This window comes from Neomoorella sulfitireducens (assembly GCF_024733845.1).
Classification (GTDB): Bacteria; Bacillota; DSM-521; order Neomoorellales; family Neomoorellaceae; genus Neomoorella; species Neomoorella sulfitireducens.
On sequence record NZ_JANRHG010000004.1, the window covers coordinates 57,672 to 113,150 of the forward strand.

60 protein-coding genes, 1 pseudogene and 2 riboswitches (1 of these 63 cut by a window edge) are annotated in these 55,479 nt (G+C 52.1%); of the genes and pseudogenes, 43 read left to right on the top strand and 18 right to left on the bottom strand.

Annotation, left to right across the window (positions count from 1 at the left end; genetic code table 11):
- Together NWF31_RS05640 and NWF31_RS05645 are read left to right on the top strand one after the other, a co-directional pair.
- Positions 1-731, top strand: partial view of a Ger(x)C family spore germination protein gene (locus tag NWF31_RS05640; RefSeq protein ID WP_258359540.1) — the 3' portion only. Its footprint begins 451 nt before the window's first position; the window shows 731 of its 1,182 coding nt (coding positions 452-1,182); the start codon falls outside the window, past its left edge; its stop codon occupies positions 729-731.
- Positions 732-1,826, top strand: a complete 1,095-nt coding sequence (locus NWF31_RS05645) for a GerAB/ArcD/ProY family transporter (RefSeq protein ID WP_258359541.1) — start codon at positions 732-734, stop codon at positions 1,824-1,826. It abuts the gene before it with no gap.
- Positions 1,827-1,938: 112 nt separating this feature from the next.
- Here the strand turns inward: NWF31_RS05645 and NWF31_RS05650 are convergent, their stop codons facing one another.
- Positions 1,939-2,361 carry a ferritin-like domain-containing protein gene (locus NWF31_RS05650; RefSeq protein ID WP_054935301.1) on the bottom strand — a complete coding sequence of 141 codons (423 nt, stop codon included), beginning with the start codon at positions 2,359-2,361 and terminating at the stop codon, positions 1,939-1,941.
- 219 nt (positions 2,362-2,580) lie between these two features.
- On the opposite strand from NWF31_RS05650, the gene NWF31_RS05655 reads away from it, so the two are divergent.
- On the top strand, positions 2,581-3,600 hold the full coding sequence (locus tag NWF31_RS05655) for a YeiH family protein (RefSeq protein ID WP_258359542.1): 1,020 nt from the start codon (positions 2,581-2,583) through the stop codon (positions 3,598-3,600).
- 1 nt (position 3,601) lies between these two features.
- On the opposite strand, the gene NWF31_RS05660 is transcribed toward NWF31_RS05655, so the two are convergent.
- On the bottom strand, positions 3,602-4,498 hold the full coding sequence (locus NWF31_RS05660; protein ID WP_258359543.1) for a selenium metabolism-associated LysR family transcriptional regulator: 897 nt from the start codon (positions 4,496-4,498) through the stop codon (positions 3,602-3,604).
- A gap of 153 nt (positions 4,499-4,651) precedes the next feature.
- Between NWF31_RS05660 and NWF31_RS05665 the strand changes: the two genes are divergently transcribed.
- Together NWF31_RS05665 and NWF31_RS05670 are read left to right on the top strand one after the other, a co-directional pair.
- Positions 4,652-5,797, top strand: coding sequence for a YkvI family membrane protein (locus tag NWF31_RS05665; protein WP_258359544.1), 1,146 nt, complete (start codon positions 4,652-4,654; stop codon positions 5,795-5,797).
- 26 nt (positions 5,798-5,823) lie between these two features.
- Positions 5,824-6,063, top strand: a complete 240-nt coding sequence (locus NWF31_RS05670; protein ID WP_258359545.1) for an alpha/beta-type small acid-soluble spore protein — start codon at positions 5,824-5,826, stop codon at positions 6,061-6,063.
- Here the strand turns inward: NWF31_RS05670 and NWF31_RS05675 are convergent.
- Positions 5,988-6,503 carry a sporulation membrane protein YtrI gene (locus NWF31_RS05675; protein WP_258359546.1) on the bottom strand — a complete coding sequence of 172 codons (516 nt, stop codon included), beginning with the start codon at positions 6,501-6,503 and terminating at the stop codon, positions 5,988-5,990. The two genes, NWF31_RS05670 and NWF31_RS05675, sit on opposite strands and share 76 nt — an antisense overlap.
- Positions 6,503-6,826: a YtrH family sporulation protein gene (locus NWF31_RS05680; RefSeq protein WP_258359547.1), complete on the bottom strand. Its 324-nt coding sequence runs from the start codon at positions 6,824-6,826 to the stop codon at positions 6,503-6,505. Before NWF31_RS05680 ends, NWF31_RS05675 begins: the two co-directional genes overlap by 1 nt.
- Positions 6,827-7,031: 205 nt before the next feature.
- Here NWF31_RS05680 and NWF31_RS05685 point away from each other — a divergent pair, with 205 nt between their 5' ends.
- The 7 genes from NWF31_RS05685 (at position 7,032) to NWF31_RS05715 (ending at position 15,176) form a co-directional block, all read left to right on the top strand.
- Positions 7,032-10,547 carry a DNA polymerase III subunit alpha gene (locus tag NWF31_RS05685; protein WP_258359548.1) on the top strand — a complete coding sequence of 1,172 codons (3,516 nt, stop codon included), beginning with the start codon at positions 7,032-7,034 and terminating at the stop codon, positions 10,545-10,547.
- A gap of 67 nt (positions 10,548-10,614) precedes the next feature.
- Complete coding sequence (coaD, locus tag NWF31_RS05690; RefSeq protein WP_258359549.1) at positions 10,615-11,097, top strand: pantetheine-phosphate adenylyltransferase; 483 nt, start codon at positions 10,615-10,617, stop codon at positions 11,095-11,097.
- An 18-nt stretch (positions 11,098-11,115) separates the two neighbouring features.
- Positions 11,116-11,349, top strand: a complete 234-nt coding sequence (mtrB, locus tag NWF31_RS05695; RefSeq protein ID WP_258359550.1) for a trp RNA-binding attenuation protein MtrB — start codon at positions 11,116-11,118, stop codon at positions 11,347-11,349.
- A 5-nt stretch (positions 11,350-11,354) separates the two neighbouring features.
- Positions 11,355-11,555, top strand: coding sequence for a putative signal transducing protein (locus tag NWF31_RS05700; protein WP_258359551.1), 201 nt, complete (start codon positions 11,355-11,357; stop codon positions 11,553-11,555).
- 64 nt (positions 11,556-11,619) lie between these two features.
- Positions 11,620-12,579 (top strand): 6-phosphofructokinase, encoded by a 960-nt coding sequence (gene pfkA, locus NWF31_RS05705; RefSeq protein ID WP_258359552.1) that lies wholly within the window; start codon positions 11,620-11,622, stop codon positions 12,577-12,579.
- 19 nt (positions 12,580-12,598) lie between these two features.
- A complete protein-coding gene (gene pyk, locus NWF31_RS05710) occupies positions 12,599-14,347 on the top strand; it encodes a pyruvate kinase (RefSeq protein WP_258359553.1) in 1,749 nt (582 codons plus the stop codon).
- A gap of 55 nt (positions 14,348-14,402) precedes the next feature.
- Positions 14,403-15,176, top strand: coding sequence for a DUF169 domain-containing protein (locus NWF31_RS05715; RefSeq protein ID WP_258359554.1), 774 nt, complete (start codon positions 14,403-14,405; stop codon positions 15,174-15,176).
- Between the two features lie 8 nt (positions 15,177-15,184).
- Here the strand turns inward: NWF31_RS05715 and minC are convergent, their stop codons facing one another.
- Both minC and NWF31_RS05725 read right to left on the bottom strand, forming a co-directional pair.
- Positions 15,185-15,883, bottom strand: a complete 699-nt coding sequence (gene minC, locus NWF31_RS05720) for a septum site-determining protein MinC (protein WP_258359555.1) — start codon at positions 15,881-15,883, stop codon at positions 15,185-15,187.
- A 434-nt stretch (positions 15,884-16,317) separates the two neighbouring features.
- Entirely contained in the window at positions 16,318-17,112 is a 795-nt protein-coding gene (locus NWF31_RS05725) for a carbon-nitrogen hydrolase family protein (RefSeq protein ID WP_258359556.1), read from the bottom strand.
- 670 nt (positions 17,113-17,782) lie between these two features.
- Positions 17,783-17,917: riboswitch (molybdenum cofactor riboswitch) on the top strand.
- A 98-nt stretch (positions 17,918-18,015) separates the two neighbouring features.
- Between NWF31_RS05725 and NWF31_RS05730 the strand changes: the two genes are divergently transcribed.
- From NWF31_RS05730 to NWF31_RS05740, 3 genes are read left to right on the top strand one after another with little or no spacing between them, the layout of a single operon-like run.
- Positions 18,016-18,744 carry a Rossmann-like domain-containing protein gene (locus NWF31_RS05730; RefSeq protein WP_258359557.1) on the top strand — a complete coding sequence of 243 codons (729 nt, stop codon included), beginning with the start codon at positions 18,016-18,018 and terminating at the stop codon, positions 18,742-18,744.
- Between the two features lie 24 nt (positions 18,745-18,768).
- Complete coding sequence (gene modA, locus NWF31_RS05735; protein WP_258359558.1) at positions 18,769-19,563, top strand: molybdate ABC transporter substrate-binding protein; 795 nt, start codon at positions 18,769-18,771, stop codon at positions 19,561-19,563.
- Between the two features lie 21 nt (positions 19,564-19,584).
- A complete protein-coding gene (locus NWF31_RS05740) occupies positions 19,585-20,382 on the top strand; it encodes an ABC transporter permease (protein ID WP_258359559.1) in 798 nt (265 codons plus the stop codon).
- 52 nt (positions 20,383-20,434) lie between these two features.
- On the opposite strand, the gene NWF31_RS05745 is transcribed toward NWF31_RS05740, so the two are convergent.
- Together NWF31_RS05745 and NWF31_RS05750 are read right to left on the bottom strand one after the other, a co-directional pair.
- On the bottom strand, positions 20,435-20,821 hold the full coding sequence (locus NWF31_RS05745; protein WP_258359560.1) for a type II toxin-antitoxin system VapC family toxin: 387 nt from the start codon (positions 20,819-20,821) through the stop codon (positions 20,435-20,437).
- Complete coding sequence (locus tag NWF31_RS05750; RefSeq protein ID WP_258359672.1) at positions 20,818-21,072, bottom strand: AbrB/MazE/SpoVT family DNA-binding domain-containing protein; 255 nt, start codon at positions 21,070-21,072, stop codon at positions 20,818-20,820. The genes NWF31_RS05745 and NWF31_RS05750 overlap by 4 nt, the downstream gene beginning before the upstream one ends.
- Before the next feature lie 317 nt (positions 21,073-21,389).
- Here NWF31_RS05750 and NWF31_RS05755 point away from each other — a divergent pair, with 317 nt between their 5' ends.
- From NWF31_RS05755 to NWF31_RS05775, 5 genes are all read left to right on the top strand, one after another.
- Positions 21,390-22,109, top strand: a complete 720-nt coding sequence (locus NWF31_RS05755; protein ID WP_258359561.1) for a nucleotidyl transferase AbiEii/AbiGii toxin family protein — start codon at positions 21,390-21,392, stop codon at positions 22,107-22,109.
- Positions 22,106-22,444, top strand: a complete 339-nt coding sequence (locus NWF31_RS05760; RefSeq protein ID WP_258359562.1) for a DUF6922 domain-containing protein — start codon at positions 22,106-22,108, stop codon at positions 22,442-22,444. Before NWF31_RS05755 ends, NWF31_RS05760 begins: the two co-directional genes overlap by 4 nt.
- Before the next feature lie 277 nt (positions 22,445-22,721).
- Positions 22,722-22,835 carry a helix-turn-helix domain-containing protein gene (locus NWF31_RS05765; protein ID WP_258359563.1) on the top strand — a complete coding sequence of 38 codons (114 nt, stop codon included), beginning with the start codon at positions 22,722-22,724 and terminating at the stop codon, positions 22,833-22,835.
- Positions 22,832-23,227: a metal-dependent transcriptional regulator gene (locus NWF31_RS05770; RefSeq protein ID WP_258359564.1), complete on the top strand. Its 396-nt coding sequence runs from the start codon at positions 22,832-22,834 to the stop codon at positions 23,225-23,227. Before NWF31_RS05765 ends, NWF31_RS05770 begins: the two co-directional genes overlap by 4 nt.
- Positions 23,228-23,259: 32 nt before the next feature.
- Positions 23,260-24,345, top strand: a complete 1,086-nt coding sequence (locus NWF31_RS05775) for a radical SAM/SPASM domain-containing protein (protein WP_258359565.1) — start codon at positions 23,260-23,262, stop codon at positions 24,343-24,345.
- An 18-nt stretch (positions 24,346-24,363) separates the two neighbouring features.
- Here NWF31_RS05775 and NWF31_RS05780 read toward each other — a convergent pair whose 3' ends face one another.
- The 4 genes from NWF31_RS05780 to NWF31_RS05795 form a co-directional block, all read right to left on the bottom strand.
- Positions 24,364-25,599, bottom strand: a complete 1,236-nt coding sequence (locus tag NWF31_RS05780; RefSeq protein WP_258359566.1) for an NAD(P)/FAD-dependent oxidoreductase — start codon at positions 25,597-25,599, stop codon at positions 24,364-24,366.
- A gap of 21 nt (positions 25,600-25,620) precedes the next feature.
- Positions 25,621-28,851 (bottom strand): FAD-dependent oxidoreductase, encoded by a 3,231-nt coding sequence (locus NWF31_RS05785; protein WP_258359673.1) that lies wholly within the window; start codon positions 28,849-28,851, stop codon positions 25,621-25,623.
- Positions 28,852-28,858: 7 nt separating this feature from the next.
- Positions 28,859-30,073, bottom strand: a complete 1,215-nt coding sequence (locus NWF31_RS05790) for a (Fe-S)-binding protein (protein WP_258359567.1) — start codon at positions 30,071-30,073, stop codon at positions 28,859-28,861.
- 78 nt (positions 30,074-30,151) lie between these two features.
- Entirely contained in the window at positions 30,152-30,481 is a 330-nt protein-coding gene (locus tag NWF31_RS05795; RefSeq protein ID WP_258359568.1) for a MerR family transcriptional regulator, read from the bottom strand.
- Positions 30,482-30,702: 221 nt separating this feature from the next.
- Between NWF31_RS05795 and NWF31_RS05800 the strand changes: the two genes are divergently transcribed.
- The 4 genes from NWF31_RS05800 (at position 30,703) to NWF31_RS05815 (ending at position 35,467) form a co-directional block, all read left to right on the top strand.
- Positions 30,703-31,086 carry a MerR family transcriptional regulator gene (locus tag NWF31_RS05800; RefSeq protein WP_156275888.1) on the top strand — a complete coding sequence of 128 codons (384 nt, stop codon included), beginning with the start codon at positions 30,703-30,705 and terminating at the stop codon, positions 31,084-31,086.
- A 101-nt stretch (positions 31,087-31,187) separates the two neighbouring features.
- Positions 31,188-31,353: riboswitch (cobalamin riboswitch) on the top strand.
- Between the two features lie 107 nt (positions 31,354-31,460).
- On the top strand, positions 31,461-33,545 hold the full coding sequence (locus NWF31_RS05805; RefSeq protein ID WP_258359569.1) for a ribonucleoside triphosphate reductase: 2,085 nt from the start codon (positions 31,461-31,463) through the stop codon (positions 33,543-33,545).
- 42 nt (positions 33,546-33,587) lie between these two features.
- Positions 33,588-34,292: an anaerobic ribonucleoside-triphosphate reductase activating protein gene (locus NWF31_RS05810; RefSeq protein WP_258359570.1), complete on the top strand. Its 705-nt coding sequence runs from the start codon at positions 33,588-33,590 to the stop codon at positions 34,290-34,292.
- A gap of 341 nt (positions 34,293-34,633) precedes the next feature.
- On the top strand, positions 34,634-35,467 hold the full coding sequence (locus NWF31_RS05815) for an Mrp/NBP35 family ATP-binding protein (RefSeq protein ID WP_258359571.1): 834 nt from the start codon (positions 34,634-34,636) through the stop codon (positions 35,465-35,467).
- Between the two features lie 210 nt (positions 35,468-35,677).
- Here the strand turns inward: NWF31_RS05815 and rd are convergent, their stop codons facing one another.
- The 3 genes from rd to rbr form a co-directional block, all read right to left on the bottom strand.
- On the bottom strand, positions 35,678-36,367 hold the full coding sequence (rd, locus tag NWF31_RS14765) for a rubredoxin (protein WP_340674353.1): 690 nt from the start codon (positions 36,365-36,367) through the stop codon (positions 35,678-35,680).
- Positions 36,368-36,465: 98 nt separating this feature from the next.
- Positions 36,466-37,665, bottom strand: coding sequence for a nitric oxide reductase FrpA (gene fprA, locus NWF31_RS05830; RefSeq protein WP_258359572.1), 1,200 nt, complete (start codon positions 37,663-37,665; stop codon positions 36,466-36,468).
- Positions 37,666-37,802: 137 nt separating this feature from the next.
- Positions 37,803-38,378, bottom strand: coding sequence for a rubrerythrin (gene rbr / locus NWF31_RS05835; protein WP_258359573.1), 576 nt, complete (start codon positions 38,376-38,378; stop codon positions 37,803-37,805).
- Between the two features lie 259 nt (positions 38,379-38,637).
- On the opposite strand from rbr, the gene NWF31_RS05840 reads away from it, so the two are divergent.
- On the top strand, positions 38,638-39,429 hold the full coding sequence (locus tag NWF31_RS05840; RefSeq protein ID WP_258359574.1) for a response regulator: 792 nt from the start codon (positions 38,638-38,640) through the stop codon (positions 39,427-39,429).
- Between the two features lie 71 nt (positions 39,430-39,500).
- Positions 39,501-42,041, top strand: a complete 2,541-nt coding sequence (locus NWF31_RS05845; RefSeq protein ID WP_258359575.1) for a PAS domain S-box protein — start codon at positions 39,501-39,503, stop codon at positions 42,039-42,041.
- A 179-nt stretch (positions 42,042-42,220) separates the two neighbouring features.
- Here the strand turns inward: NWF31_RS05845 and NWF31_RS05850 are convergent, their stop codons facing one another.
- Together NWF31_RS05850 and NWF31_RS05855 are read right to left on the bottom strand one after the other, a co-directional pair.
- Positions 42,221-43,093: a CBS domain-containing protein gene (locus NWF31_RS05850; RefSeq protein WP_258359576.1), complete on the bottom strand. Its 873-nt coding sequence runs from the start codon at positions 43,091-43,093 to the stop codon at positions 42,221-42,223.
- Positions 43,093-43,458 (bottom strand): hypothetical protein, encoded by a 366-nt coding sequence (locus NWF31_RS05855; RefSeq protein WP_258359577.1) that lies wholly within the window; start codon positions 43,456-43,458, stop codon positions 43,093-43,095. The genes NWF31_RS05850 and NWF31_RS05855 overlap by 1 nt, the downstream gene beginning before the upstream one ends.
- A gap of 118 nt (positions 43,459-43,576) precedes the next feature.
- Here NWF31_RS05855 and NWF31_RS05860 point away from each other — a divergent pair, with 118 nt between their 5' ends.
- The 5 genes from NWF31_RS05860 (at position 43,577) to NWF31_RS05880 (ending at position 46,754) form a co-directional block, all read left to right on the top strand.
- Positions 43,577-43,783 carry a hypothetical protein gene (locus NWF31_RS05860; protein WP_258359578.1) on the top strand — a complete coding sequence of 69 codons (207 nt, stop codon included), beginning with the start codon at positions 43,577-43,579 and terminating at the stop codon, positions 43,781-43,783.
- A gap of 207 nt (positions 43,784-43,990) precedes the next feature.
- Positions 43,991-45,052, top strand: a complete 1,062-nt coding sequence (gene yedE / locus NWF31_RS05865; RefSeq protein WP_258359579.1) for a YedE family putative selenium transporter — start codon at positions 43,991-43,993, stop codon at positions 45,050-45,052.
- A gap of 23 nt (positions 45,053-45,075) precedes the next feature.
- The gene (locus NWF31_RS05870; protein ID WP_258359580.1) at positions 45,076-45,630 is read left to right on the top strand and encodes a putative Se/S carrier protein; all 555 of its coding nucleotides are present in this window, start codon (positions 45,076-45,078) and stop codon (positions 45,628-45,630) included.
- Positions 45,630-46,508, top strand: a complete 879-nt coding sequence (locus NWF31_RS05875; protein WP_258359674.1) for a carbohydrate kinase family protein — start codon at positions 45,630-45,632, stop codon at positions 46,506-46,508. The genes NWF31_RS05870 and NWF31_RS05875 overlap by 1 nt, the downstream gene beginning before the upstream one ends.
- 27 nt (positions 46,509-46,535) lie before the next feature.
- On the top strand, positions 46,536-46,754 hold the full coding sequence (locus NWF31_RS05880) for a sulfurtransferase TusA family protein (RefSeq protein ID WP_258359581.1): 219 nt from the start codon (positions 46,536-46,538) through the stop codon (positions 46,752-46,754).
- Positions 46,755-46,867: 113 nt separating this feature from the next.
- Here NWF31_RS05880 and NWF31_RS05885 read toward each other — a convergent pair whose 3' ends face one another.
- Positions 46,868-47,251 (bottom strand): MerR family transcriptional regulator, encoded by a 384-nt coding sequence (locus tag NWF31_RS05885; protein ID WP_340674354.1) that lies wholly within the window; start codon positions 47,249-47,251, stop codon positions 46,868-46,870.
- A 233-nt stretch (positions 47,252-47,484) separates the two neighbouring features.
- On the opposite strand from NWF31_RS05885, the gene NWF31_RS14910 reads away from it, so the two are divergent.
- The 12 genes and pseudogenes from NWF31_RS14910 (at position 47,485) to NWF31_RS05935 (ending at position 55,388) form a co-directional block, all read left to right on the top strand.
- On the top strand, positions 47,485-47,616 hold the full coding sequence (locus NWF31_RS14910; RefSeq protein WP_422880254.1) for a MerR family transcriptional regulator: 132 nt from the start codon (positions 47,485-47,487) through the stop codon (positions 47,614-47,616).
- Between the two features lie 27 nt (positions 47,617-47,643).
- Positions 47,644-47,976 (top strand): annotated as a pseudogene (locus NWF31_RS05890) (type II toxin-antitoxin system VapC family toxin); the annotation flags it as partial.
- Positions 47,977-48,115: 139 nt separating this feature from the next.
- Complete coding sequence (locus NWF31_RS05895; protein WP_258359583.1) at positions 48,116-49,570, top strand: FAD-dependent oxidoreductase; 1,455 nt, start codon at positions 48,116-48,118, stop codon at positions 49,568-49,570.
- Positions 49,571-49,873: 303 nt separating this feature from the next.
- Complete coding sequence (locus NWF31_RS14915) at positions 49,874-50,098, top strand: FmdB family zinc ribbon protein (RefSeq protein ID WP_422880250.1); 225 nt, start codon at positions 49,874-49,876, stop codon at positions 50,096-50,098.
- A 92-nt stretch (positions 50,099-50,190) separates the two neighbouring features.
- Positions 50,191-51,033, top strand: a complete 843-nt coding sequence (locus NWF31_RS05900; protein ID WP_258359584.1) for an MBL fold metallo-hydrolase — start codon at positions 50,191-50,193, stop codon at positions 51,031-51,033.
- A gap of 41 nt (positions 51,034-51,074) precedes the next feature.
- Positions 51,075-51,515, top strand: a complete 441-nt coding sequence (locus tag NWF31_RS05905; RefSeq protein WP_258359585.1) for an MOSC domain-containing protein — start codon at positions 51,075-51,077, stop codon at positions 51,513-51,515.
- 40 nt (positions 51,516-51,555) lie between these two features.
- Positions 51,556-51,933 carry an iron-sulfur cluster assembly scaffold protein gene (locus NWF31_RS05910; RefSeq protein ID WP_258359586.1) on the top strand — a complete coding sequence of 126 codons (378 nt, stop codon included), beginning with the start codon at positions 51,556-51,558 and terminating at the stop codon, positions 51,931-51,933.
- Between the two features lie 2 nt (positions 51,934-51,935).
- On the top strand, positions 51,936-52,358 hold the full coding sequence (locus tag NWF31_RS05915) for a Fur family transcriptional regulator (protein WP_258359587.1): 423 nt from the start codon (positions 51,936-51,938) through the stop codon (positions 52,356-52,358).
- Positions 52,359-52,462: 104 nt separating this feature from the next.
- On the top strand, positions 52,463-53,368 hold the full coding sequence (locus NWF31_RS05920; protein ID WP_258359588.1) for a metal ABC transporter substrate-binding protein: 906 nt from the start codon (positions 52,463-52,465) through the stop codon (positions 53,366-53,368).
- Between the two features lie 46 nt (positions 53,369-53,414).
- Positions 53,415-54,176 carry a metal ABC transporter ATP-binding protein gene (locus NWF31_RS05925; RefSeq protein WP_258359589.1) on the top strand — a complete coding sequence of 254 codons (762 nt, stop codon included), beginning with the start codon at positions 53,415-53,417 and terminating at the stop codon, positions 54,174-54,176.
- Entirely contained in the window at positions 54,163-54,972 is an 810-nt protein-coding gene (locus tag NWF31_RS05930) for a metal ABC transporter permease (RefSeq protein ID WP_258359590.1), read from the top strand. Before NWF31_RS05925 ends, NWF31_RS05930 begins: the two co-directional genes overlap by 14 nt.
- Positions 54,963-55,388, top strand: coding sequence for a Fur family transcriptional regulator (locus tag NWF31_RS05935; RefSeq protein WP_258359591.1), 426 nt, complete (start codon positions 54,963-54,965; stop codon positions 55,386-55,388). Before NWF31_RS05930 ends, NWF31_RS05935 begins: the two co-directional genes overlap by 10 nt.
- Positions 55,389-55,479 lie beyond the last annotated feature (91 nt).

A 55,479-nucleotide genomic window follows, 5' to 3' on the forward strand; every position in this document is an offset into this window, starting at 1 on the left:
ATGTCCTGCTGGCCGAGGGGCCTGCCGGGGATATTATGGAAGCCCGGCCCAAATTTGCCCGGAGTGTCAGCATGTTTTTACATGAGCAGATGCAGCAAGCCATTAAGACTTCCCGTTTTGTTAAGCATTCTTTAGCTGAAGTGCTGGCCGCCCTGGACACCGGCCAGGATATTTTACTGGCAAGGGTTAAGATGGTACCCCGGCAAGAATTAGAAGTTAGCGGTGCGGGTGTAATTCGAGAAGGACGGCTGGCGGGGTGGCTCACTCCCGAAGAAACCCAGGCCGCCCTCTGGATCACCGGGGAAACTAAAGGTTGCGACATCCTGGTAGTACCGGTACCAGAGTTACAGCAAACTTTAAGTGTAGAATTTGGTAAGCTCCAGGCGGAAGTAAAGCCTCTAATGGAAGAAGATAAATTAAGTTTTACTATAAAAATAAAGGTTGAAGGTAAAATAGCTGAAAAAATGGGTAATCCCAAGTTGTTTGCGGCTGCCGACCTGCATCAAGTGGAAAACAGGGCGGCTAGATTAATGGAGGAGCGTATCAGGCAGGTACTGGGCAAGTTACAGCAACAGTACCAGGCTGATGTACTGGGCTTTGGTCGCAAGGTGGAAAAAGTTAGGCCGCGCCAGTGGGAAGCAATGAAAGGGCAGTGGCGGCAAATATACTCCAGCCTGCCAGTTACAGTACAAGTAAAGGTAAGCATCAGGCGTACAGGTATGGTGAGCTAAATGTTATCGCAAGAAAGAATTGGTACCAGTGAAGCCTTCTTTTTAACTGTAGCCGCAATGATCGAAGTTGGGACCTTAATCGGCGCCAGGGATATAGCCGATCAGGTGGGGGTGGACATGTGGCTGGTTTCACCCCTGGAGACTTTTTTCAGCCTGGGAGCAATATACATTCTTACCCGCCTGGCCATGAAGTTTCCCCAGCAGGATTTTTTCGGCTTCAGCCGGCAAATTGCCGGCCGCTGGGTGGCCTGGCCCCTGAGTTTAGGTTTACTTTTTTACTGGCTTGCTTTGACGGCCCACGTTACGCGGGTTACTACTGATGTAATCAAAAATTCCCTGCTGGCGCGCACGCCGGCCGAAGCAATCCTTTTATCTTTACTTATTGTGGCGGCCTATCTGGCCAGCCGGGGGCTGGAACCCCTGGCCCGGGCCTCTATCATTATCTGCATAGTTACTTTACCCCTGATTATGATGCTTTTTTTACTGGTCCTGCCCCATTTTCGCTCTGATAATTTCTTACCAGTCTTACCCAGGGGGCCCTGGCCGGTCCTGCGCCTGGCCTTTTGGCGCATTAGTAATGCCGAAGAAATGAGCCTGTTTCTAATCCTGGTTCCATTCTTACAGCAACCGCGGGAAGCCTGGCAGGCTGCCAGCCGGGGTTACCTGGTGGTAATGGTCATCGTAATCACTGTCCTGACCACCTGCCAGGGAGTTTTAGGAATTGGGCTCCTTAAGCATTCTTTAATTCCAGGGTTAAGTGTTACCCAGCTGGCCGAGTTTGCCGGTACCTTTATTGAACGCATCAGCCTGGTTTTTATCTCCCTGTGGATTATTCTGGTGTTTCCTACGGTCGCGGCTCTCCTCTGGGCCAGCGCTTACCTGGCCGGGCGCCTGTTACAATTAAAAGACTATCGCCAGCTGGTTTTTTACCTGTTGCCTCTGGTCTATTTCCTGGCCCGGCATCCAGGGAGTAACCTTGAAGTGAAAAGCTTTTTTTTCTTTCTTCAACCCCTGGGCTTTGCTTTCTTACTAATCATACCTGCTATCCTCTATCTTATTGCCATCATACGTTTTCCTCCCGCCGGGTCTTCCTGAAAGCACCGGATTGCAAATCCAAGCAAAAAAGCCGGGGTAGCATTCCCCGGCTGCAAGTGATGGACGCCGCTTACAGTGATGCAGGCCTGCTGGCATGATAGTTAAGGGGATTTTACTTGAAGTAGCGGTTAAGCAGGCCTTCCAGGGCCAGGGCATGGCGGCCTTCGTCCCGGGAGGACTCGTCAAAGAAGTCGTGGGCGTGGTCGATGTTGTTTTCCTTGGCCTTGATAGCAGCCTCACGCTTGCCCTTGTTGGCCCCCAGCTCGCCGGCCAGCATCTTTTCCAGGTTTTCCTTGGTGCTGGCGCTGATCTTGCCGTTCAGCTCGGCAAAGTGGGCGGCGTGCTCGGCTTCTTCCCAGGCGATTTTCTCCAGGGCCAGGGCCACCTCGGGGTAGCCTTCCCGCAGGGCCTGGCGGGCCATGGCGAGATACAGGCCAACCTCCATGGTTTCACCTTTGAAATTGGCCTCGACGGCATCCTCGACTACCGTGCCCTTGGTTATACCCAGTTTGACGTCATTAACCAGTTCTGCCATTGCCAACTTCCTCCTTCAATAATAGTAATGGTTACTATTAATGATTACGATTTCATTATATATATTGTACCCATTCCTGTCAACCTTTTCATCAAAAAATACCAGGGTAAAAGTTAATATTAAAGCTGGCTAATGACCGTGATAAGTTTTATATATTTTACACCATACCCTCCCCCATGTTATCCTGGATTTAAAATTGACCAGAAGGGGAGGAAGAGCATGTCTACCAAAAGCCTTACAGCCACAGACGGCAATCAGGGCCTGGGACTTATCCAGGGGCTGGGCCTGACTATAATGCTGGCCCTGGTAGCCAGGCAACTGGCCACCCTGCCCATATTAAACATCATGGGCAGCATGGTGCTGGCTATTCTTTTAGGTATCGCCTGGCGTTCCTTCATGGCCGTCCCGGAAACGGCCGAGGTGGGTATAAATTACGCCAGCAAAAAAATTCTCCGTTATGGTATTATCCTCATGGGACTGCGCCTGGACATACCTGAAATTGTTGCTGCTGGCCCTCAGGTTATTATTCTTGATGCCCTTGCCATTTTCCTGGCTATGGTCGTTATTACTTTTTTGGGGCAGAAGCTGGGGCTTAATAAAAAATTAGCCACCCTCATAGCTGCCGGGACCGGTATTTGCGGGGCGGCAGCTATTGCTGCCGTTGCCCCGGTAGTTAGGTCCCGGGATGATGAAACTGCCGTGGCGGTAGCCATTATCGCCTTGCTTGGTACACTGTTTACAATAATTTATACTCTTCTCTATCCAGTAATTAATTTAACTTCTTATGAGTACGGTTTATTTTCCGGCAGCAGTCTCCATGAACTGGCCCACGTCATTGCGGCAGCCCAGGCTGGCGGCAGCGCCAGTACGGATATTGCTATCCTGGTAAAACTGGGGCGAGTGGCTCTCCTGGTGCCGGTAGCTCTATTGCTGGGTATAATTTTTGCTTCCCGGAATAAAACAGGCACCGGTTGGAATTGGTGCCAGCTACAGGTACCATGGTTTATTTTCGGTTTCCTGGCCTTAAGTGGTCTCAATACCATGTCCTTTCTACCGGTTCCCCTGACAGCGACCATGATCCAGGGCGGTGTTTTTCTCCTTACCATGGCCATGGCCGGCCTGGGCCTCAACGTCAGCCTGGAGATGATTAAAAGGGTTGGTACCAGGGGGCTTGTAATCGGCCTGGTGGGTTCAGTTGTACTTAGTTTAACTCTTTTACTGGTTATTACCAGCTTATAAGTTAAAAAGGATAGTTGGAGCGCAAAAGCTCAAGGAAGGCTTCGGCTGCGGCGCTGCGAAATTTATGACGGTTATAGGCGAGATGGAAGGTACGCCTCAAATCAGCCCCCTGTAATCTTACTTCCCGGAGCAGGTTATGCCTGCTCTCTTTTTTTATTGCCAGCCGGGAGATAATGGCAACCCCCAGCCCGGCTTCCACAGCTTCTTTAATGGCCTGGGTACTGCCCAATTCCATTATTACTTTAAGGCTAGAGGGTTCTAATCCTGCTTGCCTTAAACCTGCTTCGGCTACCTGCCTGGTCCCGGACCCCTCTTCCCGCAGGATAAGGGGTTCCTCCTTCAATTCTTCTGGCCGGACTTCCCCGCGGCTAGCCCAGGGGTGTCCCGGGGGAACGATGAACACCAGTTCGTCCTGGAAGAGATCTTCCTGGATTAAGTTGGGGTGCTCAACCTGGCCTTCAATAACGCTTAAATCCAGTTCACCAGCTAAAACCCGGCGGATGATTTCCTGGGTATTGGCAATTTGTAAGGTTATTTCTACCTCGGGGTATTGTTGCTTAAATTGCCCGGTAAAACGGGGTAAAAAGTACTCGCCAATGGTAAGGGTAGCGCCTACTACCAGGTGCCCTTTAACTTTACCACTGACATCGGCCAGGGCTTTTTTGGCTTCGTCATATAGTTTGCTCAGTTCCAGGGCGTAATTATAGAGGAGCCGGCCTGCCTCGGTAAGGGTAACCTGGCGGTTATTACGCTCCAGGAGGCGGGTACCAAAATATTCTTCCAGGGACTGGATGTGCAGGCTGATGGCGGGCTGGGTCAGGTGCAATACCCGGGCGGCCCGGGAAAAACTCTTTTGTTCGGCTACAGCCTTGAAGACGAGTAACTGGGTATCGAGCAAGAGGCATCACCAATAAAAACTATAACAGCTTTTTAGCCCCCGGTCTATCCCCTTAATAACCATACCGTATTTGCGAAAGGATGGCCATAATTATGCGGGAGCTCTGCTTTTACCAGTTTATTCGCGGCCCGGTTAAGGCATAATAAACTTACTATGGCTAAACAGTATGCGACCTGGCAGATCGCCGCTGCCTATATCGGCACCGTCGTAGGGGCCGGTTTTGCCTCCGGCCAGGAGGTGTTACAGTTTTTTGGCTACTTTGGCCTGTGGGGTATCTTCGGCCTTATCCTGGCCACGGCCCTGTTTATCTTTTTTGGCTACACCGTCCTGCGCCTGGGACATCAACTGGCAGCCGAATCCCACCTGGAGGTGATGCACAGGGCGGGCGGCCCCTGGATAGGCCGGGCGGTAGATATTATCACTACGTTTTTCCTTTTCGGCGCCCTGGCCGTTATGGCCGCCGGTGCGGGGGCTATTTTCAGCCAGGAATTTCACCTGCCCGGTCTGTTGGGCAGCAGCTTAATGATAATTATCACCCTGATTACGGTACTGGCAGGTATCAACAAGGTAATAGGTTCTATCAGCCTTGTGGCACCTGTATTAGTAGCATCTGTTTTAGGAATAAGCATGTTAACGGTAACTAAAAATCTACCTGCCTTACTGGCCAATTTTTCCTGGAGTCAGGTTGCCAGGGCTGCTGCTCCCTTCTGGCCCCTGGCGGCCCTGTTATATGTTTCCTACAACCTGATCCTATCTGTAGCTGTCCTTGCCCCCCTGGGAGCCCGGGGACGACAGGGGCATCTCCTGCCGGGAGCAATCATGGGCGGCCTGGGACTGGGGCTGGGGGCCACGGCTATTACTCTGGCCCTGATAACAACCGCCCCGGCGGTAACGACCCTGGAAGTGCCCATGCTGCATATAGCCGGCAGCTTTAACCCTATCCTACGTACCGTTTACAGTGTCGTCTTGCTGGCCGAGATATATACAACCGCCGTCAGCAGCCTCTATGGTTTTACCACCCGGATAGCACGCCGCGGAGGATATGCCTTTCGCCGATGGGCAACCGGAGCTAGCATGGTAGCCCTGCTGGCCTCGCAATTCGGCTTTTCCCGCCTGGTGGCCGCCCTTTTTCCCCTGGTGGGTTACGCCGGTTTCCTGCTCCTGGGGGCACTGGCCTATTCCACTTTAAGGGAAGTCTGGCCGAACTTGCAGATAGCCCCGGCAAGGCCAATGGCCCCGGTTCCGGCTCGCAAACCCCTTCAAGAAGCTCATAGTAGGAAGGACGGGGAGCAGCAGTAGGAAGATCCGAAATGCAGGTGATGCATATGAGTAAGAAAAAGGAAGATCCGGGAGCCCTGGCTCTAAAATTGGAAGTGGCCGCCGAACTCGGCCTGCTGAACAAAATAAAAAAGGAGGGCTGGGGGGCCTTGAGCGCGGCGGAAAGCGGCAGAATAGGCGGGTTGCTGGCGAAGATGAAAATCGGTTCAGCCTATATGGCTACGGTGGCTGGACAACCAGCCATCAGGGATACGGCTGAAGAAGATGAAGAACCCGATAGGCCCTGAGCCTGGACGTGGATAATTACCTCATCGCTGATCAGGAGCAGGGTAACTTTTAGTTTATATTGGCGGCCGTTCGCTTTGACGGTACGGCCGTCAATCATGGCTGGGACAAGGGCCGGATTTAGACGGCGCACTTCCTGGCCCTTCAAAGGAGCCAGGATGTTCTGGATTTCTCTGGAAATAGCCTGGGTAACGGCCCGCCCTTCTACTTCCGGAGGCCTGTCGCCGCTAAAAGCAATAACCGGTTCGATGGCTACGATTACCTGGCGGCTCTCCCGGTCCAGGTTTTCTTTTAGTTGCACCAGTTCTTCATTGGCCGTCGCCAGGCGCTGTTCAAGTTCCGAACGGGCCAGGTGAAGTTGCTCCTGTTGGCGGGCTAGGAGGAGGTTGGTCAGGCTGGCACCCAGGAGAAAGCCCAGGATAAAAACGACCAGGTAACGCATTATTTACCTCCGGCCAGGTTGTGAATAAGCCAATAACCAACCTGGGCGCCAATAAAGGCTACAATGATAAATAAGAGCTGTTTGGCTAGAACACGGAACTGGCCTTCCAGGAGCCCCTGGCCCAGGATCTCGATAGCGCTGAAGGTACCACCCATGGCAGCGGCAATAGCCCAGATTTTTATTTCCAGGGCCAGGCGGGTCATGGTCCGTAAAGGCGGCTGCCCGACGAGGACGGCCGCCAGGGAGCCCACTACTGCCGCCCCCAGGACGACCCCCAGGGCGGTAAAAAAGATGAGCAGCAACCTAGGGAAAAAACCATCCACTGGGATATACCTCCGGTTTTGCCTGGCTTTATGCCCGTCTCCCTTTTTTGGGCCTGCGGCTCTGCAATACAGTCTGCGGCCACTTCACAGTTTGCTGGCAACCCAAATATTCCGGGTGCCTTGCTCTTATTTATACTGCTCCCGGGGCTGGCATATGCTTATGCAAGTAAGAGGAATTCGGACCTGGATGTAGAAATAACTCCCCATGGATTCCTTTGTCCATCTTCATGTCCACAGTGAATACAGCCTTCTGGACGGGGCCGGCCGTATTAAGAATCTGGTAAGGGCCGCCAGGGAGACAGGCATGCCCGCTCTGGCCCTGACGGACCATGGTGTCATGTACGGGGCAGTTGACTTTTACAAAGCAGCCAGGGAAGAAGGGATAAAGCCTATTATCGGCTGCGAGGTTTATGTGGCACCCCGTTCGCGCCATGACCGGGAGCCTCACCGGGACGACTACCAGTACCACCTGGTACTCCTGGCTGCCGACGCTGAAGGTTATCGCAACCTGGCAGCCCTGGTTTCCGCTGCCTACCTGGAGGGCTTTTATTATAAACCCAGGGTGGACAGGGAATTGTTGAGCCATTACAGCCAGGGTCTCATTGCTTTAAGCGCCTGCCTGGCCGGCGAGGTACCCGGACTGCTTTTAAAGGATCAGGAAGAGAAGGCATATGAAGCTGCTGCCTGGCTCAGGGAGGTCTTTGGCCGGGACAATTTCTACCTGGAACTCCAAGACCATGGCCTGGCAGAACAGCGCAGGGTAAATCGCCGTCTCATCGAACTGGGAAATAGATTGGACTTATCCCTAGTGGCAACCAACGACGTTCATTATATCTCCCGGGACCAGGCCCGCGTCCATGATATCCTCCTCTGTATCCAGACCGGTAAAACCCTAAGCGATCCTAACCGCCTTCGTTTCCCCAACAACCAGTTTTATTTAAAGAGTCCTGAAGAAATGGCGGCCCTTTTTGCCGAAGTGCCGTCGGCGCTAACCAATACCCTGGCCATTGCCGAACGTTGCAACTTTGACTTTACCTTTGGCCAGCTGCACCTGCCGGCTTACCGGGTGCCGGCGGGAGAAGATACGGCAAGTTACCTGCGCCGCCTCTGTTACGAGGGTTTAAGCAGGCGTTACCCCGGCGATGATGGAACGGCACGGCGGCGCCTGGACTATGAACTGGCCATTATTGAACAAATGGGTTACCCGGGCTATTTCCTTATTGTCTGGGATATAGTCAATTTTGCCCGCCGGCAGGGTATCCCGGTAGGTCCGGGAAGGGGCTCGGCCGCCGGCAGCCTGGTGGCTTACTGTTTGGGGATAACTGCCATAGATCCCCTGCGCTATAACCTGCTCTTTGAGCGTTTTCTCAACCCGGAGCGGGTCAGTATGCCGGACATTGATGTTGATTTTTGTTTTGAGCGCCGGGACGAGGTTATCCGGTATGTCCAGGAAAAATATGGTAAAGAACACGTCGCCCAGATTATAACCTTTGGCACCATGGCCGCCCGTGGTGCCGTCAGGGATGTCGGCCGGGTTTTAGATATACCATTAAGGGAAGTCGACCGGATCGCCAGGTTGGTACCCCTGGAACTGGGTATGACCCTGGACCGGGCCCTGGCCATAACGCCGGAATTGAAGGAAAGCTACGAAAGCAGCGCGGCCGTGCGGGAACTCTTGGACACGGCCAGGGCCCTGGAGGGTATGCCCCGCCATGCCTCAACCCATGCGGCGGGGGTAGTTATTACCCGGGAACCTCTAACCCATTACCTGCCCCTGCAAAAAACCGGCGAGGCTGTGACGACCCAGTTCCCCATGCAGGTAGTAGAAGAGCTGGGCCTCTTAAAAATGGATCTCCTGGGTCTCCGCACCCTGACGGTCATCGACCGGGCCCGTCACGCCATCCGGCAGAATTCCGGCTGCGACCTGGACCTGGAGAACGTACCCCTGGATGACCGGGATACCTACCGGCTGCTGGCGAGTGGAGAAACCAGCGGCATCTTCCAGCTGGAAAGCAGCGGCATGCGGGCCATCTTAAAGGAATTAAAACCAGAGCGTTTTGAGGATATTATTGCCCTGGTAGCCCTGTACCGTCCCGGGCCCCTGGGCAGCGGCATGGTAGAGGATTTTATAGAGCGCAAGCACGGCCTGAAGCCCATTACTTATCTCCACCCGGCCCTGGAATCTATCCTCAAAGACACCTACGGCGTCATCCTTTACCAGGAGCAGGTCATGCGCATTGCCAGCGAACTGGCGGGGTTTACCCTGGGGCAGGCCGACCTTTTGCGCCGGGCCATGGGTAAAAAGAAGCCGGAGGTCCTGGCGGCCCAGCGCAAGCATTTTTTGGCCGGCGCGGCCAAGAAAGGAATACCTGAAGAAATTGCCAGTAAAATATTTGAACTCATGGAATATTTTGCCGGGTACGGTTTTAATGCCAGCCATTCAGCAGCCTATGCCCTGGTGGCATATCAAACGGCCTATCTCAAGGCCCATTACCCAGCAGAATTAATGGGTGCCTTGCTTTCCAGTGTGGCCGAACACCTGGATAAAATGGGGCCTTATCTCGCTGAATGCCAGCGTTTGGGGATTAAGGTCCTGCCGCCTGATGTCAACGAATCCGGTGTTGATTTCACCATTGCCGGCGGGCATATCCGTTTCGGCCTGGCAGCGATAAAAAATGTCGGCCGAGCCGCCGTGGAAGCCACCATTGCCGCCCGGGAGGAGGGGGGTCCCTTTACTTCTCTCCTGGACTTTTGTCGCCGGGTGGACGCGAGGCTTGCCAATAAAAGGGTGGTTGAGAGCCTCATCCGCTGCGGCGCCTTTAATTCCCTGCACCCTAACCGGCGACAGCTCCTGGCCGTCCTGGATGCCTGCTTTGAACTTGCGGCCCAGCGCCAGGAGGAACTCCGCAACGGCCAGATATCTTTACTGGATATGGTGCCGGAAGAAGTTGACGAGCCGCCCCTGCCTGATCTGCCTGATTTTCCCCGGGTCGATATACTGGCCATGGAAAAGGAACTCCTGGGTTTCTATTTGAGTGGCCACCCCTTAGAACCCTATACAGAAGCAATGCGCCAGGTCGTTTCCCATACCCTGGCCGATCTCGCCGAAATACCCGCTGGTAGCCAGGTTGTCCTGGGGGGCGTGGTAAACAGTTTGCGCCGTCTGGTCACCCGCAAGGGTGAAACCATGGCCATTCTTACCCTTGAGGATTTCAGCGGCCGGATGGAAGTCGTCCTTTTCCCCCGGGTCTACGGCCAGTGCCGCACATGGCTAACCACCGACCGGGCGGTAATTATTTATGGCCGTACTGATAAACAGGAGGAAGGGGTCCAGGTCCTGGCCGAGCAGGTAAAGCCGGTAGTGGTAACTCCCGGGGAAGGGGGAACAGTGACCGGAGGGGTGAGCCGGGAACGGGCCAACGGGGAGAAAACACTGGCGGCGTCCGTCTTTACCGGCACCGGGAAAACTGCTGGTGACACGCCTGGCAGGTGCCTTTACTTAAAGTTGACGGGAAAAGAACAGGGGATGGCAATCCAGGATATTTTAACGGCTTTTCCTGGCGACTGCCCGGTGTACCTGCATTTGAGCGATGAGGGGCGCACTTTTATTCTTCACCCGCGGTTGTGGGTTGACCCCGTCCCGGCCCTGCTGGCAAGTTTGGCCCGCCTGCTTGGTGGGCAAGATAAAGTAAAACTGGTACCGGAAAAAATGATAAATTAAAGTCTCTTAAGCAGGAATATCAACTAAGGAGTGGAATTAGCTAAAAAGGGTAAGGGGGTGATAGCTGTTGAGGGTGGCTGTATACCCGGGTACCTTTGATCCGATTACCAACGGGCACCTGGATATCATACGGCGGGCTGTCGGGATTTTTGACCGGGTGATTGTAGGCGTTGCTGCCGATAATTATAAAGAACCCCTATTTTCCCTGGATGAAAGGGTAAAATTAATAAAAGAAGTAATTACAGAATGGCCTACGGTTACAGTAAAACCCTTTTCCGGGTTGCTGGTTGATTTTGCTCGCAGGGAAGGGGCCGTGGCCGTTATCAGGGGTTTGAGGGCTGTTTCCGACTTTGAATATGAATTCCAGATGTCCATTATGAATAAAAAACTGGCGGGCGACCTGGAGACTGTATTTCTAATGACGGCTACCGAATACTCCTTTATTAGTTCGAGTATTATTCGCCAGGTAGCTTCCCTGGGTGGATGTATTCGCGGCCTGGTGCCGCCGGGAGTAGAGCGTGCTTTATTACAGCGCTACGGATTTTTATAAAGGAGGTGAAGGTTATAAATGGAGGTTAGGGACAATGTTACTGCTGCCGATTTTATTGCCATTAAAGCCCTGGAGAATGGGGTAACCATCATTGGCTTGACACGGGGTAAAGACACCAGGTTTCACCACTCCGAAAAACTAGATAAAGGGGAAATCATGATTGCCCAGTTTACCGAGCATACCTCTGCTATGAAAATCCGCGGCCGGGCGCTGGTGCTCACAAAATACGGGAGTTTAGAGGCGGGGGAGTGAGCGGTATGTGGACGGTGATCTACATTGCGTCCAACCACAAACAGGCCTTGCGCCTGAAAGAGATATTGACCGGGGAAGGTATTATGGTAAACTTACGGCCGATTGGCTCCTGCCAGATGGAAGACCTGTCGGGATACGAGCTCCTGGTCCCCGAATCAGAAGCCGAAGAAGCCAATGAAATATTGAATACGGCCCTGGTACGGTAACAAAACTGAGGGGACTATAATTTAATTCCCGCCAGGAACCTTGAAATTTTGAGGAGGGAACTTGTTGCGGACCATAGGAGTCCTGACCAGCGGCGGTGATGCCCCGGGAATGAATGCGGCCATCAGGGCGGTAGTACGCCAGGCTGTCGCCCTGGACATGGAAGTAATCGGTATCTCCCGGGGTTACGCCGGGTTAATCCAGGGCGACTTTCGCCGCCTTAATACGGGTTCGGTCGCTGATATTATCCACCGGGGCGGTACTATTTTGCTGACGGCCCGGTCGGAGGAATTTCGCACGGAAGCCGGCCGGGCTATAGCCGTGGACAACCTCAGGCGGGAAGGCATTGAAGGTCTGGTGGTTATCGGCGGTGATGGGTCATTTCATGGTGCCGTCCACCTGGCTAAAAAAGGAATACCGGTAGTAGGTATTCCCGGTACAATTGATAACGACATAGCAGGTACCGACTATACCATCGGCTTTGATACGGCGGTAAATACGGCCGTGGAAGCCATCAATCGTATCCGTGATACGGCGACGTCTCACGAGCGGATTTTTATCATCGAAGTTATGGGGCGTAATTCAGGCCAGATTGCCCTGGCAGCCGGTATTGCCGGTGGTGCCGAGTCCATCCTTATCCCGGAGTATCCCGTTGATTATGACCGGGTGGTGGAACGCCTTGAGCGGGGCCGCCACCGCGGGAAGCTTCACAGTATTATTGTGGTGGCTGAGGGTGTGGGCAGTGCCCTCGAAGTCAGCCGGGAAATCGGCAAGCGCACCAATTTGGAAAGCCGGGTGACAATTCTCGGCCATATCCAGCGAGGGGGGGCACCAACGGCCTTTGACTGCCTGCTGGCCAGCCGCCTGGGCGCCTATGCCGTAGAACTGCTGGCTGCGGGGGCGGGCAGCCGGATGGTGGGAGTCGCCGCCAATGAACTGGTCAACCGGGATTTGGAAGCAATTCTCCAGGAAAGAAAGCCCATCAATCCTGATTTATACCGCCTGGCCGAAGTACTCGCTTTGTAGGGAAGTTAAGGAGGCAACCATGCGCCACACCAAAATAGTATGTACCCTGGGCCCGGCGAGTTCCCGGGTTGATATTATCAAAGAAATGATCCGGGCGGGCATGAATGTGGCCCGGTTCAATTTTTCCCACGGCAGTCATGCCGAGCACGGCGCGCGTATGGCTGCCGTCCGCCGGGCGGCAGCGGAATTGGGTGTCCGGGTGGCCCTTCTCCTGGACAACAAAGGCCCGGAAATCCGCCTGGGGGAGATCCAGGGCGAAGTAGTCTTGAAGGACGGGGACGAAGTCATCCTGACTACAGAAGCAATCGTCGGTAATGCCCATCGCCTGCCGGTCAATTTTGCCGGCCTGCCCGGGGACGTACAGCCAGGCCAGATAATACTGTTGGATGATGGTTTAATTGAGCTGGAAGTGCTGGATACCACCACTACCGAAATTCGCTGCCAGGTTCGCCATGGTGATGTTATTTCCAGCCATAAGGGTGTTAACGTTCCCGGAGCCGAGATAACCCTGCCGGCCCTGACGGAACAGGACATTAAAGACCTGGAGTTCGGGCTGGAGCAAGGGATAGATTTTATCGCCCTTTCCTTTGTCCGTACGGCTACCGACGTCCTGGCGGCACGCAAAGAGCTGGAAAAGCGCGACGCCAGGGTGGCCCTTATCGCCAAGATTGAAAACCGGGCCGGCGTCAACAACCTGGAGGAAATACTCCAGGTGGCCGACGGGATCATGGTGGCCCGGGGGGATCTGGGAGTAGAAATCCCGGTCGAAGAAGTACCCCTGGTTCAGAAAAGGATTATTGAGGCCTGTAACCTCGCCGGCAAGCCGGTAATTACGGCCACCCAGATGCTGGAATCTATGATCCATAACCCGCGTCCCACCAGGGCCGAAGCAAGCGATGTGGCTAACGCCATTTTTGACGGCACGGATGCCATTATGCTGTCCGGGGAAACGGCCATGGGTCGCTATCCGGTCGAGGCAGTGGCCACCATGGCCCGCATTGCCCGACGGGCGGAAAAAGAATTACCTTACCATGACCTTTTGCTGAAAAAAGGGCTGGCAGCCGAACGGACGGCTACCGATGCCATCAGCCATGCCAGCTGTACCATCGCCTTAGAGCTGGGCGCGGCGGCCATCATCACCCCGACGGCTTCTGGCTCCACGGCCCGGCGAGTGGCCAAGTACCGTCCCCAGGCTCCCATCCTGGCTACCAGCCCGGATGAAAGGGTTTTAAACCAGCTCTGCCTCGTCTGGGGTGTCGAGCCTTTGCTCGTCGAGTCCACCGGTGGTACCGATGAAATGGTCAACGCGGCGGTGGCGGCAGCTATACTTTCAGGCCGGGTCAAACAGGGCGATCTGGTAGTCATTACCGCCGGTGTGCCCGCAGGGGTGCCCGGCACGACCAATTTGCTCAAAGTACACATTGTAGGCGAAGTGCTGGTAAGGGGGCAGGGGATAGGCAAGGAGGTAACAAGTGGTACGGCACGCGTGGTAAAGACGGCGGCCGAAGCGCTGGACAGGGTCCGGGAGGGTGATATCATAGTTACGGCCGAAACGAGCCCCGAATTCCTGCCGGCTATGGAAAGGGCGACAGCCATTATTACTGAAGCTGAGGGCCTGACCTCCCATGCAGCCGTAAACGGCTTCAGCCTGGGTATCCCGGTCGTGGTGGGGGCTAAAGAGGCAACCCGGAAGCTGGCCGACGGTATGACTGTAACTGTTGACGTTGTCCGCGGCCTGGTCTACAGGGGCCAGAGCCGGGTATTGTAACGTCCTGTTTGAAAAAAGGGAGTATACCGGCAAAATAAAAAGGGAGGAGAAAAGTATGGCCTTGGATAAAACGACAATGGTTAAAAGGCTGACAGAAGTCCTGCGCCTGGATACGGGTTTAGTGGGGGTAAAGCTTTATAAAGACCGGAAAGACCTGCCCCGGCGGCCGTACAACTGGAAGATTAACATCTGCCAGCTGGTGGCTGCGGCCCGCTACCAGGGCCGGGCCGGTTCCGGGACGCCGGACCTCATGATCTGCGCCATCGGCGCGGCCTGCACCGGCCTCATCAAGACTCCGGAGCGCTTTACCAGCGGCAAGGCTCCTCTAGGCCGCTATGTAGCCGATCTCGAAGCCGGCCGGCGTTTTATGGCCAATACTTATAAGCTGGGAGATGCAGGGAAAATTTACGATGGGATTCTTGTAGCCCCTGTAGAAGGTTTTACCAAAGAAGATCCCGATGTAGTGGTCATATATGCCAACCCGGCGCAAGCAATGCGCCTGATCCATTGCTGTCTCCATGAAACCGGGGAACCGATCAAGGCCGATACGGTGGCCGAAGCGGCCCTCTGTTCATCCATCGCCTTTGCCCTGAAAGAACAAAAGCCTATCATCGGTTTTCCTTGCAACGGCGACCGCACCTTCGGGGGGACCCAGAAGGATGAACTGGTCTTCGCGACACCTTATAATTTTCTGGAGATAATAGTTGAAAATATGGAGAGCCTGCTTATGGGGCACGGCCAGCTTTACCCCATCGCGCCCTTTAATAATTTCACACCTACTATGGTTCCATCTTATACCATGCAGCCGGAAGACCTGGAAAACAGGTAAGTTCAGGTTCAGGAGGTTTTACGGCTTAAATTTAAATACGGTTCAACGATAATTTTATTACCGGCAAGGCGGGCTATCTCGGGATAGGGCCGCCTTGTATTTTGCTCCGGAGAGCGGGCGATTACACCGGCGATACTGAGTTGTTCCGGGGTCATGCGATAGGCGACAATGACGGCTTTTCTATTGTCAGCGACGCCGGCATGGGCACTGCCGAGGAGCGTGCCCATAACCAGGATATTGCCGCTTGCTTTGATGGTCGCCCCTTGATGGACGTTGCCAACCAGCACAACATGGCCATTATAGATCAGTTCCCGGCCGTTACGAAGATTGACCTCTTCTAGCAAGGTAGGAAGTCCTGTTGTTTCAGCTAAGGCAGGAGCAGGCATAGCATCGTCAAAGTTGTTTTTTAATACCGCGGACGAAGTTGCATTCCCGTACTTTTTGGAGGAACGATATCGCGCCGGTAAAGTTATATTGTTTCCCGGGACAAGGCCGTATTCCCGGCAAATGGCTTCCAGTTCGGCAGTTTCGTGGCTGCTTAAAGGGGAGGTGGGGACCAGGGCAAAGGAGGCACCTTTAAAGAAGCCCCGGGCGGCGGCGAATTTAGCGGCTAGGTTGGCTCGCAGTTCATTAAAATCCCGGCTGGCATCCAGTAAAATCAGCAGGCCGCCGCGGGTTCCTTTAAAGGTTATACAATCCTGTGCCATACAATTGCTCCTTTCCAAGAAGGAAAGCCTTTTTATTTTATATATCGCATCTTCCTGGAAAGATTCGCCTTAAAGAGCCATTTTTCCTGCTACAGGGAAAAAATTGCCGGTATTTGTTGCCGATTTTAATTGGTACAGGAATAAATGTCGTACCCTTCATTACCATCAGAGAAGGGCCGCTGGTGCTTTTGGGTTGCGCCCACTCCGGGTTGATCCGCCAGGGATTTAAAAAGCTCCAATTTAAGCGGATGGTAGTGGCAATATAGGCGATCCTAATTGTGGCAACTACTGGAGCAATTATAGGCACTAAAACAAGGAGTGTTTCACGTCTCAGCGTAGGGCGTTACTCAAGCCTTCCCGGAATTGTCTCACGAACACCCCGCGGCAGAAGCTATTTACCAAGTGGCATGTAATCCTCAAATTCAAAGAGACGATTACACGGAGTAAAAGTCCAGAAGTTTCTTGGCATTATTTTTTATGTCTTCTATGTAAGGCCACCTTTGCCGCAGTTGTTCAATCAGGGACGGGCTAAAGGTGAAGGAATACACTCCCGGTTCCTGGCCACAGGTTAGGAGTGTCTGCCCGTCAGGATAGGCAAAAAAGCTCTGTCCTTCTACTTTTCTCCCGTCCCGGTAGTGTACATTGGTGTTGTTGGTCATAGCTAGAAACACCGTGTTCTCACTGGCCCTGGTAATACCTATGCTTTGCCACAAGCGCGCCCTATTGGCCGGGATACTGGCCGGGTTGAGAATTAAAGAGGCGCCGCGTAGGGCCAAGCTGCGGACCAACTCAGGGTAAAAAAGATCTACACATATTATGACCCCAAGCCGGAGGCCTAGATGGTCGAAGACTGGCAGGTTGCTGCCGGAAGCGATATGAAGTCTTTCGCCAACGGCGTGAGAAGGGAAGATTTTTTCGAAGATCAAAGGTTTATTTAGATAGTTGCTCCAGGCGATACCCAGGGAGTATACCATTTGCCCCACCTGAACGTATTGCGCTCCGGCTACTAGCAGGGCGTCCGGACACTGAAGCACTGCATGTAAAGCGAGTACATTATCGTAGTACTCCTCCCATGTTAGAATCCGGGTTCCCAGCCAGGCTTCGGGCAATAAAATGATATGGGTATCAACCGGGACCATAGACAAATACCTTTTCATGCTCTCCAGATTTTTGGCGAGGTATGTTCTTTCCGGTGAAAATTGAATAATACTGAGCTTGTAAAGTTCCATCTCTTCGACATCTCCTTAGACAAAGGTAATATTATTATCCTTTAACTAGCAAGTACCACTGGCATCCAAGTTTTAAACCCCTGATATAAGTTACTTTCTTAAAAAAGAAGCCGAAAATTTTTTTGCAGAAAAAAGAAAGAAGACACCCTTTCCGAATCTAATTGGATACTGTCAAGAGAATCCAAAAAAAAGAATGTCTTCAAGATGATGGTACAACAAGAAGGCAGTCACCATCAAGCGCCTCCTTTATTGAGAAGTGAAAGAAGATGTTAAACATCCTTATCAACGGCCTCACCAGCCTGCTGACTGATATTTCCACGGAAATGGTTTATCCTCCTCCTGCCGGCTTCCATACTGGCCGGCTTTTTGTGGGATACTTTCGGTCCCCAGGCACCTTTCTATTTCGGCGGCGTGGCAGGCATGCTGGCTTTCCTGGGCAGGTGGTGGATCCTGCGACCGGGCATAACGGACCCGGATAACTAGAATAAAAATATGGCGTCTAAAAAACAGGCGAAACTACTAAACTATCTAGTAGCAAAAATGTCCGTGAAGACTTGCCGCCCGGCCCAGCAGAAAACGTGAGTTTTGTTGTACGGAGAAGAAATTTCCGGAAACTATCAGCAGGAATTAGCCCATAAAAAGCGAATACAATATAAAAGAACATATGTAGATAACTTTTTTCCTCCGAGCTTTCCGGCCTAAAGGAGAAACCTATGGCAGGTTGGCCTGGACCGCTGGTCCACGGGGTGTACCGGGAAACTGGTATGCCTTCCTGGTTTCGAAAAGGAGGGGGTTGGCCATTAGAGAGAGCTATAGCCTTTTCAGAGTTAAACCCCGCTCCGTGGTAGAGACGGGGTTTTTAATTTGGTGTACATTATATTAAACAGGAAAGGAGAAGGCTTAGTGCAGTTTTTAGAAGGCATAAGGGAAAAATTTCGCCGGTTGGTAGAAAGCAGGCACCTTAGCGGCGAGGAAGAGATCAAGGTGGTAAGCGCCCGGCCCCTGACTCCCGAGGAAGCCATCGGCCGGCCGGAACGCCGGGACTTTCCCCTTTTGAAGGGCAAGGAAACTATGATCCAGGCTACTTTTTTGGATGCCTGCGGGCAGGCGTATACCGATATGCCTGGGAATTACCGGGGCACCCTGAAGGAAGTTTTGACCCTGCCGTTACGTAATAATTACGAACGGGCTATATTTATCGCCACCTTGAATGCCGTTATGCGACAGCTGAAACTGGTAGACAGGACCATCCACTGCCGCGATCAGGAACCAGGCCGGTGCGCCACCTGCCTGGTAGAATACGTCCGGGAGCGTTTCGGAAACCCCCGGATTGCCTTTATCGGCCTGCAGCCGGCCATGGTGGCGGCCCTGGCTGCCCATTTTCCAATCCGGGTGACCGATCTTGATCCCGACAATGTCGGCCGGCGTAAAGACGGTGTTTTGATAGAAGACGCCAGCCGCACACCGGAAATCATTGAATGGAGCGATTTGGTCTTAGCCACCGGGACTACAGCCGTCAATGACACCTTATCTGGGGTAGTGGGCCGGAAACCTGTTGTCTTTTATGGGGTTACCATCAGCGGTATTGCTCGCCTAGCAGGTTACGAGCAGTATTGTTCTTTCGGGCATTAAATTTCAACGTTGAGGAGGACGACAATGGTGTTTGTAAAACCCGTACGCTTATTATTAGGCTTGCTGTTATCGGGGTTACTGGTGCTGGCGGGCTGTGGGAAAAGCCAGGACCCGGCGGGTAAAACGGCCGGGCATTCCCTTTTAATCTATAGCGGCGCCGGCCTCAAAAATCCGGTCGAGGAGATTGGTGCCGCTTTTCAAGCCCAAACCGGCATAAAAATTAATTATACCTTTAGCGGTGCCGCCCAGCTCAACAACCAGATTATATTAACCAAGCAGGGGGACGTTTACCTGCCGGGGGATATAGCGGAATTAAAACCTGTGAAAGAGAAAGACCTGGTAGCCTGGGTAAAGAATGTCGTTTATCACATCCCCGTCCTGGCTGTTCCACAAGGGAATCCAGCCGGCATCCGCCAATTAACGGACCTGGGTCGGCCGGGGGTAAGGGTTGCCCTCGGTGATCCACAGGCTGTTCCCATCGGCAAGCTAGCCGACCAGCTTTTGCAGGAGAAGGGCTTGTTAGAGGCAGTCAATAAAAATGTGGTAGTAAGGACGCCGACGGCAAACGAGTTGGTGGTGTATCTAAGCACCGGCCAGGCCGATGCCGCCATCATCTGGGAAGAAAATTACCAAGGTGTAAAAGATAAGCTCGAGATGGTAACAATACCCGAACTGATGGATTATGTTAAAACCGTGCCGGTGGCAGTCCTCGAATGTTCCGAAGAAAAAGAACTAGCCCAACGACTTGCTGATTTTTTTACTTCGGCGGACGCCCACCAGATCTGGCAAAAATGGGGTTATAAACAGGTCAACCGGTAAGGTTGTATGGGAGGGACCACTTTGGGAATAAAATTTTTTAAAATAACAAATATGTTAATAACCTTTCTGGTCCTGGTTTTTATTATAGCTGCCGTTGGGACCGTACTTGTCAAGGGGATCCCATATATTCCTGCTTCTTTAAAATCGCCGGAGCTGATTTTTGCAGTCAGGCTCAGCTTGATAACCTCCATAATTTCCACGGCCGCCTGCCTGCTGGTAGCCGTGCCGGTAGCCAACACCCTGGCCCGCTACAACCTGCTAGGTCAAAGCTGGATGGTAAATATCATCCGTATTCCCTTAACCCTACCGCCCATTGTCTCCGGCGTTTGCCTGCTCTTACTCTTTGGCACCACTACTATTGGTGAAACCCTGGCCAGGTTGGGCTTGCGCTTTGTTTTTACCGTACCGGGAATCATCCTGGCCCAGTTTTTTGTTAATCTACCTTCTTTAATAACCGTACTCAAGGCGGCCATAGAAAACGTAGATGTCCGCCTGGAATATGTGGCCCGGACCCTGGGTTATACCCAGGCGGGGGCATTTTTTAAGGTAACTTTGCCGTTAATCCGTAATAATATCCTCGCCGGGCTAATTCTCACCTGGGGTAAGGCCCTGGGAGAGTTTGGGGCGGTGCTCATGCTGGCCGGCGCTACCAGGTTCAAAACGGAAACCCTGCCTATTTCCATCTATTTAAATATGGCTACCGGCGATATGGATGCTTTGATGGCTTCGACGGCCATTCTGATCCTGATCGCCGTGACTTCCCTGGCCGTTTTTGAGCGGGCAGGAGTAAAGCTATATGAGCGGATGACGGGCTTGTGAAGGAATGATTGCCCGCGCGCTCGCTGCGGCTATCCCGGGTTGTGCTAGGGTTTTAATAAGGACAGTCAACAACAATTCCAGGGATAAAATCAAAATGCTTTTTATTCCTTGTGGCGAGAACAGCGTCCAGATGTAATGCTGTTGCCGCTATAAGAGCGTCTATAGGATTTAATCCGGGATCTTTTCTGTATTTTCCCAGGAACTCCCCGGCTTTTCTGGCTATATCCATGTCAACTTCAACTATCCCATTTAAGCCATCGAACAGCCGGGCCATTTTCTCTTGCTGTTCAACTGTAATATGCTGCGCGGCATATAATTCCATAACGGTTATTGAACTGATCCATCGTTCCATGTCCTGGCATCTGAAAAGATAATCGGTAGCAGGCCTGAAACCGCGCAGGTGATCAACGCAAATATTCGTATCAAATATTACCCTCACAGGGTTTCCTCCAATCTTTTTTGGGCAGCTAAACGGAGTTCCTCGACATAATTTGCGTCTACATGTGGCCAGATTCCTGCTGTTTCTTCTAGTATCTGCTGCCAATTATCCTTTTTGGTTTTATTGAGCGGTTCAATTACAACTTTATTACCTACCAGGTTAATAATTAAAATATCACCTTTTTTTATACATGCTTTTTCCCTTAATTTAGCAGGCAACACAATCTGGCCTTTGCTGGATACTTTTATCATACCCTGCAATTTTACTACACCTCCACAAAAGTAAGTCATGTCTTACTATAATTATATCCCAAAGTTCTAGCTAGTCAATGTAACAAAGTAGAAGGCCGCTCTCCTACCACATTTCCGCCCTGGGAAAACAGGGAGCGCTGTCCGCCGGGTCAGACCCGCGGGTAAAGGCAAACGGCCACTCCGTTATGCTCGTCAAGATATTAGGGATTATTTCGAAAAAGTTTTATAGTTGCTTGACACTATTAGTAGAGTTTCACGGCTGGTAATTTATAGTTACTTATGCTATATTGATGTTAAAAGTTTTTAGGAGTATTACCATGACTGCAGCCTGGGAAAACATTTTGGGTGACAGGACAAAGGCGGTTTTACAAGTATTGGCTGCGAGTAAAATTGCCAGGCAGTTTTATCTGGCCGGGGGTACGGGCCTGGCTTTGCAAATATGGCACCGTCGTTCCTTCGACCTGGATTTTTTCCAGTCACGAAAAGAAGAAAAACTTAAATTCAACCAGTTATACCGGGAATTAAAGAACACTTTTATGACCGCGGACTTGCAACTCGTATCCAGACAAGTCGATCAGGCTATGTGGGAAATAAAAGGGGTTAAGGCAACGTTCTTGACGTACCCTTTTCCTTTGTTATATAAACTTGTCGATGGAGAAATTATCAGCCCGACCTTGAAGGGAATAAACCTGGCCTCCCCAGCAGAAATCGCTTTGATGAAAGCTTATGCCCTTGGACGACGAGCTACCTTTCGGGATTATGTTGATCTATATTTTTTGTTAACCCAGAGGGTAATAACCCTGGAAGGTCTCATTGACGGGGCCAGTAAAAAATTCGTGTTAAACGGTGAACCCCTTTTTGACAGCCGCCTGTTTTTAGAGCAACTGGTGTATACGCAGGATTTGGAGGATAAAGGTGCTGTCTTGAATATGGTGCTAGAACCCCGGCCTGAAATCGAAACAATAACAGCTTATTTTAAGGAACAGGTCCGCTCTTTTCTCAAGCGTCAAATAGGGAATGGGGAACAAGTCCAATGAAACTACCAGATGACTTGGCTTCTCTTTTCTGCAACTATGATACCAATACCATTAACCTGGAAAACCAGGCCCCTTTAATCATAAAGACTGTCCTCGCTCGGGGTACCTGGGAGCAGATATTATGGCTCTTTAAATATTATGGATATCATAAAGTGCAGGAGGTTTTCCGGGAGGATTACTATGGCCTGCGGAGCTTGCCGGAACCCACCTTGCGGCTCTGGGAGCTTCTTTTTATTAATGAGCCCCTTCTCTGGGAAGAAATAACAAAGACCAGATGGCGCTGCCGCCGCCTGGCTGGCAAGAATGCGGATACTAATATTAAAAAAGCCCTTTAACCTTGAACAAAGGTTAAAGGGCCGAGAAAAAATGCAGCAGGCTGCTTGCACGGGTTCACATGAGGCATAGGAGGCGGTTTGCTAGCAGATGGGGGTTAAGTTATACTTAATCGTGAAAATAAGCACAAAAGCGGAGTTGATGTGAAGGAAAAGCGGGGAAGATATGGGGGATTGGGGGTTAATGAATTTTAATATCATTAAATCCAAAGTTAAGCATCACTAACTACTTTCCTGAAGAAGGCGGTAATTTGACGAGCGACTCACTGTTTCTCCTGCCATGCAGGATTACCTGGAAGCCATCCTGGAGCTGGCCGAAAAAGAAGGCGTTGTCCGGGTTACCGATATTGCGGCTAAGATGGAATTGCTAAGGCGAGTGTCACCCAGGCTATGAGTACCCTGGCCAATCTCAAGCTGGTCAAGCAAGAAAGATACGGGCCTATCGAACTTACCCCGGCAGGCAGGCAGGAGGCAGCCAAAATTCAACGCCGCCACCGGCTATTGTACCGTTTCCTGGTGGAAATCCTGGGCGTCGATGCCAGGACGGCCCAAAAGGATGCCTGTTTGATTGAACATGTAGTAAGCCCGTTAACTTTAGCCAGGCTGGCGGAGTACCTTGAAAAAGAAAGCGGTATCAGGCATGAAGAGGTCGGGGGGGATAAACGAAGGAAAGGAGGCCGTTGCAATGGAGGCGATGGAAGCCATCGACACCCGTGCTTTAAGCGAGCTGGAGAAAGGCGCCCGCGGCAGGCCTTGTGGACAATACCTTTACCACCAGGGGCTTGATAGCCGAACAAAAGAAAGCAGTATGATAGCTTATGAAATGGCCAAACCTTAAAACTTTTTTCCAGGGACTTTTCCCAAGGCGGAAAATACCGGTCATTCAGCTGGAGGTCACCAGCCGTTGCCAGCTGAAATGTTCTTTTTGTCCCCACACCCTTTTGCCAGACGGCTGGTATGGCGCCGACTTCCCGTGGGAACTTTTCGCGCGCTATATTGCCCCTTATTTACGCCAGGTTAGTTTGATCTACTTCCAGGGCTGGGGCGAACCCCTGCTGCACCCACGGCTTTTTGACATGATGCAGGTAGCGAAAGAACAGGGCTGCCGGGTGGGCTTCACCAGCAACGGCATCCTCCTGGGGCCCCCTGTTCTGGAGCGGCTGGTGGAGATGCAGAGCGACCTCCTCGGGCTTTCTGTAGCCGGGGGCACCCCCTTTACCCACGCCGCGTTACGGTCCGGCTCCAACCTCAAACGATTGCTGAGTAACATTAGCCGCCTGGCGGATATCAAACAAAAGCGAGGCAGCCCTTTGCCCAAAATTATCTGTTCCTACCTTATGACCAGGAGGAATCTACATGAGCTACCGGCCTTTGTGGAATTAGCTGCAGGCGCCGGGGCCGATGAAGTGGTGGCCACCAACCTGGATTTTACCCTTTCCCCGGAGATGGAAGAGTTAAGAGTGTTTGCTTGTTCTGGGGATGTGGTTCCTGAAGACTATCTTCTTGCCGTCCAGGCTGCCGAAGAGCAGGCTGGGCGTCTGGGTCTTTCTTTAAGAGTTTATCCCCTGCAGTTTAATCCCAATGTCATGGTCTGCGATGCCCGGCCCTTAAAATATATTTTTGTCAATAGCCATGGCGAGGTAGCCCCTTGTGTTTACCTGGGGCTGCCCTATAAAGGCGTGGTACCCCGTTACTTCTGCCGGCAGGAAGCGCCTTTTACTCCTTTTAATTATGGCAAAATTACTGAAGGCCTGACCAGGGTGATTAAAAATAAAACCTCCCGGGAATTTAAACAGCCCTTCCGTCACCGCCTGTATCTGACTAACCCTTTTCTTCTGGATAACCTGGAAGTACCGGCGCCTCCCCCGCCGTGTACCAACTGCTATAAGCTTTATGGGTTGTAGATTTTTACCCGGGGCTTATCAGGCCAGGGCCAGCTCGTCGAAACGCGCCTGTTGTTGAATGGCATCTGCCAGGCGGTCCATTATCTCCCGTACCAGGCCAAAGGGCTTACCGTGTACTTGAGCACCGATAGTCGCTCCGGTTTCACGGGCATAAGCCACTTTTACCGTGACATTTCCGGCTATCACGCCGGGGGTAATATCGACAGTTAGCATTTTTCTATCTGCTTCCAGGTTCATATTTTGAAAGAGACCGATGGCACCAAAGGCATGATCGCCGATGGCGACGGCGAATTTATCTAAAACTGTTTCCCTGGTGCGCTTAAGGGCGAAGAGATTGGCGGCGGCCACGCGGGCCTCGCGGCCGCCTTCTATAGCCCGCCTGGCTATAGCGCCCACCGACCCGGAAAGGTTACCCTTTGCGGCACAATCGCCTACGGCAAAGATATCTACGTCACTAGTACGCATATATTCGTCAACGACAATGCCAGCGTGATCGTGGGTTGCCAGGCCTGCCTCCCGGGCCAGTTCGATATTGGGTACGATACCTGTGGCGAGGAACACCGTATCGGCTGGTAAAACCCGGCCGTTGGTGAGTTTTACCTGTTCCACCCGTTTATGGCCCTGCAATTCTTCTGCTCCGGTTGCGGTTATAATGTTGATACCTCGCTGCCGGAGGTTTTCCTCCACCAGGGTGCAAAACTCATCGTCAAAAGCCCAGGCCAGGCAGTGGGGGAGAAGTTCTACCATGGTGACGTTTAGCTGCCGGTTGGTGGTGCATGCCTCGGCAAACTCTATGCCGGCGGGTCCGGCACCCACAATGACCAGGGACCTGGCAGAAGCCAGAGAAGCGCGAATGTTTTCCAGGTAGGGGAACTCTTTTTTTAAGGCAAACACGCCTTGCAGGTCGGCGCCTTTAAAAAAAGGCGTTGCCGGGAGGGAACCGGTAGCTAGAATTAATTTATCATAAATAATATCCTCAGCAAAGGCGGTGGTGACGCATTTGCCCTGGCGGTCAATGGCTGTCACCTCATCGATTACCAGTTCAATTCTTTCATCATAAAGACGGTCGTCCCGCAAGACATTGTTATAGAGCGTACCTTTAGCGCAATTGAAAGCAAGGCACCACGGAATTAAAGCCCGGACTTCTTTACGCACCAGGGTGATCTTTTTGCCGCCATAGTACCGCCTGGCAGCCAGCGCTGCCGTATACCCGCAAATACCCCCGCCCACAACCAGCACATCCGTCTGTTTCATGGCTGCACCCCTTTCTGGTTTTTAACCAAGGCAACTGGCCAGGCGACCGTTATCCGGCATTGGTGGAGGGAGACGCAGAACCTTTACCGTTTCTTCGTCAATCCCGATTTCACCCAGTATCTTCTTGACACGGCGCCAGGCCTGCTCCTGGCAAAGCATAGGGTCGGGTCCAGAGCGCCGGCTGCCGAAGGCCCTGGCCGGCCGGAAGTGGCACTGGCCTTCAACGCAGCCCGCCAGCCAAATCTCCTGCGCGCCGGCTTCAACGGCCTTAAGCACCTCCAGGGTGCCGACCCGGCTTAAACACGGTACCTGCAATATAAAAACGTCATTCTGGCAGTCCAGGCCAGCAGCATTTTCAAAGCTGGCATAAGCGCAGTAGCTGCAGGTGAAGATAACGGTAGGCAACACCTTCCCCTGCTCTTTTGGCAGGGCCTTGAGTTCAGCTTCCATTTCAGTATGACTGTAACCTGTAAGGGTAATGGCTTGAGCCGGGCATGCCGCCACGCAGGCGCCGCATCCCTGGCAGAGCAGGGGATCGATATAGGAACGGTGTTCCTTAATTACAGGGGCACCATGGGGACAAACACGCACGCAGGTAAGACAGGCCGCGCAGGCGCCTTCTACCAGGGCTACCCGCCCGGGAAGGGTTTGGCGCTCTTGCACCAGGAGGGCGGCCGCCTTCGCGGCCGTGGCCTGCGCTGATGCTATGGCTTCCTCGAAATTCTTAGGCCCTTCTGCCAGCCCGCAGGTGAAGATGCCTGGCACCGGCGTCTCAACAGTTTTTAATTTGGGATGGCTGGTAGCAAAGAAACCATTCTCGTCTAGGGGGATGTGGCATAAAGACGCCAGGCACCAATTCTCCGCCCGTGGCTCCATCCCGGTCGCCAGCACCAGGAGATCGGCATCAATGACAATTTCTTCGCCCAGGATGGGATCGTAAACCCGGACTTGTACTTTGCCCTCTGGTCCTGCTTTCTTTGCGGGCACCGTTACTTCCGGCGGCGCTTCCAGGTTATAACGCAGGAACAGGATGCCCTGGGAGCGGGCGGTCTCGTACCACTGCTCCTGCAGGCCGTAGGTCATAATATCCCGGTTGAGCACGTATACATCAACTTCTGGGTTGATTTTCTTGAGTTCCAGGGCATTTTTTAAAGTTTCGCTGCAGCAGATCCGGCTGCAGTAAGGATGAGAGTCATCGCGGGAATCTACGCATTGAATAAAGACAACCTTTTGCAGGCTCTCCAGCCGCCGGCTCCGGGTCTTAAGCAGGTCTTCTAACTCCAGGCCGGTAATTGCTGCCGGGTGCTGGCCGTACAGGTGCTGCCGCGGCTTCTTTTCTGCGGCACCGGTGGCAATAATAATTACGCCGTGCCGGATGTTTTCCTTTCGCCCGCCTGTGCCTTCTATCTCTGTAGTAAAACTTCCCAGCCGGCCAGTTATGGTCCTGGCTTGAGCGTTCAGGTGGATATGGATGCGGGGGTGTTTGCTGAGACGCTGGCTTAGCCTGGCCAGATATGCCTCAACGTCGGCGCCCTGTAAGGTGTACTGCAGGCGAAGGGCATTACCACCCAGTCGTCCCTCCTTTTCTACCAGGTGGACTTCCAAATCTAGATCGGCCAGGGTAAGGGCGGCAACCATGCCGGCCACCCCACCCCCGATTACCAGGGCGGCGGGTGTTATTGACCATTCCTCCACCATGCCGGCAGGAGCAGTCAATGCCCTGGCCGCTGCCATCCGCACCAGGTCCCCGGCTTTTCTGGTAGCGCGATCTTTCCGGCCGCTGTAAATCCGGACCGCATGATCCAGGACATTAACCACCTTTGCTACATTGCCCGGCAGGCCGGCCTGCCGCAGATAAGTTTTTACCAGGGGTTCCAGAGCACGCGCACTGCAGGCAGCTACTACAATCCGGTTTAAGCTATGTTCCTTTATGGCCTGACGTAATTGTTCGCCCGCCCCCCCGGCGCAAAGGGATAATCTTTCCACCCAGGCAACCCCGGGCAAAGAGCGGCTATATTTTTCCAGCTCCTTTAAATCCAGGCCGGCAGACAGCTGGTCACACCCGCAGACAAAGACGCCGGTCCGCGGTGGGATATTATTGCCGCCAGGAAGTGAAACCAATTGTATTTTAGGGGGCAGGGAACTCCAAGAGGGTAAACCTGCTTCTTTTAGCCAGGAAGCGCAGGCAGCGGCAGCGGCCGAGCCCTGGGTGACGGCATCGATTACGTCGCAGGGGCCGCTAAAGGAGCCGGCGACAAATACTCCTTCCCGTGTGGTGGCCAAGGGAGAAAGGGCAGGGGACTGGCAGAAACCATAGGTATCGACCTTAATGCCCAGCCTGGCAGCCAGTTCCCGGGCGCCATCCGGCGGTCGCAAGCCGGTAGCCAGTACTGCCAGGTCAAATTCTTCGACGTTGATCTGGCCGTTTTCCCGGGCATAGCGAATGACCAGCAGGGGATCTCCTGGAGATTGGATAATGCTGTGAATGCGGGAACGAACAAGCCTTAACCCGTATTCCCGCCGGGCCTTCTCCAGATATTCCTGGTAAGTTTTGCTGTAGGTACGCAGGTCCATGTAAAACAGGGTTATTTGCGGTAAAGGGAGTTTCAAAGCAGCAGCGGTCTCATAAAGCATCAGGGCCTCCTTCAGGGCATACATACAGCAGACGGCCGAGCAGTAAGCCACTCCGTTGGCGGGATCGCGGGAGCCGGCACACTGGATGAAAGCCACCCGTTGCACCGGCTCTTTGCCCGGGGGACGGTGCGGGTACCCACTGTTAGCCAGCTGTTGCTCCAGCTCCAGGCCCGTCAAGACACCGCTATAACGGCCATAACCGTAACGGGCGTTTAAACTGGGAGGTAAATATTCCTCATAACCGGGACAAAGGATGATGGCAGCCACATTGATGGTTTCTTCCCGGCCCTGCCGGTTAAGATGGAGATAAAAATGGCCTGCTTTCCCGGTTAAGTTTTTAACTTCAGCACCGGTCAAGAGTACGATTTTATCTTCCCCGGCCAGCCTGATAAAGTGCGGGGAGCGTATACAGAAGAAACCATTCCAGGGCGTCAAAGCGCAGGCGCTGCAGTCGTTGGTGGGAAAGGTCTTGGGTAAAATAGCCAGCTTGCCGCCCGGCCGGGCAGCGCGTTCTACCAGGATTACCTGGTAGCCGAGGCAGGCCAGGTCTAGAGCCGCCTGGACCCCGGCGATGCCTGCTCCCAGTACGGCTACCGGCAACGAACCATTTTTAACCATCAATACCTCACTCCTTGCCATTAATTACGAGAGCGTCGGCTACCAGCTCAACTATGTTTTTCGCCTTAACATCGAGGTGATAATGACGGCACAAATCGTTCAATTGGTCAACGCAGTTATGGCAGGGAGTGGCGATAATCTTTGCTCCCGTGCGCTGGATCTGTTTTATTTTCACCCTTCCTTTAGCCATCCGTTCCTGGCCAAACTCGCTCAAAGAGAGCAGGCCGCCACCGCCGCCGCAGCAGTAGTTATTCTCGCGGTTCGGCGTCATCTCGCGAAAATCGGTGACTGCCGCCTGCAGCACCTGCCGCGGTTCTTCAAAAATGCCCTCCTTGCGGCCTAGATTGCAGGGATCGTGATAGGTTACCGGTTCGCTGTTGCGGGAGGGGTCAAGGCGGATACGGCCGTCTTGCAGGTATTCGGCCATGAGCTGGACGATACTGCGCACGCTGAAGGAGAGTTTGTGCCCCAGCCACTGCTCCGGCCCCCAGCGAATGGCGCGGAAGGCATGGCCGCACTCGGTCATGATCAGCTCCTGGCAGCCGAGACGTTCTACCTCATCGGCCAGGCGCTGCACCAGGATAGCGCCGGCTTTGTCGTCCCCGGAGAAAAGGGCGTAGTTGGTCGCGTCCCAGTAGCGGCTGGAAAGGGTCCAGCTTTCGCCGGCGGCATGGAACACTTTGGCCGCCGCTAGAATGGAGAGGGGGAAGAACTTCGCTTCCCGCGGGTTGATAACGTACAATATCCTGGCGTCCTTCTTATCAACGGGTATTTCCGCCTTACTGCCGAACTCCGCCTGGAGCTCTTCTTGCATCCAATCCAGGGTGTCGAGGTAATCCTCCTGGCTGATCCCCATATTATTGCCAGACTCTAGAGCCAGGTCTACCACTTTCTGCAGGTTTACGGGGACGCGGCCTGCTGCCGCCAGTTCCGACCGCATGGCCCGGACCAGGTCGCCCATATTCACGCCCACCGGGCAGTAGACTGTACAGCGGCCGCACATGGTGCAGAGCCAGATCATATCTGACGCCAGGAGCCGGTTTTCCATCCCCAGCAGGAGCAGGCGCACCATTTTACGGGGGTCTACGGGGGTGCCGATGTCACCGGTAGGGCAGCCGCCGGTGCACATGCCGCAGGCCAGGCAGGCCTGCAGGCTGGCCCCGCCCATGGCCCGGGAGATTTTTGCAGGGCCAGGCACTTCTGCAGCCAGCAAAATGGACATAAACAACACTCCTGGATAAAATTTAATGAATGGTGCTAGAAGTTAAAAAACGGATATTTCCTTGCCTTGTAACCCTGACTATACTTTCCGGTGGAACTGGTAGCCACAATACCAGTTTTTCTTTTGCCAGCAAGGACGCGCCCCTTCATGTGGCTCTTTTAGAGGGGTGCTTATACATTTGCCGTCCTGCCAGCAAGGGTAAAAGGCGAGGCAATTGGGGAGGTTTGCGAGCCGGCAGTGCTTGCCCTCAAGAAGGCGTTTAATAAACATTAAACGCTGTAAATCTAGTTCCGAATAGCAACGCCGGCCGTTTTTCCTCGTGGGAACAACCAGTCCCTTTCGTTCCCAGCGACGCAGGCGTTGGGGGGAAATATCTAAGACCTGGATAACCATACCGATGGGATACACCGGCCTTCTTCGCCCCGCTTACTATTGAACTTACTTATATCATATTTGTTGAACAAACTCATGTCAATAAACATATAAAAAATCTTACAACAAAGTTATTTAGATATAGCAAAATTATGTTTTCAATAGGAGAAAAACGATACTTGATCTGGGATGATAAGTTAACGTAAAATAAAGCTGCCAATAATTTATAACCTGATTGTTAAGCGAGGCGGCTTTTAATGCCTGAACAAATGTTATATACCATCAGCGTGGTCGCTGATTTACTGGGCATACAGCCGGGCACCCTGCGGGTCTGGGAAAGGCATAAACTCATCCAGCCCGCACGCAAGAACGGGCGGCGCCTTTACTCAAATAATGACTTGAAACGGCTGCGCTTCATTCAAAAGCTCATCGATAAAGGCTTTAATTTAAACTCCATCAAACACTACCTGGCCTTTTATCCCTGCTGGTTATACGAGGACTGCCCGGCCTGCTCCCGGAAGACTGAACGCATAGGGTGCGCCAAGCCATGCTGGAAGGAGGAAGGGACTTACTGCCAGATCTCCTTTGACGATCCCTCCCTTTGTAATACATGCCCCCATAGAAGCCGGGAAATAAAGTAATTCCAACAGGAAAAAATAGCCCCTGGTGAATAAAAACCGTTATTGACCAGTGGGGGATAATTATAAAGGCAGGAATTTGCCTCTTCTTTGTCGAACATTACCAGAAAACGATTCTCGCGGGTGCCAGGGAAGCCGGTGCAAGTCCGGCGCGGTGCCGCCACTGTGAGGGGGAGTACCTGCTAGAGGAGCCACTGGGGTCTAAACCCGGGAAGGCAGCAGGGAGCGTTGAACCCGAGCCAGGAGACCTGCCCGTGGGATTTCACCGTTAAACCACGGCCATGGTGAAGGTGAGGTAAAGGGAGAATTTACCCCAGCTACGCAGGCGTGGTTGGGGTTTTTAATTCAGGCAGGCGAAAGGAGATTAAAATTTTATCATGATACCCAGGAAGATCATCAAGCGCGACGGCCGGGTAGTAGACTTTGACGAGGAAAGGATTATCAATGCTATTTACAAAGCGGCCCTGGCTGTCGGGGGCCAGGACCGCAGCCTGGCCAGCCGGCTGGCCAACCAGGTGACGGCCCTTCTAGCGGAAAAATTTGTCGACAGGCTGCCTACCGTCGAAGACGTGCAGGACCTGGTGGAAAAAGTATTGATTGAGAATGGCCATGCCCGGACGGCCAAGGCCTATATCCTTTACCGGCAACAACATGCGGAATGGCGGGATTTCCGCCACCTCCTGGTCAACGTGCAGGAAATGGTCCAGGGCTACCTTGACGGCCAGGACTGGCGGATTAATGAGAACAGCAACATGAATTATTCCCTCCAGGGCCTCAACAACCATATTATTGCTGCCGTCAGTTCCAGGTACTGGCTGGAAAAGGTCTACCCGCTGGCCATCCGCGAGGCCCATGAAAGGGGCGATATCCATATCCACGACCTGGGGTTGCTGGCGCCCTATTGCTGTGGCTGGGACCTGGCCGATCTGCTGGAAAGCGGCTTTGCCGGCGTGGGGCAAAAGGTGGAAAGCGCGCCGCCCCGGCATTTTCGTACGGCCCTGGGGCAGATAGCCAATTTCTTTTATACCCTGCAGGGAGAAGCCGCCGGCGCCCAGGCCTTTTCCAATTTTGATACTTATCTAGCTCCCTTTATCCGTTACGACGGCCTGGACTATCGAGAAGTAAAGCAGGCCCTGCAGGAGTTTATCTTTAACCTCAATGTGCCCACCAGGGTGGGCTTCCAGACGCCCTTTGTCAACCTGACCATGGATGTGGTTGTACCCCAGGTTTTAGCTAGCGAGCCGGTGATCATCGGCGGTGAGCGGCGCGGGGAATGCTACGGCGACTTCCAGCAGGAGATGGACTGGCTGAATATGGCCTTCTGCGAAGTGATGATGGAGGGAGATGCCCGGGGGCGCATTTTTACCTTCCCCATACCCACGTACAACATCACGCCTGATTTTCCCTGGGAAAACCCGGTGGCAGAAAGGATCATGGCCATGACGGCCAAATACGGCATCCCCTACTTCGCCAACTTTATTAACTCCGATTTAAAGCCCGAGGACGTCCGCAGCATGTGCTGCCGCCTGCGCCTGGATAACCGGGAACTGAAGAAACGCGGCGGCGGCCTTTTCGGCGCCAATCCCTTAACGGGGTCTATAGGCGTGGTGACCATAAATTTGCCGCGCCTGGGTTACCTTTCCGCAACTAAAGAAGAATTCTTCAGCGGCTTAAAGGGCAGGATGGACCTGGCCAAAGAGAGCCTGCGCCTAAAACGCAACATCCTGGAGAAGCTGACGGAGCAGGGGCTTTATCCCTATTCCCGGTTCTATTTACGCGGGGTAAAGGAGCGTTTCGGCAAGTACTGGGAGAACCATTTTAATACCATTGGTATCGTGGGCATGCATGAGGCCCTCTTGAACTTCCTGGGGAAAGGTATCGACACCCGCGAGGGAAGGGGCCTGGCTTTAGAAATACTGGACTTCATGCGCTCTGTCCTGGCTACCTACCAGGTAGAGACCGGCCAGCTTTTCAACCTGGAAGCCACGCCGGCGGAAGGTACTTCTTACCGCCTGGCCCGGCTGGACAGGCGCTTTTATCCTGATATTATCACTTCCGGGAGCGACGAGCCGTACTATACCAATTCCACCCACTTGCCGGTCGGCTACACCGACGACGTTTTTACCGCCCTGGAGCACCAGGACGAGCTGCAGTTGAAATACACCGGCGGCACGGTCTTCCACGCCTACCTGGGGGAAAGGGTGACTGATACAGCAACCTGCCGGCGTTTCCTGCAGACGGTGATGCATAATTTCCGCCTGCCGTATTTCACCATTACGCCTACCTTCAGCATCTGCCCCGAGCACGGCTATCTATCCGGCGAGCAGTGGACGTGCCCGGAATGCGGCCGTGAGACGGAGGTCTGGAGCCGGATCGTCGGCTATTACCGGCCGGTAAAGAACTGGAACAAGGGGAAGCAGGAGGAGTTCCGGGAGCGGCGAGGCTTCCGTCCTGTAGCCTGACGGGACGGGCAAACAGGCAGGGAGGAAAATCTTTTTTAGGAAGTGATCCCCATTACCATTAGAGGTATCCGGTTAATTAGCCTGGTGGATTTCCCCGGAGAGGTCTGCACCACCGTCTTTTACGGCGGCTGCAATTTTCGCTGTCCCTGGTGTCACAATGCCGATCTGGTGTTACGGCCTGACACCCTGCCGGCACTCGAACCCGGCGAGGTTTTAGAGTTGTTGCTCCGGCGCAGCTCCTGGGTGCAGGCCGTTTGTATAACCGGCGGGGAGCCGACCCTGGCACCGGGACTGGAGGCATTCATCCGCTCCTTGAAATCTCACGGCTTCAAGGTCAAGCTGGATACCAACGGCACGCGTCCGGGGATTCTGGCCGGGTTGCTGGCCGCCGGCCTTTTGGACTACGTGGCCATGGACGTAAAAGGACCGCCGGAAAAGTACGGCCTTTTAACCGGTACCAGGGTCGAGCCGGAACCCATCAAGGAAAGCATCGCCCTCATTAAAAACAGCCGGGTCTCTTACGAATTTCGCACTACGGCGGTTCCCAGCCTTTTGCTGGCGGAGGATTTCCCGGCCATAGGGCAAATGCTTTGCGGAGCCAGGCGTTACGTACTCCAGCAGTACCGTCCCGCCGGGACATTGGTGGATGGCAGTTTCCAGAAAGCAATTCCTTATCCTGAGGCGACATTGTATAAAATCGCCCGAGAATTGCAGCCTTTTTTAACTGAAATCGATGTCAGGGTTTGAGGATAGATTGGTGGTGCCGTAAGGTTCAGGGAACCTTTGGAGCTTGTTCAAAAGGTCCCTGGACCACTTTTATTATAGCCTTTCTGGCTGATCCGGACGCTGTCCACCCGGCTTATATCAGCCGTTACCTGTTCGGAGACGCCTTCTCCCACGTGCCCGACTTGATTAAACGGCTTATTCTTACGGGGGAGCGGCCAGGTGTCTCCTGGTTAAAGGGGCCGTCGATTATATAGTAAAAGACGGAATTATCCTCGAGGCAACACCCTTGTGGGGTACACATTGATATCTAAAATATTGACATATGACCGTATAGAGTTATAATTATTACGAGGTGAAAAACATTGGCTAAAGAAGCTTGCGAAACCTGTAATCCGGAAACCTGCAACTCTACAACCTGCGAGGCCAAAAAACCGGGCTTCATTCCACCCCATGAACTAAGCAACATCAAACACGTGGTCGGTATCATGAGCGGGAAAGGCGGCGTCGGTAAGTCATCGGTAACGGCCCTGCTGGCGGTAGCTCTGCAACAAGATGGTTACGAGGTAGGCATTCTTGATGCCGACATTACCGGTCCCAGCATTCCCAGGATGTTCGGAGTTCGTCGTCCCCCGGAGAGCGCCGTCAATGGCATAATCGCGCCTCAGAGTAGCGGTGGTACCCGCATTATGTCCCTTAACCTGTTGTTGCCCCATGAAGATGACCCGGTAATATGGCGGGGTCCTTTAATCGGCGGGGCTGTTAAGCAATTCTGGACCGATGTAATCTGGGGCGATCTGGATTATCTGCTGGTAGATCTGCCTCCCGGGACAGGAGACGCCCCCCTGACGGTACTCCAGTCATTACCCCTGGATGGCCTGATTATTGTCAGTTCACCCCAGGAACTGGCGCGGATGGTGGTCCGTAAAGCTGTAAAGATGGCTGGAATTATGAACGTTAAGATATTGGGCATGGTTGAAAATATGAGCTATGCCGTTTGCCCGGAATGCGGCAAGGAGATATATATCTTTGGTCCCAGTCGCGCTGCGGAAGCGGTGGCAGAAGCCGGTATTCCCTTGCTGGGAACCTTGCCCCTGGACCCGGAACTGACGGCCTTGTGCGACAAAGGCCAGGTTGAAAATTACCGCGGGCCCTTACTGGAAAGGGCAAAAAGTTTTGCCGGTAAGATAACGGGGTGAGATCGAAAAGTCGTGTGTCCCGGTGTCTTGAGTTAGTATCGGAGAGATATTTTTTAGTGACCATAGCGGCCTTCTTTGCCGGGTCGCTGGTAGCTAACACGATCTTCGGCAAATTAAATCGGTTTACAGGCCGGCCTGCGGCCTGAACTATTTGTACCAAAAAGCCATCTGCGTAAGAACAGATGGCTTTTGCTAATCCAGGGAGCGTAATCAAATTTTCTCGAAGGCTTCTTTACCGGCGCCGCAGATGGGGCAGGTCCATTCGTCCGGCAGGTCCTCAAAGGGTGTACCCGGAGCAATGTCGTGTTCCGGATCACCCTGGGCCGGGTCATAGATAAAATTGCAGATAGTGCACCGGTATCTGGGAGCAGTGACTGACGTCCCGGCTTCCGCTTCGGCGGCTGCAAAGGTTGGTGCCGTTTTCGGGGTCGTGCCGCGTTTTACCTGATGGTAATAGGCATAAGTCATGGGATCACCCTGGCGCAAGACGGCGGCGTCCTTTAAAGTGCCGATAAATATGCTGTGGGTTCCGGCGTCAACCGTCTGATTTACTTCGGCTTCCAGGTATGCCAGGGTATGTTCTGCCAGATAAGGCAGCCCCGCCCGGGTTAACTTATAGTTTAAGCCGGCAAACTTGTCTACTTCGCGGCCGGATTTGAAGCCGAACCGGCCGATAAGAGCGAGGGGTGCATCCTTGGCCAGGACTGATACGGCAAAGTTCCGGCTGGACTGAATAAATTCATGGGTCAGGTTTTGCTTGTTGATGCTGACGGCAACCGTCGGCGGTGCCGAGGAAATCTGAAAGACGGTATTGGCAACCTGGCCGTTTAAGCGGGCGCCTGTTTTAGCTGAGACGACATAGAGCCCGTAAGAAATGGTGTGCAGGGCTTTGGGGTCCATCATTATCCCTCCCGGTCAGCTAATAATTTACGGCAGCAGCCACCTATGGGGTACCAAACCCCATAATTAGTTCCGATTACGTCTGGCGGGTATGGAATTTAATTTGTTATGCGGGAAGCAATTTCCTGGCCCAGGTTATAGCAATGCTGCAGGTGGCTCTCTTTAGGCACCCATTTCACCGTGGGGCCGGGTTCGACAAAGAGTTCGATTTTGGCGGCCTTAAGGCGTTCCTCCAGGATTTTCTGGGCGCCGCCGCCCCAGCCGTAGGCCCCGAAGGCCAGGCCGGTCTTGTTTTTCGGCCTTAAGCCTACCAGGTCATCCAGGAGGGGAGAAACTACCGGCAGGATGTCGTTGTTGATTGTCGGTGAGCCTACCAGGATGGCCCGGGCATCGAGGATTTCTTTGATGATATCGTTGCGGTCGGATACGGAAAGCTTGAAGAGCTTGACCTCGCATCCACCTGCCACCAGGCCGTCCATAAGGGCGCGGGCCATTTTTTCCGTACTAAGCCACATGGTATCATAGGCAATAACAGCCTTCGCCGTACCTTTACCTTCAGCCCAGCGGGCATAGGCTTCTATGATCCTCTGGGGATCCCGACGCCAGATAATGCCATGGCTGGGAGCAATAGTCTTAACGGCCAGGTTCATCTTCTGGATTTCTTCCAGCTTTTTAGTAATCAGGCTGCTGAAAGGCATGAGAATGTTGGCATAGTATTTGGCCGCTTCGTCCATGACTATTCCTATATCAACTTGGTCGTCAAACCGGACGCTGGTAGCGATATGCTGACCAAAGGCATCATTGGGCATGAGCAGGGCATCTTCGGGAACATACGTAAACATGCTGTCGGGCCAGTGGAGCATGGGTGCTTCAATAAATGTCAGAGAACGTTTACCAAGTTTGATGCTGGTTCCGGTTTTGACGATGGTATACTGGAAGTCAAGATGTGGATAATGATCCTTTAGGCTTTCGTAACCGCGCTGGGTACAGAGGACGTGGGCGTCGGGGCAGAGGTCCATTATGGCCGGGAAGGCGCCGGCGTGGTCGCTTTCGGTATGGTTGACCACCAGGTAATTAATTTTAACCGGGTCCTGGATCTGCTTCAGTTTGGCGATCAATTCCTCTTGAAAGGGCTCGTAAACGGTATCCACCAAGGCGGTCTTTTCATCAACAATATAGTAGGCATTATATGTAGTACCCCGGTGGGTGGAAAAGGCGGGGCCGTGAAAATAGCGGATGTTCCAGTCGATGGCTCCCACCCAGTAAATACCTTCTGCAATAGTGATTTGCTGGCCCATTGAATTATAATTCTTCCTTTCAGTTGCTATTTTTAAGCAATAATAGGAAACATCTAGTCTTAAGGCGTCTACTTAATAATTCAACTCAGAACGCATATTTGGTGGGGAGGACTTCAAAGCCCTCCCCCATATATTTCTTAATAATTCTCCGCTATCAATTCAAAGAACGCCTGGGGATGGGCACAAGCCGGGCATACTTCCGGGGCGGTATTGCCTTCATGAATATAACCGCAGTTGCGGCAACGCCAGGTCACCTTTTCTTCCCGCTTAAAAACGCGATTTTTTTCAATGTTGGCCAGCAGGGCGCGAAAACGTTTTTCATGTCCAATCTCAGCCCGGGCAATGGCCTGGAATACGGAAGCTATTTCTTTGAAACCTTCTTCCTCTGCTATACGGGCAAACTCGGGATACATGGTGGTATGTTCGTAATTTTCCCCGTCGGCGCTGGCGGCCAGGTTCAAGGAAGTAGTTGCGATGGTGCCGGCCGGGAAAGCGGCGCTAATTTCTACTTCGCCGCCCTCCAGGAACTTAAAGATACGCTTGGCGTGTTCTTTTTCGTTGTCGGCAGTTTCTAAAAAGATAGCGGCAATTTGCTCATAGCCTTCCTTTTTCGCCTGGCTAGCATAGTATGTATAGCGGTTGCGTGCCTGGGACTCGCCGGCAAAGGCCGTCAGCAGGTTTTTTTCCGTCCGTGTGCCTTTAAGACTGGCCATAAAACTCACTCCCTTATTAGTTTTGACTTATTTTAACTTACCAATGTCAGGAAGTCAAGGCTGGTGCCGATACAAGGGGATAGGTTTTCTGGGTGTGCAGATTTCTATTGACTTTATGTAAAACAGGATGATCATGGAGGAAACCGGTTGTTTGTGTCGAAGATTAACGTAGAACTTAGGGCAGATATTTTTCGTCCTGACAAATTATAATGGTGTTGTGGCCTGACCTAAAACAGTCGCGAATGGAGGGCCGGAAACTATGTTATCCTTGCCAGAAAAAAGCATTCTTCTTGTGGAAGATTCGACCCTCACCAGGTTTTCCTCCAGGAGAACACTGGAGGAGAGGGGCTACCTTGTGGATGAAACCGCCAGCGGTCAGGAAGCTCTGGCTAAAGCCAGAGGCAAACGGGACCCATACGATCTGGTAATTCTCGATATTCACCTTCCGGGAATGGACGGGCTAGCTGTGTTGGAAAACCTCAAACACCTGCCGGCGTACCGCTATGTTCCGGTCATGGTATCAACAGTCGAAAGCAACGTCGCGTCGGTCAAAAAAGCTATAGATTTAGGGGCGGTAGAATACCTTTGCAAGCCCTATTCGACAGAGGAGTTAATTCGCCGCGTAGAGAAATTGATAGGTCCTGGCGCTTGGGGCGAAGCTACCCCGGCTGAGGTACTGCATAAAGTACTCAGAAATGAACTCAACCGGGCGAGTAGGGGCGGGCATAAGGTAGCCCTGGTTCTGGCCCGGTCGGAAAGATTAGGTAAGGGAAAGATTGGAGAATACGCCAGGCAAGCGCGGCGGCGCCTGCGCGAGATAGATACTGTCATAGAGCTCAGCAAGAGTACGCTGGCGTTGATTCTTCCACATACGGGAAAAGAAGGCGCTCAGGTGGTGACGACAAGACTGGAGAGTTTCCTGCCCGGGACGTGGAGCTACGGGATTGCGGTATATCCCGACAACGGAAAGGACGGGGAGGAGCTTTTTACCTATGCCGAAGTTGCCCTTAAAGAGATCTGGGAGAAACAAGACCAAGGTGCACCAGCATAGCAGCAGGAGTTCGAAAACTTAGCCTCTCGGGAAAACTTTTTTCTGCCGGGAAGACCGCGGGGTGGTAGAGATTGTCTTTTGACATTTCTGAGCTTTTAACTCTATATGACGTAGTGACGTTATCCTTTCCGGAGCGTTATGAAGATCTAATGCGAGAAATAATTGAAAAAGCGACCAGGCTTTTTGGTGTACGCCGCCTTGCCATAGTACTTCGCGAAGGTGAGAGGTATAAATGCTTAGAACGGTGGGGGTTTCGAAAAGATGAAGAAGTACTGGAAAGGATTAAAAATGGCGGGGAAAACAGCTTTGTATATTTAATGCATAACGGCGAGCAAGGCCTGCTTTATATAGAACCGCCCGGAAAAATAACTGATCGCGAGAAAAGGCTTTATACCATTTTTGCACGTCGCATCGAGAATATAATCGCCCGCAAGCAAATTGAAGAAAAAATAAAGAACTCCGAGCGGGAAAAGAAGGTCATCTTAGACAGCATAGTTGAGCTCCTGGTTTTTCAGACCCCCGATAACCGGATTTTGTGGGCCAACAGGGCCGCAACAGAATACGCCGGGGCGAGCCCAGAAGAGCTGTACGGCCGTTTTTGTTATGAGGCATTGCATCACCGGGACGAACCCTGCGAAAAATGCCCGGTAATCAAGGCCCTAGAGACAGGAACGCCGCAGGAAGGTATTGTAACAACCCTTAAGGACCGGCAGTTTTTTGTTAGAGGCTACCCTGTAAAGGGTGAAAACGGCTTGATTGAAGGAATAGTAGAAGTTAGTGTGGATGTTACCGAGCGCATGCAGGCGGAAGAGGCGTTCCGAGCAATTTTCAATAGCGTTCACGATGCCATTTTTATTCATACGCCGGACGGCAAAATTATTGACGTAAACCAGACAATGCTGCGAATGTATCGGATAAACTCAAAAGAAGAGGCCATAAACTTATCCATAAATGAAGATTATTCGATGCCGGGCAGCCCGATAGAACAGTTGCCCAAATTATGGGAAAAAGCCATTTCAGGAGAAAGCGTGCTGTTCGAGTGGAAAGCTAGGCGGCCCGGAGACGGGTCGGTGTTTGATGTAGAGATTTTTTTAAAAAAAATATCCCTCAGGAAAAAAGATGTAATACTTGCTGCTGTGCGAGATATAACGGAACGCAAACGCGAGGAAGAATTATTAAGGAATTTGTTCGCCAACTCGCCTATAGGCATGTACATTGTCAGTGAAGGAAAATTCCAGCTTATAAACCCGCAATTTGAAAAACTATCGGGTTATCGTCATGAAGAACTGATAGGCTGGAAATCATTGGAAATTGTTATTCCGGAAGACAGGGAAATGGTACGAAGTAATGCTATTAAAATGCTGAAAGGCGAGGCTACGGAACCTTATGAGTTCAGGATCGTAACCGGGCAAGGGGAAATAAAGTGGATTGCGGAGACAGTGGCGTCCATATGGCACGATGGCAGGCGTGTGACCCTGGGAAATATAATGGATGTTACCCAGAAGAAGAAATTTGAGCAGAAACTAGAATATATAAGCCTGCATGATCAGTTGACCTCTCTTTACAACCGCACTTATTTTACAGAGGAACTCAAGCGATTAAGTGCTGGCTCTGAATACCCCGTTACCATAATAGCTGCTGATGTTAACGGCCTGAAGCTTGTTAACGATACTATGGGCCATGATAAAGGCGATGAGCTTTTGACTGCCTGCGCCCGGGTTCTAAAAAAAGCGTTTCGTAGTACGGATGTTCTGGCGCGGGTTGGAGGAGATGAGTTTGTCGTCCTTCTTCCTCGCACAGACGAAAAGACCGCCAAAAGTATCATGAAACGGCTCCGTTTGTATATCGATAGATATAATCGAGACCATCCCCAACTGCCCCTTAGCGTTTCTTTCGGCATAGCAACGGCCGATTCCCCGGGACAACCTCTGAAAGAAATTTATAAGATAGCCGATGACCTGATGTACCAGGAAAAACTCAACCAGGGAGCCAGTGCCCGGAGTAAGATTGTCAATACGCTGTTAACCGCCCTATCAGAATGCGATTATATAACTGAAGGACATGCCAGGCGTATGCAGAAGTTATGTCAGGAATTGGGAGAAAAGGTCGGGCTTTCAGCGCAGCAGCTTGCCAATCTGTCCCTGTTGGCTCAGGTCCACGATCTGGGAAAAGTAGGAATACCGGACAGCATTTTATTTAAAAAAGGTCCCCTTACAGAAAAAGAATGGGAAGTGATGCGCCAGCATCCGGAAAAGGGCTATCGCATTGCCCTGTCGTCACCGGACCTGGCAGGGATTGCCGATTTAATTTTAAAGCATCACGAAAAATGGGACGGTACCGGTTACCCCTTGGGTCTCAAAAAAGAAGAAATACCGGTGGAGTGCCGGATTCTAGCAATTGTTGATGCCTATGATGCCATGACGTCCGGCAGGCCGTATTGCAGCGCGAAAACAGTCGAAGAAGCGCTGGAGGAAATCCAACGGTGCGCCGGTACTCAGTTTGATCCAAAACTGGCTGGAGTATTCATTGAGATGATTACCTCGCGTGAGTTTAATGCAGGAAAAAGAAAGTTGCCACTTAGGGCACACCCTATTACAACTCCATCAGAATAGCGGATAATGCAGCAGAAGCCCTATGGCGTTAGCTTTGCGGATATTTATGCAAACGTGACGTCGTTCCTCAATGAATTGAGGGTAATAACCGCTCCTCGCGCTCCCTCAATTATCTAAATGATTAGATATATACCTGGTATGGCTGTGTTCGGTTTTTGCCGTGTAAGATGGTTTATATGCTACATGACGGCAGTTTCTTTACACGCTAAGATATCTATAACTACAAGCGTTTTTTTTAGTTTTTTGGCTTTAGTTGAAGCTAGACTGGCCTTATTGATCAGGTTCTTGACAACGTAACTGCTGTCTTTATCGGTAGCACTTATTTCGGTGCAACGCCCCCCGGCTACTCCGGCAGAAATGGTGACCTTTATTTTGTCAGGCCAATTTTTATTGGCAATGGCCAGGATCATTTGCCGGGCGAGCTTTTCGGCTTCGGCCAGCGGTCTTGAGGCAACGGCGGCAAACTCGTCCCCGCCGTAGCGGCATAAAGTATCCTTATTGCCGTCGATTAAGCCACTTAAAATTAAAGCAGTCTGACGCAGGACGTCGTCGCCGTAGGTATGGCCGTACTTTTTATTAATGGAGCCGAAGTTATCTATATCCAGAAAAATTACCGCAATCTCCCGTCCTTCTTTTAACAACTCCAGGGCCTTTATGTAAAGTATTTCGGCTTTATTTAAGCCTGTAAGGCTATCGGTGTATTTACTCAGTTCCGACATAATATGGGCATAGGTTACAATACCGATAACGTCGTTTTCATTGGTAACTACCAGGCGCTCAATATTATACTTTTTCATTATTTTTTGCGCTTCTGTAAGGAAAACTGTGGGCGGTACAGTAATTACGTCCCGGGTCATGACATCCGCGACCAGCCGGTTAGGATGTGACCCCCTTATATCCCTGGAAGTAACGATGCCTACCAGTTTCCCTTTTTCTACTACCGGGAGGCTACCTATGCCATAACATTCCATGACGGATGCCGCCCGCCTGACACTGGCCGTAGGTTCGATTGTAAAAAGCTTTTGGTTTACCAGACTTTCTACCGTGAGCACTACAAATCCACCGTCCTGCTGATTTGGATGACAATATTGATCTGGGCCTTAACAACCATGTTGTCGTCGGCGATGCGGTTTCCTTCGTCGATTACAACCGGCAAAAGCTTTTCTTTGGGTAGTAGCTTTAAAAGCGATTTTTTTACTACTACAGCTTCAAAAATTTCATGGTCAATGCGGATTATCTCGTATTGTTCTGGCGAAACCGCATCAACCATCCGCCTGACGGCTTCGGAACCGATAGGCGCTCTTTTGCCGACAAGCATGATATCCTGCATGGGTGGGACTTCAAATTCAGATAATTTTATGATAATATCGGCTTTACGCTGTGGTTCCTGTGAACGCGATGTTTCCCGGGGTAACAAAAAAATGGGCCTCCCTTCCTACGCTTAAATACCGCATCTATTATACCCTTTTTTACAAGAAATGCCCAGGAAATTTTTATATTAATTTTAGCAATTCCTTTTATGTAGATCTTTATCAATGCCATTTACAAAGCGGCCCAGGCCGTGGGCGGCCAGGACCGCCGCAAGACCAGGGGCCCGGCGTTACGTACTCCAGCAGTACCGTCCCACCGGGACTTTGCTGGATGGTAATTTCCAGAAAGCAATTCCTTATCCTGAGGCGACATTGAATAAAATCGCCCGAGAATTGCAGCCTTTTTTAACTGAAATCGATGTCAGGGTTTGAGGATAGATTGGCGGTGCCGTAAGGTTCAGGGAATCTTTGGAGCTTGTTCAAAAGGTCCCTGGACCGTCTTTTATTTTTAAGGGTTATACCTTGTTTCAAGGTATAACAAAATATCATACGAAATATGAAGGAATATTTTATGAAGAATAGAATTGTTATAGACACGTGACCAATATAACCCAATATAACCGGAGGTGTTTTAATAACATGAACAGGGTTTTAGCCCCCAAAACCTTTATGATTGTGGCGGGGCTGGTCGGCGGGGCCCTGGCGTCCTTTATGACTTACCTCGGCAATCCCGCCAACATGGGCCTTTGTATCGCCTGTTTCACCCGGGACATTGCTGGCGCCCTGGGACTGCACCGGGCAGCGACAGTCCAGTATTTGCGGCCGGAAATTATGGGCATCGCTTTGGGAGCCTTCCTTTCCGCCCTTATTTTCGGTGAATTTCGTGCCCGCGGCGGTTCGGCGCCCCTGGTACGTTTTTTTCTGGGCGCCTTTTTCATGATCGGGGCCCTGGTGTTTTTGGGCTGCCCGGTAAGAGTCGTATTGCGCCTTGCCGGCGGTGACTTGAACGCCGTCGCCGGCCTGGCGGGGGTAATGGCGGGCGCCCTGGCAGGTATTTATTTTCTTAAGCAAGGTTTTAACCTGGGTCGCTGGCAGCCCACCTATACGGCGGCCGGCTGGTTGATGCCCCTTTTCATGCTGGGGCTGCTCCTCCTTGCTATTTTCAGGCCCGCATTTATTCTCTTCAGCAAAGAAGGCCCCGGCGCCGCCCATGCCCTGCTGGGAGTTTCCCTGGTAGCAGGTTTGATTATCGGCTTTTTAGCCCAGAGGACCCGGATGTGTTTCGTCGGCGGCTGGCGCGATCTTTTCCTCGTAAAGGATACTTACCTATTCAGCGGTATCGCAGCGTTTTTTGTCGGTGCACTATTAGTTAACGCTATCATCGGGAAAATTCATATCGGTTTTATGGGCCAGCCTGCGGCCCAGACAAATCAACTATGGAATTTTTTAGGAATGGCGCTGGCCGGGCTTACCGCCACCTTGATGGGCGGCTGTCCCTTAAGACAGACGGTCCTCGCCAGTGAAGGCGATACCGACGCCGGGGTGGCCATCATGGGTATGCTGGCAGGGACCGCCTTTGCCCACAATTTCCAGCTCGCCTCCAGCCCCCAGGGACCCAGCGCCTATGGCCCCGTAGCCGTGATAATCGGCCTGGTTTTCGCCGTCGCCGTCGGTCTCTTTATGCGTGAAAGTGTGGATTAATGTAATAGGCGGGGTTGCATGCAATGGTTTTAGGCTGGTTGAAAAATAAAACTGCGGCGTCGCAGTCGCTGCCTGCTGGCGCCAGGGGTCTGGTAATTTTCGCCACGGTGGAAGAAGCCATGAAAGGAGAAAAGGTGTTGCGGCAGGCCGGCTGCGATTGCAGGCTGGTGGCTCCCCCGCCGGGTATGCGCCAGGGCTGCGACCTGGCCCTGGAAATCGACCTGGTCGAGCAGCCGGCGGTGGCTAGGGCTCTTGCCGGCAGGGTGGCCTTTACAGGTATTTATCCCCTGAAGGGAGAAATGGAACCCCTGCAGGTAGATAAAGTAACCCGGTTTGCTGATCACATCATGGTAAAGGCGGGCAATATGAAACTCGTTTTTGAGAAAAAGACGGGAGTGATAGTCAATATTTCCGGCGGCGGCTGTCCTGACATCCCCTACCTTTACACGCGGCTGGTGGGCACCCGCCTCGATGTCGCTCCCCGCCCCAGGGACGAAGGCCGTACCCTGTGTGCCCTGATGCTCGACCGCGCCCTGGAAAAGGCGTTAGCGATCTGGAAGGGGGCGGCGCCCGGGTGATGCTTATTGCCGGAACCGTCCCGGTAACCGATATGCCCATGGTCTATGGCCGGGTGGAAAGGGAAGGAGGAAATCTGCGCGTTGACGGCCATAGCCTGCCCTGCACCCAGGGAACCATGGCCCTGGTAAGCGCGGCCCTGGCCACGACTTCCCACCTAGAGCTGGAACCGCCCCGGGTTTTGCTGGCAGGCGATATCGGTACGGGAAAAGGGAGCAGGCTGATTTATCAGTATCTGATAGAACATATAGGGGAACTAGCGCCCGATGTCTTAGCCCTTCATTATTGTCAACCCATCGTGACCTTGATGCAAAGGTTCTACACCGCCGTCGAAAAATGCCGTCTCCGGCCGGTGTTGATTGCAGATGCCGGCTCCATGTACGCGGCCAAAGCGGCCGGGTTAGCACCGCACTTTGATCTTTTCACCCCGGACCCCAGTGAAATAGCCTTCCTGGCCGACCCGGACGCCGTCCACCCGGCATATATCAAACGGCACCTGTTTGAGGACGCCTGCGCCCGCGTCCCCGAACTGATTAAAAGCGCCTATGATTACGGGGGAGCGGCCAAATGCCTCCTGGTTAAAGGGGCCGTCGATTATATAGTCAGAGACGGGATTATCCTCGAGACGATCAATGAGCCTAATATCCCCGAGATGGAGTGCATCGGCGGGACGGGCGATACCATCACTGGTATGGCCGCCGCATTTGCATATGCCGGGCTGGAACCGGATCAGGCGGCCGGCATCAGCGCTAAAGCCAACCGGGCGGCAGGACAGAGGGCCCGCCCGACGCCTGCTACCGGTGTTGCCGCAATTATTGACCAGTTGCCGGCCGTTTTTAAGGAAAATCTCTGCGCCTGGAGCGGCGTTTGCACCAAATAACTTCAGGATAAAAGGAGGAGAGCTTTTATGGTGGAAGTTGACGTGCGTGGCCTTTCCTGTCCCATACCCGTAGTTAAAACGAAAAAGGCCATGGAACAAAACCCGGGCCAACCTCTGGCAGTATTGACCGATAACGAAACTTCCAAGGAAAACGTGAGCCGCCTGGCAGGAAGCCGAGGTTATCAGATCCAGGTGGAAAAGGTGGGCGGCGGCTACCGGCTGTTATTGACCCCCGGAAAAAACTAAAGCGGTTTCTCAATTTGGAACCCCTGGTGGAAATAGATGCCAGGGGTTATTCTTTCATCTTTTCTTTCCCCGGGCACCAGCATTATTCACCGGGGGCCTTTACCCCGCTGCTCTTACCTTTTTTCCTGTTTCCTATGGGGGCAGGTTTTACACAGGGAAGGATCTTCAAAGGAGATCTGGCAGTAAGTCCCTTCTTCTTTCCAGCACGGCTTAGCGCAACCTGTGCGTTCAGTCTTACGGGCGCAGGCCGGACAGTCTTCGTATAGCCAGCAGGGATAAAAGGCAAGGTAATGCTTGATGGAATTTAGATTGAAGCCCTTATCAATGAGTTTTTGAATGAAGCGCAGCCGCATTAAGTCATTATTGGAATAAAGGCGTCGCCCGTTTTTGCGTGCGGGCTGTATAAGTTTATGTCTTTCCCAGACCCGCAGGGTACCCGGCTGGATGCCCAGTAAATCTGCGACTACGCTAATGGTATATAACATTTGTTCGGCCATTACAACCGCCTCACTTAATGTCCGGTTATATAAAACATATATATTGATTTTATGTTATCTTATAAGCTAATATCAAGTATTACTTTGCTTTTTATGAAAACTTTACATACTATATCTAAACAACAAAGTTATAAAATTAATTATAAGTTTAATGACATTATTATAACCAGCAAATATGATATTAGTAAGATTAAGTATAAGCGGAGCGAAGAAGGCCGGTGTATTCCATCGGTATGGTTATCCAGGTCTTAGATATATCTTCCCACCGCATGCGTCGCTGGGAAGAAAAGGGGTTGGTCGTCCCTAAAAGAAAAAACGGGCGGCGTTGCTATAAACCCTTTGTGGAGCAAAAATTGGTTGGATGAGTTTCCCAGGGTAAAGAGAAAAACAACCGCCAGGTCGAACATGCTTTAAGAAATGGGACGCTTACTATAACTGCTATAACAGTTTTTGAACTCAAGGTGGGTCTTGTTGCCAACAGTAAAAGGGAAAGACTGTTGGCTAAATTTTTTGAGCAAGTTACCATTCTACCTTTTGACGGCCAGGCAGCTCTGGCGGCAGCCATGATTGAAAATAAGTTGCGCTCCGGCGGGAAAGTAATCGGGAGGCCTGATACCCTCATTGCCGGCATCTGCCTGGCGAGAAGTTTACCCTTATGCACATTAAATGCAGAACATTTTAAACAGGTGCCTGGGTTAGAAGTACTCATCCCCACGTTCGCATAAATGTGTACAGTTCATTTTTACAAGTAAAGCAGGATTTCCTACGAGGAAAAAGAAAATAAATTGTTAACATACGTCTAAACCATGGGCGTATTACTTTATAACGCTGGCAGTGCAGCGAGACTTACAGGAGGCTGAACTAATGAATATTGCTGAAAGGGTAAGAAACGAAGAACTCCATAGTGATGTAGTGGTGGTCGGCGGCGGGGCGGGCGGCCTTTCGGCTGCCGTAACCGCTGCTGAATTCGGTGCCAGGGTGCTTGTCCTGGAAGCGCGCGAAAAACCGGGCGGTAACGGCGTGTTCCCGCAGGGCATATTTGCCGCGGGCACTCGCCTGCAAAAAAACAAGGATATCGACGCCCGGGTTGACGATATCTTTAGACAAGCCATGAGCTACGCCCACTGGCGGTGCAACGCTCGTGTACTAAGGGCCTTGCTGGAAAAATCGGCGGAAACGGTTCACTGGCTGGAAGATAAAGGCGTAAGGTTTGTAGATGTTATTCACCATTATCCCAACCAGGTACCCGAGGTCTTTCACATCGTAGAACCACCGGCGCGGACTGGTTCTGTTGTAATGCAAGCCCTTGGCAAGGCGTGTAACGACCTTGGCGTGCAGGTTCTCTTAAAGACCAGGGGGAAGAAATTGCTTACTGACGAAGAGGGTACGGTTGTTGGCGTAGTAGCGGAAAATGATAGTGGGGAGTTACGGATCAAGGCAAATAGCGTGATTGTGGCCACGGGAGGCTTTGCAGGCAACGCGGAATTAATAAAGAAATACTTACCTACATATGACGAGAATGAGTTCCTTCTCCAAGGGGTGAGAAATAAAGGAGAAGGAATTCGGATGATCACAGAGGTAGGCGGGGCGCTGGAAGACTGCATATCACTGGAAATGTCAGCCAGGAGCGCCGGGCCGGTCTCCATCTTGCCTTTGGAAAGGAATCCGAAAGCGATATGGATAAACAAGCTCGGGGAAAGGTTTGCAAATGAAGGGATAGTTTATATCTTCTCCGAAACTGCCAACGCTGTTTTTAGACAGCCAGGCAGGACCTGTTATGTACTGTTGGATGAGGCTATAAAGAAAGAGGTCATGGAGGGCACATTGTGTCCTTTTGAACAGATGACCATGGGGCGTGATGGTTGGCCTTCTGTATTGGACGACGGGCTGAAAACGGCTGTTAAAAAAGGTACGGTGATAATGGCGTCGTCTTTTGACGAGCTCGCTGGTGGGATTGAGGTAGACCCGCAAGCGCTGAGGCTTACGGTAGAACACTACAACAACTGCTGCGAGAGGGGGCGTGACGATATATTCGGTAAGGACCAGAGATACCTTTTGCCCTTGCGCAACCCACCTTATTATGCAATTAAAATCGAGCTTCACCTTCTGGTAACCCATGGCGGTATTAGAGCCAATCATAATATGCAGGTTGTAAACAGCCAGGGGAATCCCATTCGCGGGTTATACGTCGCTGGCGTAGAAGTAGGGGGCACCGGAGGGGACACGTATCACTTCTCACTGATGAGCGGCAATTCCTTTGGTTTCAGTGTTTGTTCCGGCCGCATTGCCGGAGAAAACGCGGCCAGGCGCGCCTTGTAGTCAGTGATGTAACCTGCTTGCGAAAGCCCCTGGCCTTAACTACAGAGATGGCCAGGGGCGAAAAAGTTTTAGGTAAACGATAATCTTGCGATTTCTCTTGTAATAGCTACTTTGTATTTACTGAGGACTTGAAGTATTATTGAAGTTACCCCCGTGTCGTAAATCAACCGGCCTGTTAGGCTTTTCTTTCGGAGTATAATTTCAGTAGCACCCCTCTTTTTGGAGGGGGCTTTTTTTATGATGTGATATTGACGTATGTTCTTAATAGGTTTATACTAAAGGCAACTGGGGGGTGATTAATAAATGCCGGAATTTGAATTCAAATGCAATGATTGCGGGGCCATAAGCACTTTTAACAAACGGGAAGATGCTGATAGCTGTCTCCGTTGCGGCAGTAAGAGATTATCAAGGGTATTTTCGGTACCGCATATAGTAAAAGGCCGCTCGGAGGCGGGCGAGAAAACGCTGTGCTGCGGCAGGGATTCCCGGCCGGATAGCTGCCCGCCCGGCGGTTGCTGCCACGCTTAAGAACCTTAGGTTTTTACCCCGGGAGAATATGGTTACTACCCTTCCGGGTTAAAAGTTTAATGGGGAAAGCATCGGCGGGAGGGGAAATAAATATGGCAAGTACCATTGAGATCATTAGCCTGGTAGACAATACGGTCACCACTAGGGGTTTGATAGCCGAGCATGGCCTGGCTTTTCTGATACGAACGGGGGAAAAGACCATCCTTTTCGATACCGGGGCCGGGGGTGCCGTTGTCCATAACATGCTGAGCCTCGGTCTTGATCCCCGGGAAATTAACGCGATTGCTTTAAGCCACGGCCATTACGATCATACCGGCGGCTTGAAAAAGATCTGCGAGATTACCGGCCCCCTCCCTGTATATGCCCATCCGGATGTCTTTACGGCCAAATACCGTATCCGGGAAGGAGAGGAAGCCAGGTATATCGGTATTCCCTGGTCACGGGCGGAACTGGAAACAAGCGGGGCGGTTTTTCACCTTTCCCGGCAGCATGTTGAGCTCGAAGAAGGGATTTTTTTAACCGGCGAGATAAGGGACAGAAAAGCTTTTGAAACTATAAGTAATGATTTTTGCCTCCTGGCCGGGGGAGAGTATATCCAGGATAATCTTTGGGACGACCAGTCCTTAGTTATTACTACAAAGGAAGGGCCCCTGGTCATCCTGGGATGTGCCCACTCCGGGCTAATCAGTACCCTGGAATATGCCTTAAAACTTACCGGGGCCGGCCGTATTTTTGCCGTCGTCGGCGGTACCCATTTAAAAGACGCCGGCCCGGAACGCCTGGCGGAAACAATCAAAGCCCTGCCGCGTTTTGATCTCCAGTACTTAGCGGCCTGCCACTGCACCGGTTTTCGAGCCAGCGCCAGTCTTTATCAGGCCCTGGGAGATAAATTTATTAATAATGAAGTAGGACATATTTTCAGTCATACCTGTTGAAGGGTATTTTTAGCCCCGCCGGAAAAAAAGGAGTGGTGATAATGCCTGCGGGTACAGTGATCGGTGTAAATCTCAGCCGCCAAAAAGGGATAAAGAAGGAAAATAAGGGGTCCGGTTACCTTAAAACAGATTATGGTTTGGAAGGGGATGCACATGCGGGAACTGCCAGGCAGGTTAGCATCTTTATGGTTGAAAGGGCTAAAGAGATAGCCGGCGCTTACGGTATTTCCTTTCGACCCGGTTGTTTTGCTGAAAATATTACCGTTCAAGATATTGATTTAAAAGGGATTGGACTCGGGGCCCGTATTTTGATAGGAGAAGCAATTGTTGAAGTGACGGAAATTGGGAAAAAGGATGAAGGACAGCAAAGATCGTCATTTCCGGAGCCGGCCCCGTTAAAGACCGAAGGTATCTATTGCAGGGTAGTAAAAGGGGGCCAGGTGAAAATAGGTGATTCGGTGACTGTTGTTGCGCAGGCTTAATATAAAAAGGGAGCTAAGAATTTTCAGGGGGCAGGAGAGGATGTACAGTGAACTATTACTTGAGCATTTTATAAACCCGCGTAATGTAGGCATCATTAAAGATGCGGATGGTGTTGGCACTATAGGTGACCCTGGCTGCGGCGACTACCTGTGTGTTTATATAAAAGTTCAGGATCACCGCCTGGCAGATGTTAAGTTTCAGGTCTACGGTTGCCCGGCAGCCATAGCTACCAGCAGTATCCTTACGGAAATGGCAAAAGGCAAAACCCTGGAGGAAGGTCTTAAGATTACAGACGCTGATGTGGCAACGGCTATTGGCGGTTTGCCGGAAATCAAGGTCCATTGTTCCAACCTGGGTGCCAGTGCCCTGCATGAAGCCATTCGCAACTATCAAAGCAAAATGAAGGATGGTGGTTAGGAATGCCTGCCGTTACATCTTTGCACCTGGAGAAATTTCAAGAAAGCGAGCGTCGTTTAACGCCCCAGCGTCGGGCGGTACTTAAGGCCTTCCTGGAATTATCCCAGGAACACCCGACGGCAGAAGCTATTTACCGGGCGGCACGTCGGCATTGTCCAACGGTGGGAATGGCTACTGTCTACCGTTCGCTGGAACTCTTCGTCCAGAAGGGTATTATTGTCAAAGCCCCAACCTTGAACGGGACAGCCCGGTATGAAATGAATAAAATCCCCCACAATCATTTTGTTTGCTTGAAGTGTGGCCGCACCTACGAATTTCTTATAAAACAGGAACCTGTTGTTGACAGGGATATAAAAAAAGATGGTTTTGAGGTTATCAGCGCGTCAATGATCTTCTTTGGCTATTGTCCGGCTTGTCAAGAATAAACTGATAGGCCCGATAAAAGTGAGGAGCTGTTGACATTAATTGAAGGTGATGGTATATATTAAAGATGCAAATGCAAATTACTTGCAGGAGGCCGGGAGGTTAAATGAAAACCTGGCGTAAATTATGCAGTGCCGTCCTGGTCTTACTTATTTTCGGCCTTATTCTTTTTACCGGCGGCTGCCGGGGAAGCGAAAACCCATCCGCTCCGGGAAGCACTGGCGACCTCATAAAGATTTATACTACCTTTTATCCCCTATATGATTTCACAAAAAAAATAGTTGGCGATAGAGCCATGGTAGAGAATCTACAACCTGTAGGTGTCGAGCCCCATGATTATGAGCCTTCACCCCGGCAGGTTGCTTCGATTTACACCGGGAAATTATTTATTTTTTTAGGTGAACCCATGGACACCTGGGCCAAGAAAATTGAGGGCCAGCTACAGGAGAAGGGAGTCGTGACCCTGGAAGCGGGTCAAGGCCTTATAGAAAATAATGACCCGCATATATGGCTGGACCCGCTCCTGGCGCGGGAGCTTGCCCGGCGGATATATGAAGCGGTGGTGGCAATAGACGGCGATAATAAAGGTTATTATGAAAAAAACTTTCATGAGCTGGAACAAAAATTTGCTTCCCTGGACCGGCAGTACCGGGAAGCCCTGGCGGGCGTCACCGGGAAAGATATAGTGACCTCCCATGCGGCCTTCGGTTACCTTGCCAGGCGCTATGGCCTCAACCAGATACCTATCAGCGGGCTCTCTCCCCAGCAGGAACCCTCGGCCCAGCAGATGGTGGAACTCATTACCCTTTGCCGCAGCAAAGGCATAAAATATATCTTTTTTGAAACCCTGGCTAGTCCTAAACTGGCCGAAACCCTGGCCCGGGAGGCGGGAGCGGGGACGCTGGTTCTAAATCCCATCGGCGGACTGACAAGGGAAGAGATGGAGGCCGGCAAAGACTATTTTTCCATAATGGCGGAAAATCTAGCGGCGCTGAAAAAAGCCCTGGAGTAGGGAAAAGGCCGGGGCGCTCTGGCCAACTGTGGGAGGCGACGGCGGCATGGCTTGTTACCGTAATGAAGGGGAAGTAGTACGCCTGGTAAATGTCACCTTTGCTTATAACGAAGCTCCCGTCCTTGAAGATGTCAACCTGGCGGTAAAAGCAGGGGATTTTCTGGCCCTCATCGGCCGCAACGGCGCCGCCAAATCCACCCTGCTTAAAATTATGGTGGGTCTTTTGCGGCCGAAGTCCGGGGAAGTAAGGCTTTTTGGCTGGGATATCAGGAGCTTCCGGGATTGGGACCTGATTGGTTACATTTCCCAGAATGCGGGGGATATTAACGCCTCTTTTCCCGCAACTGTGGCTGAAGTGGTAGCATCGGGTTATTATGGCGGTTGGCGGGGGCTTTTTGCCAGGCGCGCCAGGAAAGAAATTGTTGAGGAGGCCCTGGAACTGGCCGGAATCAAAGATTTGGCCGGTCGCCTCATCGGGGAACTTTCCGGCGGCCAGCGCCAGAAGGTCTTCCTGGCGCGGGCCCTGGTAAAAAAACCGGCGGCCCTGTTCCTTGATGAGCCTACTACCGGCATAGATGCTGTCGCCCGGGAAGATTTTTACCGGCTCCTGGCGCATCTGAACCGTGAAAGAGGCATGGCGGTAGTCATCGTCACCCATGATATAGGGGCGGCTTTTACCAGGGCTAAAAAAATCGGCTGCGTCCGTGACCGGCATGTTTATATCCACGAGAACATAAACGAGGTGGACCAGGACCACATTGCCGAGGTCCTCGGTTACCGGCTAGGGGAGAATTATGTCTATTTTTAGTTTCGATTTCATGCAGCGGGCCTTTATAGCCGGCTTGATTACCGCAGTTCTGGCCGCCACCCTCGGCGTTTTTATCGTGTTAAGGCGGCTATCCCTGGTCGGGGACAGCCTGGCCCATGCCAGCCTGGCCGGCGTCGCCGGCGGTATGCTGTTAGGGTTTTATCCTTTTTATAGCGCCCTCCTGGCCGCGGCCGGTGCAGCTTTACTCATCGAGTTCATCCGCCGGGCCTTTCCCCGTTATGCCGAGGTGGCCCTGGCGGTAGTCATGTCCGGCGGCATGGCCCTGGCGGTAGTCATGATCAGCTTAAAAAAGGTTTTTAACGCCGATCTGTTTTCATATTTATTCGGCAGCCTGATGGCCGTGTCCCCTGCCGACGTAGCGGTCATTGCCGGCGCCGGTATATTCATCCTTATGTCTATAGCGTTTCTTCACCGCGAACTTTTTGCCATTACCTTTGACGAAGAGGCGGCGCGCCTGGCAGGAATACCGGTGACCGCCGTGAGCACGTATTTTACCCTGCTCACGGCCCTTACCGTGGCCTTGGCGGTACGGGTGGTTGGGACCCTTTTAGTGTCGGCCTTGATGGTTATCCCGCCGGCCGTCAGCCTGCAGGTTGCCCGCAGTTTCAAAGCGACTTTCGGGATATCCATTCTTGTGGCCCTTTTTTCGGTAGCCAGCGGCCTTTATGCCTCGTTTATTTTTGACTTGGCTCCGGGAGGAACCGTTGTGCTTATTGCTGCCGGCATACTGGTAGCAGTTATGGTAGGGAAAGGAGCAATAAAGAAGTGGATATAGAAGAATTGTTGAAGCAAAATGACCTCAAGGTAACCCCCCAGCGCAAGGCCATCCTCGCTGTTCTCCAAAATACCAACTCATTTTTGAGCGCTCAGGATCTGTTTCAAAGGGTCATCGCGATCCTCCCGGGGACGAATTTCTCTACAATTTACCGCAACCTTGATGTAATGCTGGCTAAGGGCCTTTTGTGCCGTGTCCCCTCAGATAACGGTGCTGATCTTTATGAACTGCGGCGGGAGGAAGGGCACCATCACCACGCGGTGTGTAAAACCTGTGGGGCTTCCATCCCTGTTGATTATTGTCCTATGGAAAGTTTGATCCAGGAGCTGGACCGCAAGGGGTTTCTCCCGACGGAACATTGCTTCGAGGTTTACGGTTTGTGTGCGAGGTGCAGGAAAGGGAAGGGGAAGCAATAAGAAAAAGGCTATTTTTTAATTACCAGCAGGAATCTGGTCTTATATAGCGAATAAAGAAAAAGCGACCATGAAGGTTGTCGATGTAACCACG

Coding starts and splice junctions, on each gene's coding strand:
- NWF31_RS05920 (WP_258359588.1), top strand. CDS start 52,463: ATGAAAACCTGGCGTAAATTATGCAGTGCCGTCCTGGTCTTACTTATT.
- NWF31_RS05765 (WP_258359563.1), top strand. CDS start 22,722: ATGCAGGATTACCTGGAAGCCATCCTGGAGCTGGCCGAAAAAGAAGGC.
- NWF31_RS05860 (WP_258359578.1), top strand. CDS start 43,577: ATGCCATTTACAAAGCGGCCCAGGCCGTGGGCGGCCAGGACCGCCGCA.
- NWF31_RS05725 (WP_258359556.1), bottom strand. CDS start 17,112: ATGGAACTTTACAAGCTCAGTATTATTCAATTTTCACCGGAAAGAACA.
- modA (WP_258359558.1), top strand. CDS start 18,769: ATGGTGTTTGTAAAACCCGTACGCTTATTATTAGGCTTGCTGTTATCG.
- NWF31_RS05790 (WP_258359567.1), bottom strand. CDS start 30,073: ATGTCCATTTTGCTGGCTGCAGAAGTGCCTGGCCCTGCAAAAATCTCC.
- rbr (WP_258359573.1), bottom strand. CDS start 38,378: ATGGCCAGTCTTAAAGGCACACGGACGGAAAAAAACCTGCTGACGGCC.
- NWF31_RS05645 (WP_258359541.1), top strand. CDS start 732: ATGTTATCGCAAGAAAGAATTGGTACCAGTGAAGCCTTCTTTTTAACT.
- NWF31_RS05800 (WP_156275888.1), top strand. CDS start 30,703: ATGCCTGAACAAATGTTATATACCATCAGCGTGGTCGCTGATTTACTG.
- NWF31_RS05750 (WP_258359672.1), bottom strand. CDS start 21,072: ATGATAAAAGTATCCAGCAAAGGCCAGATTGTGTTGCCTGCTAAATTA.
- NWF31_RS05655 (WP_258359542.1), top strand. CDS start 2,581: ATGTCTACCAAAAGCCTTACAGCCACAGACGGCAATCAGGGCCTGGGA.
- NWF31_RS05905 (WP_258359585.1), top strand. CDS start 51,075: ATGCCTGCGGGTACAGTGATCGGTGTAAATCTCAGCCGCCAAAAAGGG.
- NWF31_RS05885 (WP_340674354.1), bottom strand. CDS start 47,251: ATGGCCGAACAAATGTTATATACCATTAGCGTAGTCGCAGATTTACTG.
- minC (WP_258359555.1), bottom strand. CDS start 15,883: ATGGCACAGGATTGTATAACCTTTAAAGGAACCCGCGGCGGCCTGCTG.
- NWF31_RS14915 (WP_422880250.1), top strand. CDS start 49,874: ATGCCGGAATTTGAATTCAAATGCAATGATTGCGGGGCCATAAGCACT.
- NWF31_RS05775 (WP_258359565.1), top strand. CDS start 23,260: ATGAAATGGCCAAACCTTAAAACTTTTTTCCAGGGACTTTTCCCAAGG.
- fprA (WP_258359572.1), bottom strand. CDS start 37,665: ATGGGCCAGCAAATCACTATTGCAGAAGGTATTTACTGGGTGGGAGCC.
- pyk (WP_258359553.1), top strand. CDS start 12,599: ATGCGCCACACCAAAATAGTATGTACCCTGGGCCCGGCGAGTTCCCGG.
- NWF31_RS05930 (WP_258359590.1), top strand. CDS start 54,163: ATGTCTATTTTTAGTTTCGATTTCATGCAGCGGGCCTTTATAGCCGGC.
- yedE (WP_258359579.1), top strand. CDS start 43,991: ATGAACAGGGTTTTAGCCCCCAAAACCTTTATGATTGTGGCGGGGCTG.
- NWF31_RS05650 (WP_054935301.1), bottom strand. CDS start 2,361: ATGGCAGAACTGGTTAATGACGTCAAACTGGGTATAACCAAGGGCACG.
- NWF31_RS05910 (WP_258359586.1), top strand. CDS start 51,556: ATGTACAGTGAACTATTACTTGAGCATTTTATAAACCCGCGTAATGTA.
- rd (WP_340674353.1), bottom strand. CDS start 36,367: ATGGACCCCAAAGCCCTGCACACCATTTCTTACGGGCTCTATGTCGTC.
- NWF31_RS05675 (WP_258359546.1), bottom strand. CDS start 6,503: ATGCGTTACCTGGTCGTTTTTATCCTGGGCTTTCTCCTGGGTGCCAGC.
- NWF31_RS05805 (WP_258359569.1), top strand. CDS start 31,461: ATGATACCCAGGAAGATCATCAAGCGCGACGGCCGGGTAGTAGACTTT.
- NWF31_RS05925 (WP_258359589.1), top strand. CDS start 53,415: ATGGCTTGTTACCGTAATGAAGGGGAAGTAGTACGCCTGGTAAATGTC.
- NWF31_RS05665 (WP_258359544.1), top strand. CDS start 4,652: ATGGCTAAACAGTATGCGACCTGGCAGATCGCCGCTGCCTATATCGGC.
- NWF31_RS05685 (WP_258359548.1), top strand. CDS start 7,032: ATGGATTCCTTTGTCCATCTTCATGTCCACAGTGAATACAGCCTTCTG.
- NWF31_RS05760 (WP_258359562.1), top strand. CDS start 22,106: ATGAAACTACCAGATGACTTGGCTTCTCTTTTCTGCAACTATGATACC.
- NWF31_RS05895 (WP_258359583.1), top strand. CDS start 48,116: ATGAATATTGCTGAAAGGGTAAGAAACGAAGAACTCCATAGTGATGTA.
- NWF31_RS05840 (WP_258359574.1), top strand. CDS start 38,638: ATGTTATCCTTGCCAGAAAAAAGCATTCTTCTTGTGGAAGATTCGACC.
- NWF31_RS05755 (WP_258359561.1), top strand. CDS start 21,390: ATGACTGCAGCCTGGGAAAACATTTTGGGTGACAGGACAAAGGCGGTT.
- NWF31_RS05785 (WP_258359673.1), bottom strand. CDS start 28,851: ATGGTTAAAAATGGTTCGTTGCCGGTAGCCGTACTGGGAGCAGGCATC.
- NWF31_RS14910 (WP_422880254.1), top strand. CDS start 47,485: ATGGTTATCCAGGTCTTAGATATATCTTCCCACCGCATGCGTCGCTGG.
- NWF31_RS05915 (WP_258359587.1), top strand. CDS start 51,936: ATGCCTGCCGTTACATCTTTGCACCTGGAGAAATTTCAAGAAAGCGAG.
- NWF31_RS05715 (WP_258359554.1), top strand. CDS start 14,403: ATGGCCTTGGATAAAACGACAATGGTTAAAAGGCTGACAGAAGTCCTG.
- NWF31_RS05875 (WP_258359674.1), top strand. CDS start 45,630: ATGCTTATTGCCGGAACCGTCCCGGTAACCGATATGCCCATGGTCTAT.
- NWF31_RS05870 (WP_258359580.1), top strand. CDS start 45,076: ATGGTTTTAGGCTGGTTGAAAAATAAAACTGCGGCGTCGCAGTCGCTG.
- NWF31_RS05770 (WP_258359564.1), top strand. CDS start 22,832: ATGAGTACCCTGGCCAATCTCAAGCTGGTCAAGCAAGAAAGATACGGG.
- NWF31_RS05880 (WP_258359581.1), top strand. CDS start 46,536: ATGGTGGAAGTTGACGTGCGTGGCCTTTCCTGTCCCATACCCGTAGTT.
- NWF31_RS05700 (WP_258359551.1), top strand. CDS start 11,355: ATGTGGACGGTGATCTACATTGCGTCCAACCACAAACAGGCCTTGCGC.
- NWF31_RS05900 (WP_258359584.1), top strand. CDS start 50,191: ATGGCAAGTACCATTGAGATCATTAGCCTGGTAGACAATACGGTCACC.
- mtrB (WP_258359550.1), top strand. CDS start 11,116: ATGGAGGTTAGGGACAATGTTACTGCTGCCGATTTTATTGCCATTAAA.
- NWF31_RS05670 (WP_258359545.1), top strand. CDS start 5,824: ATGAGTAAGAAAAAGGAAGATCCGGGAGCCCTGGCTCTAAAATTGGAA.
- NWF31_RS05780 (WP_258359566.1), bottom strand. CDS start 25,599: ATGAAACAGACGGATGTGCTGGTTGTGGGCGGGGGTATTTGCGGGTAT.